Raw genomic sequence first — 49,556 nt, forward strand, 5'->3', positions numbered from 1 at the left:
TGCATTTGTATTCGGGGTTATTGAACGATCGCTCATTCCTTTTGGATTGCACCACATTTTCTATTCGCCGTTCTGGTTCGAGTTCGGTCAATATGTGAACAAAGCCGGGGAACTTGTCCGAGGGGATCAAAAGATCTTCTTCGCCCAACTATCTGATGGCGTGAAGTTAACAGCAGGTACATTCATGGTCGGGAAATTTCCGTTCATGATGTTCGGATTACCGGCAGCAGCGTTAGCGATGTACCATGAAGCAAGACCTGAGCATAAGAAATTGGTAGCCGGGATGATGGGCTCCGCAGCACTGACGTCCTTCCTGACAGGAATTACGGAACCGTTAGAGTTCTCCTTCTTATTCGTTGCACCCCTTCTTTTCGCGGTACATGCATTATTCGCGGGATTGTCATTCATGACGATGCAATTGTTGAATGTGAAAATAGGGATGACCTTCTCGGGCGGCGTCATCGACTTCTTGCTGTTTGGTGTGCTGCCGAATCGTACGCGCTGGTGGTTAGTTATCGTGGTTGGTCTTATACTTGCGGTCATTTACTATTTTGGCTTCCGGTTTGCTATTCGTGCCTTTAATCTAAGGACTCCGGGTAGAGAAGAAGTTACCCGAGAAAGAGGAACGGTTAGTGCGAAGGATGCGGATGAACTGCCCCGCAATATTCTGACAGCACTCGGCGGTCAAGAGAACATCACGTCGCTAGATGCATGTATTACGCGGCTGCGCGTGACTGTGAAAAGCTCAGCAGATGTAAATAAAAGTAAGTTGAAGGATCTAGGGGCTTCTGGCGTATTAGAGGTCGGTAATAATATTCAAGCGATTTTCGGTCCGAAATCGGACATCCTGAAGACAAAAATTAGTGAGATCATTACACGAGACAGTATGGAGCTGGAAGCTTCGAAGGATGCTGTGAAGGATACAGAGAAACTTAGTGATAAATGATAATACGTACCAATCAATTGAATAATAACAAAAACGACCTTTCCTAGATTCATCTAGAGAAGGTCGTTCTATTTATCGTGATGCTTGTCCTAAGAGCTAAGCTTACGCTTTGTTCGAAGAACCGAATTCACGCATTTTACCGATAACTGTAGCTTTGATTGCGTCACGTCCAGGAACCAAGAATTTACGTGGATCGAATGCTTCGCTATCTGCTGCAAGGACTTCACGAACTTTTTTCGTGAACTCGATTTGGTTCTCTGTGTTCACGTTGATTTTTGCAGTACCCAAGGAGATAGATTTCTTGATTTGATCTGTGGGGATACCTGTTCCACCGTGAAGAACCAATGGAAGTTGAGTCGATTTGCAGATCTCTCCCATTTCTTTGAAGCCAAGGTTTGGTTCGCCTTTGTAAGGACCATGAACAGAACCAAGAGCTGGAGCTAGGCAATCAATACCTGTAAGCTTAACAAGCTCAGCGCATTCTGCAGGGTCAGCGTAGATAACACCGTCAGCGACAACATCATCTTCTTGACCGCCAACTGTACCAAGCTCAGCTTCTACAGAAACGCCTTTGCTGTGTGCATATTCAACAACTTTTTTCGTTGTTTCAACGTTCTCAGCAAATGGGTGGTGGGAAGCATCGATCATAACAGATGTGAAGCCAGCATCGATCGCAGCTTTACATTTGTCGAAGCTGGAACCATGGTCCAAGTGAGTCGCAACAGGAACTGTGATTTTCATTTCTTCGATTAATGCCGCAACCATAGCAGTTACAACTTTGAATCCGCCCATATGACGAGCTGCGCCTTCAGATACACCAAGGATTACTGGAGATTTCTCTTCTTCTGCTGCAGCAAGAATCGCTTGCGTCCACTCCAAGTTGTTGATGTTGAATTGACCAACCGCATAGCCTTCTTTAAGCGCTTTGTTGAGCATGTCTTTCATTGATTCTAATGCCATGATAAATCCTCCTAAGTATGGTTTCTATTTACTGTTAAGGGTTCCTTGCCAGATAAGAGCGTGACAAGAAATGCAGCCGTAAGCAATACTCTCCGCTACAGATTAACAGTATATCACTTAAGTTAATATAAATTAACTCACGCATGTTAATTATTATTTTACCATAAATATGTTTTAATTCCTCTGGAAAATGTGTGCGGAACCTATTATTTAATTCAAGAATGCATCAGGATTCATCAATTTTTGCAAAATATTCATTTTTGTACGTATTGGACTGCATCCGACACTCATATTTTACTTGTAACATTTCCCAGATCAGCTCCGTTTAACATAAAAGAAGCATTCACCTGTTAGAGGGAGAGGGAATATTTGGGATGAGTATGAAAAATAGAATTGCGTTGTTTATCGTAACGGTTGTACTAGCCTTTCAGTTTAATGGATCATTGGCCAACGCTGGGGAGGCTTTAATCAAAAAATCAATGGTTGAAGCGTTCGATCAAGCGGTTATCATTCCTTATCACTATCAAGGGAAAGCGTTTATTAACGGAGCAAAAAGAGATGTGTATGGTGACCACCATATCGTAAAACATAACTCCCGCATCATGGTACCGATCCGGTTGATGAGTTATTTGGCTTCGGAGATCGAAGACGACAGGAGCGAGTGGCAAGCCATCTGGCAGGCGCAAAAACCGAAAGAAGTGTTGCTCAAAAATGAAAAGTTACATAAAACAATACAATTTACGGTAAACAATAAAACGATGCTGGTGAATAATAAATCTATCAAGATGGATGTTGCGCCGCAACAGGTGAATGGACAGATTGTATTGCCGCTCCGAAGCGCAGCCGAGGCACTGGGTGCGAATATTGATTGGTTGGATGGACTGATCGTGATCAGTCGGGAACCGATTAATCTGCAGCATCCGCAGACGAAGGCGATCGCAGGGCGTATTCTGAAGGAATTAGAGGACCCTCGCAAGCCGATTTCTTATCCTAATAAGTCGATCGATTTATTGGCTAAACCCGGGAAAAAATTGTATTTCGTCCGCACGGCGTATGGAGAGAGGGAACACACGTATACCTTGTTCGAGCGTATGGAAGGGGAAAGCAAGGAGAAGCAGGTTCAATTGCCAGGCAAGCCGATCTTGTCTTATGCCAAAGTAGTAGGCGACCAGCTTATTTTTATATCGTTAGAGAAAGATCAAGGAACGTTATATGCTTATGACCTGAATAAGAACCGCATCAGCAAGTTAGCCCCCATCGGTTCTTGGGATCCGAGAGAAGGATGGCTCGGTGATGTCCGATACCTGGATCAGGAATGGTATGTCATTCTGCACTATGGGGATTTGACCATGGGCGGCGAGTCGATTTATAAAGTTGAGAATGGCGCATTGCGAGAGTTAGCCAGCGGGAAGAATTTCGTTACATTTGAGAAGTATGGCGAATACTTATACGCTGAGGATTTTCATTTTATGACAGGCAGTACCCGCAATATTGCGAAGATCGACATGAAGACAGGTCAATCCACGGCAATCGGTCAACCTGATTATACGTATGGCGTCTATCGTGAGGTCACGGATCAGGGCACAAGTATGAACTATAGCCAGTCGTCGTTATATGTGATGGATGATTATCTGTATACGATAGGTTACAAGGAGAGCGACCCGAAGGACAAAGGCGGGGTTTATAAAATAAATCTGAAAGACCAAAGTCAGACGAAGCTTACAAGTGCAACGAATCAATTCTGGTTGATCGACGATAAAATCTATTATATCGATGCCGCTTCAGGTACATTCAAGATGCTGGATACCACTAAAGGTGTTGTAAAGACGATCGTAGACCAGAAAGTATTGAATGTGCGCCTGCATCAAGGCAGCTTCTATTATACGGTGAATGGGAAAGCCATAGCATATAACGCGGGTGTGTTATACGAATACCAGATTGCATCCGGGCAGAACAAAAAACGTTCTGAACATGCCGTCAGCGCTTATTATCTTGGAAAGTCTGCGACGTATTACACGCTTGACGGCTACGAACCAGGTTTGTACCGCATCAATCCAGATGGCAGCTCAACGTGCCTTGTCGCAGGGAATATTCGGCAAGTGATCGTGACAGAGGATGGTGTCGCGTGTATGTTGACGTACAAGGAAGGCATTTATAGTGTGAAATAATTATGTATGACAACAAAGCCTCCATGACAGTCAAATGTCAGAGAGGCTTTTTTTGCTGGGTGGACCTATCGATTATTAAGGATCTAGTGATAAATTATGGATATTAAGAAGGGGCTTTTTTGGTATGTTGAGGGTGTAACCTTTGAGGATGTTAACGGCACTATGATATAGAGACAGATGAAAGGAGCGGTGCGCATGCTTGAATACATCGAAGAAGCGAAACGGGGGGAACAACAGGCCTTTGAACAAATCGTCAAGCACTATACTGTGATGGCGAATGCGGTAGCCTATGAGAAGCTTCATGATTTTCAGCTCGCAGAAGACGCGGTGCAGGAGGCATTCACAGAAGCTTACCTACATATCGACAAGCTGAGGACACCAGCAGCATTTCCGGGCTGGTTCAAATCGATCGTGGAACGGCAATGCTATCGGATGCTGCGAAGGAAGAAGCATCTTGTTGTCCCCTATGCAGATGCGGAGCAATCGGCTGTTTCGCCACTTAATGTATCCGAGTTAATGGAGCGAAGAGAACTGCAGCAAATGGTTCATCATTCGATATCGTCATTAACTTCGAATATGCGGATTGCGGTACAATTGTTTTATTTTCAAGGTTATTCGATCCCAGAGATCTCTGCGTTCCTAAACGTATCGGTTCCGGTATTGAAGAAGCGGTTGTTCGATGCTCGGCGCAAGCTGAAGGAAGCACTGCCCGTAGCCGATCTAGTCTCGGTAATCAACCATATGTATGAAGGAGGAGAAGGGATGCTTCACATTGTTAACGGGGATTACGTCGCGGAGAAGCTTCGTCAAGGTGTTGTGAAGGGGGATATCCTCGTCTGGAGAGAAGTGTATCCACACGGTCCTGTGTTCAGGAATCCAGCTGAGTCGGAACATCGTACGTTCCGAGCGACCTACTTGGAACAGACGATCGGGGTACCCCATGCTGAATTTATTCAGAGTAGTGAAGTGCAAGAGAAGACGCTCGCGGAATGCCACAAATATAAGGAAATCGTGTTATGGTTCGAGCATGATTTATTCGACCAGGCGATGCTGGCCTATTTGCTGGATTGGTTCGCAAGACAGTCGATGCCAGAGACAACGTTGAATTTGTTATGCATTGGCAGCTATCCGGGCATTGAGCTCTTCCGGGGGCTAGGACAGTTGTCGACGGAGCAGTTAAGCACGATCTCGGGAACATGGAGAACGATCCGCACGGAGGAGTTAGATCTTGGCAGCGCATTTTGGCAGGCATATACATCACAGGATCCGGAAAAGCTTCAACAATTGTTGAATAACGATACGTCTGCACTTCCGTTCACTCATGATGCGTTCAAGCACCATCTTGCTCAATTTCCTTCGACCTTTAACGGACTGGGGATTGTAGAGCAAACTACACTTACAATGCTTCATGCAGGAATGGGTTCTTCTCATGATCTATTCAAGCATGTGGGCGATCAGCTTCATGTCCTCGGGATGGGAGATTTGCAATATGGGCATATCCTTAGGCGTATGGCGCAAGGTTCGCATCCGCTGATTGAGCTTCATGGTGCCGAAGAAATCCTTGCCAATAACGGTACATACATGTCCCTGCAGAATTGTGAAGTCTTGATGACACCATTCGGTAAGCGCGTCATGGAGGGTCAAGAGGATTGGGTCACATGGAATGGAATCGATGAATGGTATGGCGGCGTGCATGTGCAAGGTCATGATCCAGCATGGCGCTGGAATATCGAGGAACAGAGGATCGTGCGCGAATCCCCTCGATGCGGTGAAGAATAACCATGTCTATGGAATCAATATGAAGTAATAGGGCAGCGAGAATAGGATCGCCCGCATAGAGGGCGGTCTTTTTTGATTTGTTCGAGAATATGCTCGTTCTCTGGATCTTTGTACCTGCCCCAACACATAGATTTTATGCATCTTATGACACAATTCGACAATAATTCTAGTAATCGATTGCTATAATAGTCTAATCGTACATAAATCTATCTACCTATGTGCTAATTCATTGGGGTCAGGAGTGGTGTGAAGTATGAAGAAATGGGCAGGAATGTTGTTGGGTTTATTGCTAGCGGTTACTTTGTCTTTTCCAAGCTCTTCATTTGCGGAAGAAGGAAATAAGTTCACAGATGTTAGTGGTACTTTCTGGGCGCAGGATGAAATCAGCAGTATGGCTCAGCTGGGACTTGTGAAAGGCTATTCTGATAATACCTTTAAGCCTAATAATACTGTGACGCGAGAGGAATTTGCTGCGCTTATTACGCGGGCTTTTTATTTGGATTTGCCTGATGGGAGTACGCCAGGAACTTTTGTTGATGTTACAAAATCGAGATGGTCCTATACAGCGATAGAGGCATCCAAAGATTTCATCACAGGTTATTATCCGCCTTCGGGCAAGGCTTTTTTTGACCCGACAGGAAAAGCGACTCGGGAGGATGTTGCAGTAGCACTTGTGAAGACGTTGGGCTATAAGACAGACGACTTGAAGGATAAAGAAATTTTAAGTCGTTTTTTCGATGAAGATGATATTTCCCCTAACATGCGTACATATGTGGCTCTAGCTGTAGAGAAAAAGTTGATAAATGGATATAACACAGGAACATTTAAACCTGCCCAGGCGGTTACACGGGCAGAGTCTGCAGCGCTATTGTACCGAGTAATTAAGGGTGCAGCAGGAGATAGTCAGCAAACACTTACGTTGAATGTTGAGGTTCCTGAGACGACATCGTCGCCGACATTTTATATCACAGGTGATGTGACCAATGGGGCCGAAGTGCTCATTAATAATCAAAAGGCTGAGGTTGATCAAGGTCAATTTCGTGTTGGGTTCCGATTGAAAGAAGAAGGTAGCTACAAATATACCGTGTCAGCACGACTACCTGGCGGTAAGACACAGTCTGTAACAAAGACAATTAAGTTTGAGAAGGGTGCACCTACTTTAGATGTCAAAGGGGTACCGGAGAAAACGGATAAACAATCCATTACAGTGTCTTGGTCGGTTAAAGATGAGAACGATTCATCTCCAGTCGTCTACTTAAACGATGAGAAGCAATACGGTTCTTCTGCGACGGTTAGTCTTAAGGAGGGCGATAATGAAATTACTGTTGTCGTTCAGAATAGCGCTGGGAAATCAGCTAAAGTCGTCAAACACGTTGTTTTCCAAGGCGATGGTCCGGTTTTGAATGTGTTTGATGTTCCTGCATCATCGGATAAGGAGACATTGAAAATAAGCTGGACCGTACAAGATAAAAACGATAGTTCCCCAAAGGTGTATCTAAATGGAGAACAGCAGTACGGTACGAGTACAACAATTACGCTTAAAGAAGGAACAAATACGTTATTATTTAAAGCTGTGAACAAGATGGGCAAATCAACGGAAGTAACGAAAACGGTCGTATTGACTGGAGGAGCTCCTGTTCTGACTGTAGATCCATTACCAGAGTCAACGAACAATAATTCTATACGCGTAAACTGGAGTGTTAAGGATCAAAATGACAGTTCTCCAAAAGTGTATGTGAATGAAGAACAAGCATATGGCAGCAGTATGACTGTCTCATTAAAGCCAGGACTAAATAAGATAACAGTTAAAGCGGTTAACAAGTTAGGAAAGATTGCAGAAGTTTCGAAGAACGTTACCTTTGCAAGTAATGGTCCGACATTAACTGTTGGTGACATTCCACAGACGACGGGCAAAAAATCATTGCAGATTAGTTGGACGGTGTCGGACACGAATGACAGCTCTCCTAAAGTATATGTTAACGACGAGCAGAGTTATGGTAGGAGTACAACCATATCCTTGACACCGGGAACCAATACAATTAAGATCAGAGCGGTTAACAATCTTGGTAAAACGACGGAAGAGACACGTACAATCGTATTTGAGCCTCAAGGCCCGAATCTAGTCTTAGGATATACACCAGAAACAACTTCTTCAGAGACGATTACGCTCTCTTGGACAGTAAGTGACGACAACGATGACTCTCCTAAGGTGTATGTGAATGATAAAATGGTCTACTATAGCACCAGCATGGACGTAAAACTGACTTCTGGTGTTAATACGTTCAAAATCGTTGCTAGCAACAAGCTTGGAAAAACAACGGAAGTGACATGTACGGTCACGTATACTCCATCTCTACCACAACAATAAACATTTGCAAATGACCGGATCAGTTGATGCTGCTCCGGTCTTCTCATGACAGAGGATCCAAGTAATTCAATCAACAAAAGCGAGGTGAAATCATGAATTCATATACGCTTATCCATAAAGACAGCCTCACGGACAACGAATTGTCCCAAATCCTTCGAGTATGGGAAGCCTCAGTCCGTGCAACGCACCATTTTCTGGCGGAGGAAAGTATCGTATCGCTCATCCCGCTTGTACAGAGCGGCGTACCCCAGGTGGAACATGTTATCTGTATCGAAGACCAGCAGCAGGAGATTCAGGCCTTCATGGGGATTCACGGGGATAAGATCGAGATGTTGTTCGTTGACCCCGAGCTACGAGGGAAGGGCATAGGGAAGAAGCTCATCACATATGCATTGGATGACATGAATGTGAATTACGTAGATGTAAATGAACAGAATCCACAAGCTGTAGGATTCTATGAACACGTCGGATTCGAAGTCTATGAACGTTCGGAGCTCGATGATCAAGGCAATCCATTTCCGATTCTACGAATGAAAAAGGCTCGAACTGCCCATCGTTAGGCGGTTACGAGCCTTTTGGCTGCTTATCGATCTAGCTCCAATGGCAGAAAAGCGTAGTCCCCGTCCCTCAGGATCGCACATTTGCGAACAGGAACAGGAGTCTTGAATAGAGGCCCATCGATAACGGTCGTATGGAACTCTCCACCTTCCCCACAGGGATCAATCCCGCGATCCACAAGCTCTTGTACATAATTGAGCGTTAGAACGCGCCCAAGATCGTCTTCGGTCATGCCGAGTGAACAGTTGACCGTCACAATGATCGTAACGAATCCAAGTCCGATGAACGTCTCGACCGCTTCGCGGTGATCCATTTCCCACAGCGGCATGCCAAGCTTCATGCCTGCATTCTGCGTCACTTTATCATGCCAGCAGCCGTGCTCCGGCATATCCAGATCACCCGTGACTAACGCTTCAGCCCCGTGCCGTTTAGCGGTCGCTAACAGCTCCATATAGTTCGCTTCATAGTCTGCCCAGCTCGAAGCGGCTGTAAATACAGGTAGACCGATCGATTCCGCTTGGGCCTGAATGACTTCAGGCGGCATGCCATGGGACCTCGAGCGCTCTCCTTTTTCCTCTAGCATGACGATGAGCCCCACGGCTTCTCCGACCTGCATGGCCTGATACAACGCTAGGACACTATCCTTCCCTCCACTAAAAGAAGCAATAAACTTGCGCCCGTGCGCACCCGTTTTCCAATCAACGACTTCTGTCATGCATATCGCTCCCCCTCGGTTCTTTCGAACTTCTATTCTATCATTTTACTCGATTTATTTTGAATGCTCACTTGGATATAATGAAGCTATATTGAAGGACCGAAGAAGAAGCACACGAAAACGTCTTAGGAGATGAATCATAATGACCAAATCGATCGTAGAGAAATTGAATTTACATAAATACGAGCAAGTTGCTGTATTGTACAAGCCTGAAGGAAGCGATTATCTGACGGAGTTGAAAGGCTATGATATAACGCTAACCGAAGGTGCTGCGTATGATCTTATTTTTGCCTTTGTGCTGGATATGGAATCGTTACGGTCCTTGATGTATCGGGTTATTGAACACCGGCATCTAAAGCCAGGCGGTTATCTGTTCGCGGCGTATCCGAAGAAAGGCAATAAAGTCTATCCGACCTTCATTCATCGTGATGAGCTGTTAGGCGGGCTCGACAGTGATGAGAATGGCTATGTTGGGACAAGCTCCATTAAATTTGCACGTATGGTGGGCTTGGACGATGTGTTCACGGTTGTCGGGTTCAAAGAGGACGCGAAGGGCAAGAGCAAGGCAGATCAGCCGTCTACGAAATCCAGCCAGCGGGTAGATGATTATATTGCCTTGATTCCAGAGATCGAAAAGGATTTGGCGGATATGCCGGAGCTGCTTGCCATCTATCAAGCTCTGACGCCAGGGTACCGTAAAGACTGGGCACGTTATGTATACAGCGCAAAGCAGGAGGAGACCAAGGCAGCTCGGCGCGAGGAGATGAAGATGATTCTTCAGGCAGGTTACAAAAGCCGGGAGTTATATCGAAAAGATCAATCCAATTAAATGAATGGAGGGCATCCATCTAAGGGTGCCCTTTCTCGTCGCTAGATCGAGAACCAATACACGTATTGCTTATGTACTAACGTAAACCCTGCCTTCAAGGCGGTTCGCCATGAACCGGTATTCGATTCCATGCAGTTCCAATGGGCAATCAAACCCTTTCGTATACATGCATCTGCAAAACGTACCGTCAGTTGATGAGCAAGTCCTTGTCGTTGATGTGTCGCTAACGTCTCAATATCAATGGGGAGCATCTTATTATAATAAGCCGTACCTAGGGCGACTGCGACAATTTCGTCCCCGTGTAGTGCGGCATAAGCTAGCCCTTTGCTTAGAAAAGCTTCATTAGAACCCCAAGCCCCTAAGATCCGCTTACTTATCATAATGCTGTTCATGATCTGCCCGGCATTCATCCGTTCCAAAAATGCTCCGTCAATGTTGTGAATCGTATACAGTCCATAGTTATTCGTTCGTTCCTCTGCAGCTACAGTAGATTTTTGGTAGGTGTGCTCGTATTCACGATCCACTTTCACATGTGAGAATAACGCAAGAATGGCTCTTTCGGCTTCAGGATCGGCAATAGAAAATTCAAAATAATGGTCTCCGCGTTCTCTCAATTGAGCGAATAATTCGTTATCAAGGAAACTTTTGAACTGTGCATAAGTCTGCTGCTGCTCAGGTTTTCCTAAAATACAGAACCCGCCTACGGATGAGGAGTACACCAATGCAAGTGTAGGTTGTTCAAGATCATCAACCCATACGTCACCCTTGCATTCTCCGGCTACAATACCTGAGAAGCTAGGATTCGCATTACTTCCAATAGCTCCTAATTGATCTATTTCCAGTCTGTCGACTCTGATCATCCCAGCCACAACTCCTTCCATTAGGTGTTATGAAGTCATTATAAGACATGATGAAGCCGCTTGACAGCAGTAAGCGCATTTCAGGCGGCTTCGACAAGGAACAGCTGGATTGAAAGGTTAGAAGACTATGCTGAACTTACGAACTTATGAAGCTTACGGGTCTTGCGAATTTTGCGGAGCTTGCGAATTCCACGGAACTTATGAACTTTATGGATTTTATGAACCTTACGAACCTTGGAGACTTTCGGGGCTTTAGACATACTTAGTTTTCTGCAGGCGTGGCTTGCAATTCGTAACATTTCCTGTTGATTGTGTTCGGATTGATCCTGAACGAATAGTTCATTCATAGCGATAAAAGCTTCCTTTAGAACGGGTAAGCCATGTTGATAAGTCGGGGAATGGTGGTCTTCATAGTAGAGCTCAGCTCTTCGTGTGCAAGCGTGTCTCAGTTTTCTGGATGCATTGCGGTAAACCGAGTGCTTGCTTTTCTGCCAAGACTTTATGATACGCAACGCGTTTTTATATAAGATGATACTATCCCAAGGTGCACAAATGGACAATATGCTTAATTCGGGATCCTCAAATCCATGGGACTCATAAACGAGCTTCAGGTTCTCCTCTGGCCAATCGAAATTGCGGTAGGATTGAGGATGCTGCTGATGATATCCGATCATTTCCTGGATACTGACGAATTTATAGCCCGTGCGATGGAGCCGATAGCCGAGCTCCCAATCCTCGAGCCCATATTTTTGGAATTTATCGTTGAATCCGCCTACTTGCAAGAAGACCTTTTTGGGTAGGGACATATTACGGGTTACGGATAGGAGCCAGGGGGATACGTCCGTTGAGCAGTATTGAGCTTTGCCGACATCATCGATATCCCAAGGCATAATGATACTATCGAGTGGAATGGTCTGGTTCCGAACATGGTCCTGCGTGACTAAATCAATGGTATCAGGTGTGTTGAAGTAATGTTCGCTCCATAAGCCGCTAGGTCTTAGAATATGGGCCGCTGTGACCTTCTCCTGCTCAGAAAAGTCAGCATGTATTTGCGTGTAGATATTTCTCCACATGTTAGGTATACCGGAAGCAATGAGTGGTTTCTCTTCATGATACTTTGCATGAACGCTAATGAAATCCGGGGTAACCAAAAAATCGGGATCACAGAAAATGATGTAATCCTCTTTGGCGGCTGCGACACCAACATTCCGTGCCATGGATCTACCTGACGTGTGGCTCAGCGAGGTGAAGAGAAGTCGATACGGCGCTTGAGCTTGATACTGATGAAGCCGTTCCAATGTGTTGTCGACCGAACCATCGTTGACAACGATCACTTCGAATTGGTCCAGCGGATAAGTCTGTTTCTCAAAAGCAGTCAAGGTCAGCATTAACTGATATGACCTATTATACGTAGGAATGATTACGCTAAATCTCATAGGGACAGATCTCCTCCGTCTATTCGTGGATTTATTCATTGTATACGTGAGTGATCTGCCCTGCGATGGACAAATAACCATTCCTGCAATAAAAAGGGATTCGCCTATTGCTCTAGTATGATGATTAGGAGAAAGTGTCATTGAACAAAAAAGCAAAGAGGCAAGGATGGATTCCTGCCTCTTGTTATGCTGCAAATATAAGTTAGAATACGCGCCTTGCGGTAACGAACCGTTTCTTCCATTGCCCTTCAAAAGCTTCCATATGGACACCTTGTTCCTTCGAATACGTATGAAGAATTTGATTGTTCCCGGCATAGATGGCAACATGTCCAATGTCCAGCTTACGTGCCGTGAAGAACAGTAGGTCGCCTACGCGCAGATCATCGATCTTAACTTCCTTGCCGACCTTCGCTTGTTCATAGGACACGCGGGGGAGGTCGATCGATAACGTATCTCCGAATACACGCTTCACGAACGAGGAGCAGTCGAACGTCTTTGTCTGGTCGGGCGAAGCCCCGAACACGTATGGTGCACCTAGATATTTCATGCCGGTTGCGATCAGCTCGCTGCCTTGCTTCTGGATTAAGGCAGGGCTGGTGTAATCCGTATATTGGGGCTTGGCCGATATGTACCCGTTCCCGTTGTTCTTCGTCTGGACTTCAAGCCAGAGGGCATCCACCTCACGAGTGACATGGACCTTCTCACCGGCGGGCAGTAATCCTAAGGCGTTGGAATCATTCTGTGAATTCGGTGACGTTCGCAGATTGACGCCTTGCAGAATTGAGGTCTCATATTCGACGGCGGATGTGATCCAGATGGACTTGGTGCTTGGATCCCACTTAACGGTGCTTCCGAGCGCCTCACTGATAAAGCGTAACGGTACCAAGGTATACCCGTTCGTAATTTGACCAGGGACGGATATATGAAGGGTCTGTCCATTCAGTTTGGCCGTCTGATCTCCTATTCGGTAAGTAAGCGTTGTGTTCCCTTTCGTTGCCGTAACCGTCTTGCTGGCGTTATCCCAAGAAAGCTTGGCACCTTGAACTTCGAATAGTCCGCGCATTGGTACGAGAGCCGATCCGTTTACGACGTCTGGGGGTGTCTCTGGTTGAAGCTGGCGACCATCCATATAGATCGATACGGCCTTAGTTGTCACTTGTTCTTGCGGAGCTGCTGCTGCATGCGTTGGGGCTGAATAGAGAAGCGAAGAGGCTAGCAGTAAGAGGAGTGTATAGTTGTTCTTCTTCATTTGTCATCACCTTGTTGATAGATTTGTACTCTATCATTGGACGACAATTAGCCGAATTGGTTATGTGGTAAATGTTGTAATACGCTGCTTACACCGTACACGCATCCCCTAGATCGCCAGCTTTCGCGGCCTCTTTCTCCATAAATGCCATATGTTGAAATCCCCACCCGCACATATCCGCGAGCACGGAGCTTAACGTCTTCCCATGATCGGACAAGTAATATTCCACCTTGGGTGGGATTTCTTGATACACCTGGCGCACGATGAGTCCGTCACGTTCCATCTCACGTAGCTGATTGGTCAGCATGCCTTGCGTGATGTTCGGGAGCAGGCGTCTTAATTCCCCGAATCGTTTGGTGCCCTCATGCAGCAGAATAAACAGGATGAGCGGCTTCCATTTTCCTCCGATCACTTGTAGTGTCGCCATAATTCCTTGTGTCGTGCGCGGGTCTCGTAATTCCTCTTTCATGCTCCAAGTCCTCCCTATCCGTTCGAATCATTTCTTTAGCGTTACTATATCAGAGTATCTGGATTCACGACAGTACGATGATTTAGCGTACATAGTATGATTTTCCGTACTATCGGGTTGAACATCAAGCAGCGTCTAGAGTACGTTCAACAGGACTTAGTATGGAAAAAGAGCGTACTTAACAAAAGCAAATTTCTACTCAATAATGGGGGTGTAATCGTGATTTGAAAAACAACGTGAAAGGTTGATAAGCAATGAAAACGATGGTTATTATAGCACATCCCCATTTAAATACATCCCGTGCCAATCTGGCTTTTAAGCATGAATTGGAGCAACATGCAGACATTGATGTCCGTGATCTTTATCAGGAGTACTCCAATTGGGAGATCGATGTGGAGCGAGAACAGCGGCTGCTCCTGCAATATGACCGAATTGTATTTCAGTTTCCATTCTATTGGTACAGCTGTCCGCCTCTTCTGAAAAAATGGTTCGACGACGTACTGACATTTGGTTGGGCTTTTGGTCCAGGGGGAGAACATCTGAAAGGCAAGGAGTTCATGGTGGCTACGACGGCAGGAGGGACGGAGAGCGCGTATCGTTCAGGAGGCGAGAACTGGTTCACGATTAGCGAACTATTACGACCAATCCAGCGCACACTGACGAAGTGTAACGGCACATTCCTGCCTGCGTTTGTCACCTATAATGCAAATGCAGGCACGGATGCCTATATCGCACAAGAAGCGAGAAAATATGTGGAGCATATCCAAGCGGGGATGCTTGCGCTCGTCCATTAAGTGCTTATTTACTTGTGGGCAAGAATGTTGATGAGCTTGCCGAAGGGATCGCGAACGTAGAAGCGGCGTACGCCCCAAGGCTCATCTGCGGGACCATATTCAATTAGAAATCCGGATTCCTTCATGCGCGCATACGCTTCATCGACATCATCCACTTCGATCGATAGATCTGGTGTAGGTGTATTGGATCCGCCTTCGGAGGCGAAGCTGATCTGAATCCCCATCTCTTCTTGTGAACCATAGGTTGCAATCCAACCGTGATCCATGAGCAATTCAAGCCCAAGTATATCGTGGTAGAAGGATTTGGCGAGCGCAATGTCTGGCGTGGCAATATTCGTAACAATTCGGCTGACCTTCATAGGAATCTCCTCCAGTGAATCGTAATTTTCCATAGTATACCAGAAGATAGTATCCATACGCAGCGTTCTAGTGTTGCGAAATCCTGGCCGGATATAGAATAATAGATCACATATATCAATGCGTAGGGAAATGGAGACTGGAGACATGATTCGCAAGTTATCGCAGGATGAGCTGGATACGCTATTGCACACTTTTGAGAGGGAACAGCATTTTCTCTATTATTCTTATCTAACGAATCGCAGACAGCACACCGTTCATTATGGGCAGTTCACAGATGGAGGCGAGCTGCTTGGCGTTTTGGCATACTTTACGGGATTATCGTTCAACGCCTTTTCCGTATACCCTGTGCAGGAGTCCTTTCGAATTCAATCGATGTTGCCCTTCATGCAGCAGGAGCTTCAACTGCCGGAGGATGCCGTCGGCAACTTTATCCTCACGGAAGAGGAGATGGGGCTGCTCGCTCCTCAGCTCACATTCGTTAGGCCTCCGAAGCCGCTCCTGCTTATGAAGCATACCGATAGAGAAGCGAAGCCGTCGGAGGATCAACAGGTCATGCGTCTTGGAGCAGGCGATTATGAGCGGATCGAGTCGAGGTTGGCTGCGCTGAATACGATGGCTTTCTCCCGCGAAGAGTTGAAGTACCCATTCTTTGGCGTGATGGATGAGCAGGAACTGGTTGCTGTGGGCGGGTATCATGTCTACACCGAGGATTATGTCGAGCTCGGGAACATCGGAACAGATGCCTCGAGGCGAAGACAGGGGCTGGGTAGACGGATTTGTACCGAGCTGACAAGGCAGGGAAGAGCCATCACGCCGCATGTGTATTTGAATGTGCTGGAAGACAATACAGCCGCTGTTCAACTCTACCGCTCGCTTGGTTATGAAGTGATCTGTAAGCAGTACATTGCTGAATTTGCTATTTGATGCAGGTGAAATAGCTAGAGCCAATCATGATGATCGGCTCTAGTTGTGTTGCTACGTTTATTGACAAATCAATTGACTTACGTGGACACGGGACTTTCGGCTAGTCTAACGATCGTATTGAGAGCTTCTTCCCAGTTCCGATCAGAATGCTCATACATCGTAGGAGTTGCGAAGTTGCAGTGCTCTAATTGCAGGATCGTCAGATGATCTCGGTTGGTTAATGTGAATGTAATCACGGAATAGTTCTCCGGGCTATCCGCCATCCCGGAAAAACCACTCCAGTAGTCATAGGAGAACACGGTTGGCGCCTCTAATTGCAGAACATGCCCCTTATCTTCATGCGCTTCGCCTTTCCACATAAATTGGAAGGAAATCGGATCGCCTATGTTCCAAGTTGTCTTCATGGTTACACCAAGCCATTGCTCGATATGTACTGGGTTGGTTAGAACATCCCATACCGTATGGGTTGTTGCATGGATTTCTCTTTGTTTCTGAATCGATAACGCGCTGCTCATGATCGGGCACCTCTCATTATTTATGGAGTTAGATTTCCTTATTATGGGATCGTATCACACGTATAATCACGTGTATCGTAGAAACGCGACAAATATAGAGCTAATTTACATAAAAAAACACCCCTAGACCGTCTAAGGGGTGCGCTGCATATGGCTGTGATCTTATTTCTGCAATCCGTAAATGTTGTAAAGACGACCCTCCACGGCTTACGGGCTGCGGGGCGGTCGTCTTTTTGTATGGTAAAGAGACGATAAAGTGATTGTAGAATCATCAGTGGAATAATATACTAATTGTGGAATTTGGCGTTCATGTAATTAATCTTATGATGAGGTGATCTCCGTCTTGCGAAAAACAAAGACGTTTCTTGTGTTCTTATGTGCCATTTTGATTGTTCTTTATACGGTGATTCAATACGGATTTTTTGATGCCAGGCTTGCTGGATTGGTACAGTTTAAGCTTCAGAGTCCAGATTTTCATGTTACACCTTGGGTCTATTTTTTGTATGCTCACATTGTGACGGGGGCTCTTGCGCTGCTCATCGGCCCATTCCAAATCTTTCGCAAGCAGCGGCATGCGAAGTCTCGCGATTGGCACCGCCGTCTCGGGATGGTCTACGTCATTTCGATTTTTATTAGCGGTATCGTCAATATTTATTTGTCCTTGTATGCCACCGCGGGCTGGATTGCGCAGACCGGATTCATCGCTTTAGATCTTGCGTGGATGTTCACGACCTATATGGCCGTAGCCAAGATTATGCGGCAAGACGTTCCCGCACATCGGAACTGGATGCTCCGCAGCTATGCCTTGACGTTCGCTGCGGTTACGTTGCGCTTATATCTAGGACCCCTGAGTCTCGCCTTTGGGGATTTTGAGCTCGCCTATAGATTTACGGCTTGGCTGTGCTGGGTACCGAACTTAGTCATTATTGAGATGGTGATTCGATCTCGCTCGGTTAAGGGATCAACAGGATTCGTCCGCTGATCTTCCGTTGTTCGAAGGCTTCATGGGTTCTGGCAGCATCGGCGAGGGGATAAGTACGATCGATTTTGACAGATAGTCGGCCCGCCTGAACCCATTGGACGAAATGCTCTGCATAGGTCTGCCATGAATCTCTGAAGTATAAGAGGGAGAAGCGATTAATGTAGAGCGAGCCCTTCTCCTGCAGGGTCATGAGATCGAAGGGCGGAACGAATCCGCTAGCTTGCCCGAAAAGCTCCAAATATCCGCGCGGGGCAAGGCTGTCGAGGCTTCCTTCGAACGTATCTTTGCCTACGCCGTCATAGACGACATTGACGCCTCGGCCATTAGTGATGCGCCGTGCTTCCTTTGCAAAATCCGCCTGCGTGGAAATGATGATCTCGTCTGCCCCTGCCTCTCTGGCGGCGTTCGCTTTCTCTTCGGTCGACACCACAGCAATGACATGACCTCCGCGGATTTTAGCCATCTGCACGAGGAAGAGTCCTACGCCGCCTGCGGCAGCATGCACAAGGCACCAATCGCCTGGCTTAATTGGATATGCCTCATGCGTCAGGGCATAAGCCATGAAGCCTTGCACCAGCCCGGCTGCCGCTTGCTCAAGTGTTAGCTCCTCCGGGACAGGAATAAGGTAATTGGCGGGTGCTACGACATGTGTCGCGTATGTTCCGCCTCCACCCCCGCAGATGACACGATCCCCAATCTTCACATGAGTGTCTCCCGATCCGAGCGCTTCTACAATCCCGACACATTGACTGCCGATGGTCGCAGGGAGTTCGTATTTCAGACCGCCTTCTTTTTTGTAAAAAGCTTGCTGCACGAGGTCGCCCCGCCGATGCTGCATATCGAGGAAATTCACGCTTGCTGCTTGCACGCGGATGAGGGCTTCGCCTGGTGCAGGCGTGGGTAGCGGCAATTCCTCGAATTGCATCACTTCAGGACCACCGTAGGCATGGATACGAATCGCTTGCATGTTCATTGAAATACACTCCTTTGATATAACATTTTGTTTCTTGAATACAAATTATTGTTTCTTGGAAAATATATTATTATGTGTATGCTGTGTTGTCAATATTGTTTCGTAGAAACTTTAAATTGAAGTGCGTTCTTGATATACTGTGCGTAAGTCTATTTTGTTAAGGAGATTATCGTATGACGCAACCATCAGACTCGAATTGGAGCACAATCGAAGCAACCCATAAAGCACAATTAGTTCAGGAATTAATGGAGACGACGGCCAAGCTGCAGGCCAAATTCCAAGCGGAGGATGATGAAGAAAAGCAGTGGCTGGTTGCGAATAGCAGTAACCCGGAGGTGCTAAGCTTCTTGCAGGAGTCGACGGTGATTATGCTGCATGTGATTGATGCCATCGGACGGCTGGAGCCGGTGAATGGCATTACGATCTCCAAGCAGTTCGGCATTCCGAAAGGCAGTGTCTCGAAGATCACACGGCGATTGGTGGAGAAGGAGATCATTCGTACCGAATATCTTCCTGGAAACAAAAAAGAGGTGCTATTCTGCACAACACCACTCGGCAAGGAGATCTTCGATCTGCACCAAGCGTTGCATCGTCAGATCGACCGGGGCGTGCATCGATTCCTCCAGCGGTACAGCGAAGAGGAGCTAAAGTTCATCACGCAATGTCTGCAAGATACGCTCGAAGCCTCGTGGGTCCATGACGATTCGCAAGGGGAATGGTCTCTTCCTGATCCTACATCCGTCCAGCCGCCAGCGCAGCCGATCTTGCAGGATACCGAAGATCGGGATGAAATCATGAAGATGTTGAAACCGCTGAACGGCCCTGAGTTGAAGAAGGCAAAGGCCATTTTGAAGGATGTCTTTTTTACGTCGTTTGATGAATAAAGTAGTAGTCGCACCCGAACAGAGGGAAGAGGAGTGTGCAGCAGCTTGAACAAGACAGACCGATTATTGGCCATCGTATTGGAATTGCAGCGCACTGCGGTGTTACGCGCGGAGGATCTGGCGGCAATTTTCGAGACGAGTGTGCGGACTATTTACCGTGACATTCAAGCGTTATGTGAAGCGGGTGTACCCGTGGTAGGAGAACCAGGGGTGGGGTATTCCTTAATGGAAGGGTACTTCTTACCTCCGGTTAGTTTCACAGCGGAGGAAGCGGTCACTTTGCTGATTGGGACGGATTTCATCGAGCAGCGATTCGATCAGGATTATGGTCAGAAGGCACGCTCTTCACGCGGGAAAATCGAAGCGATTCTGCCGGAGCCCATTCGGGTGGAAGCAGCTCGGGCACGTAAGACGATGCGGCTGCTGACGACGGATGACGAGAGATATCGCGGTCCGGAGAAAGCTTATGTAGAGATGATTCGCCAAGCCATTCTACTCGGCCGCAAAGTGAAATTCGGCTACGCCAAACGATTGCCGGGAGAGGACGGGAATCGTCACAGCGTGCGTGTGGCGGCACCTTATGGACTGGTGTTCACTAGAGGCTCGTGGGTTCTTGTGGCGAGCTGTGAGCTGCGGCAGGATATTCGTCATTTTCGGTTATCGCGAATGAACGAACTGACGGTGATGAATGAACCCTTCCAACTCCCTTCGGATTTTAACCTACAGGATTATGCACCTCCAGATGACCGTAATATCGTCGTGCGAGTTCAGGTGCATGCGGCGATCGCGGATAAAGTGAAGGAGTCCCCGAACTATTACAGCGAAGCCATCGAGGAGCAGGAAGATGGGGATCTGCATATGACCTTCCGTGTCCGCCAGCCTGAGGAGATGCTCCAATGGGTGCTTGGGTGGGGCGCGGGCGTCGTTGTGCTTGAGCCGGAATCACTCTGTACACGGGTTCGTGAAGAAATTCATCACATGCTCGAACACTACTGACATAATGGTGTCAGTAGTGCTGTGATATTGTGGAATCAAATGACAATAAAGGAGCTGTTCGTAAGAATGAATACACGCGAATCTTTACTGAAATTTGAGGAAACGGCAAATCACTATATTCATGCATTAGATCAATTCAGTATGGAGCAATTGACTCGTCAGCCTGGTGAAAGTGAATGGTCACTGGGGCAAATGATGCAGCATCTTATCAACTCGGCAATCTATATGCATTTACGGAATGTAGAGCTGTGCATGACAGCAAATGAGACCGGGGCTGACCTAGCTGCGGAGAAATCCGAAGCTGGCGTAGCGCTATTTGAACAGGGAAGCTTCCCGCCAGTGCGTATCCAAGTCCCACCATCCCCGCAATATACCCCTGTGCAACCGGCTAGCAAGGAGCAGCTCGTGCAAGGGCTGAATACGGTGATCCAGCGGATGCGAGAAGTAGAGCCGACACTCGCTCATGCGTCTCAGTCCAATAAAGTCGCTCATCCGCGATTTGGTGCGATGAACGCGACAGAATGGTATTTGCTCATCGAAATGCACTACCGTCATCATCTGCTGCAGATGGATCGGTTGAAGGAATTTCTATACGCATGAATATAGGGAACGAAGGGATGGGAACGATGGCAGCCGATGCGCTAAGCGAGCCATGCCGATACTGGATTGGTGTCGTATCTGCAACACATGTGAAGCGCGGCGTGGCGGGTGGGTTCGCACAGCTCTGTCACGGTAAGTCAGCGCCTTTGCGAAGAATGCGTCAGAATGACTGGTTGATCTACTATTCTCCACGAACGGAAATGGCCCAAGGGGAGGCGCTCCAAGCATTCACAGCCATTGGGCAGGTTGCAGATGACAGCGTCTACGAATTTCAAATGTCCGAATCCTTTGTGCCATTTCGCCGGAATATTCACTATCGTCCGAGTCGGGAAGTGAAGATCGCCGATTTATTGGACCAGCTTAGCTTCACGCGTGGGAATCGCAATTGGGGATATTCCTTCCGGTTCGGTCACTTCGAGATCGGAAGGGAAGATTTCCTGATCATTGCCAGAGCAATGCTGGAAGATGCGGGTTTGTCTATATGAGGAGTCTATGTTATCATTCAACCCTATAAGGTACCCCTAACAACGAAGAATAGAGGTAATCATTCGATGTCTAATTTGCCCAACTGCCCCAAATGTCAATCTGAGTATACGTACGAAGATGGCAGTCTATTTGTCTGCCCGGAATGTGCACACGAGTGGACGCTAGAAGCGGAAGCTGCGAACAGCGAAGATACGAAAGTCTACAAAGATGCCAATGGGAATATCCTAAGTGACGGTGACACCGTTAGTGTCATCAAGGATTTGAAGGTCAAAGGCAGCTCTTCCGTCATCAAAATCGGTACAAGAGTCAAAAATATCCGTCTCGTCGACGGCGATCATGATATTGATTGCAAAATTGACGGTTTCGGTGCGATGAAATTAAAGTCGGAGTTCGTGAAAAAAATATAATATCTGCACCAAAAGGGCATTCCTCTCGCAGGAGTGCCCTTTGTTGTTCAATTGAAATGCAGCGATAGCGACAGATCAATAAAATATTTTGGTATGAAGCACCTGCATGGCTTGTTGAATATCCTCCCAGTCCCCTTCGGATGCGCCTTTCATGCGCTCTAGAAAACGTCCTCCAATACGCGCGAAAGCGGCATTCATCATCGCCTGTCCTTCCTCGGAGAGGCGAATCATTTGTTTTCGTCGATCATCCGCCGCATCGAACTTCTCGCATAGATTTTTCTCGCATAATTTACGGATTTCACGGCTCGTATTGGGCATGGAGATATGCTTGCAATCGCTGATCTGGCTTAGGGTGACGGGTTGGCTAACGGCTAAGTATTCTAGAATGCCGTACTGAAGCGGTGTGATGTCATCAGGTTTAATATCCTTCGTAAATGTATGGGTTACTTCATGAACGGCCGTCGTGAAGGCCACGATCTGTTGAAAAAATGCTTCTTTATCCACCATAGCTCACCTCTCCTTCCACGATAACAAATTCATTGTCTATAAACAATTATCATTTGACAACTAAATAATGACATGATAGCATCTAGTTATCAAATGATAACCAATGAGGTGGGACCATGAAAGTACTGGTAATCTATACGCATCCGAATCACGAGAGTTTAAGTTATGCGTTTTTGCAGCAAGTGATCCAAGGCAGCAGCGAGAACGCGAATATCGGCGAGGTTCAGACGCTTGATCTATATGAAGAAGGGTTCAATCCTGTCTTAGTCTTCAATAAGGAGAAGCGCAGACGGGATATGCATATCGATCCGAAGTTCGCGAAATATCGAGATCAGATCCAATGGGCTGATAAAATCGTGTTCGTCTATCCCATCTGGTGGGGACGGCCTCCGGCGATGCTCCTCGGCTATATTGACCAAATGTTCTCTTCGAACTTTGCGTATCGCGATACCGGCGGCATGTTGTCCGAAGGGTTGCTGAAAGGGAAGTCGGCGGTGTGTATTTCTGTGATGAAGGGCCCGACGCTTTATCCACTATACTGGCTGAATAACTCGCATAAAATATTAATGCGCAAAGCGCTGCTGCATTATGTCGGGATCAAGCCTGTGAAGTTTTTCGAGTTCGGGAATATGGAGAGCCCGAAGGGGCGGCATGCGGAGAAATTAGACAAGGTTTATCGGTATTTTAAAGCGGTCGCGAGGTAAGCCATTGATCTTCATGGATTCATTCGATAATCTATGATAAGATTTACACTTATATTGAATGAGGAAGTGAACGTAGATGATCAACATTACCATTCCAACACCGGATGTTACAATTTTGAAGCAAGAGAACCCGCAGCTAAGCCATATTTATGGATTCACGGATTTCCATTTGATCTCGAGAGAGGTGGGGGGAATCTTCATGTTCTACAATGCGAAGGATGAATTGTTGTTCGTCGGGAAAGCGCGAAAGCTTAGACCACGGATCAAGAAGCACTTCGAAGACACGGTATCCCCGATCAAAGAACACCGCGAGGAAGTAACGAAGATTGAGGTTTGCGTGGTGGAGGATGCGGTTCATCGTGAAATCTACGAGACATATATTATTAATGCGTTGCAAGCCAAATATAACGTAGACAAAGTTTTCTACAAGTAGAAAAGCTGTCCATTCCAAATCCTCTCTTCGGAATAAGATAGAGTGCATCGATTTCGAAGATGAGGATCGGTAATGGCGATGGCTAACAAGCGATCTGAAGGAAATAAAAGGGACATTCACTGTCATCAATCGATGATGTATGAATGTCCCTTATTTTATTGTGCACAATCGTTATAGATGAATGAGGATCGGTTAGTTGGCCTCCATACGGGCAATTTCCTTGTGTACGATCGGCGCAACCTTGGTGCCGAGGTACTCAATGGTACGCAGCGTTTCTCGGTGCGGCAATGAGCCGACATCGACATGTAGGAAGAATCGATCCAGACCAAGATTCTTGCGTAAAAGGACGATTTTCTCTGCGACATATTCGGGATCGCCGACATAGAGCGCCCCCCGAAGGCTGCGTGCACCATCGAAGGATTCACGCGTATACGGCGGCCACCCGCGTTCACGTCCGATTTTGTTCATGGCCGCATGCGTGGAAGGATAATACATCTCCGCAGCTTGCTCGTTCGTATCACTAATAAAGCCGTGCGAATGCGATGCGATCTGCAGCTTGGATGGATCGTGACCGGCCCGCGCTGCAGCTTCCTTATAGAGCGAGACTAATGGAGCGAACCGCTCCGGCATGCCGCCGATAATCGCGAAGGTAATCGGCAGGCCGAGTGTTCCTGCACGTACCGCGGATTCCGGCGTGCCGCCGCTGGCAATCCATACAGGCAGTGGTTCTTGCACAGCTCTTGGATAGATGCCGAGATTATCGAACGCTGGACGATGACCGCCACGCCATGATACCTTTTCCGAAGCACGAACGGCTAACAGTAACTCGAGATGTTCTTCGAATAACTCATCATAATCCTCCAGACTATAGCCGAAGAGCGGGAACGATTCAATAAATGAGCCACGACCCGCCATAATCTCAGCTCGACCGTTCGAGATTCCGTCTAGTGTAGCGAAGTCTTGATATACGCGAATGGGGTCCGCAGAAGATAATACAGTAACGGCACTTGAGAGCCGGATATGCTTAGTCGTGGAAGCGGCGGCTGCAAGAATCACAGCCGGTGAAGAAGCCGCGTAATTCGCGCGATGATGCTCACCGATGCCATAGACGTCGAGACCGACTTGATCGGCGAGGACGATTTCTTCGACCGCACGGCGCATCCGTTCTGCATGGCTGATTGCTTCGCCGGTCACTGGATCTGGACTTGCATCTAGAAAGGTGCTGATACCAAGTTCCATTCGTTTTGTTGGTTGGGTCATGTTCTCTGCCTCCCTTAATTACGGATATTATACTATAATTTTTATTGTCACTCAAGTAAAGTTAGTTAAAAACAAAAATAAAAGTGGATCCCTCATGGTGTTGTGTGCATGCACGATGGGAGGGAGCGAATTTCCACTATATCAAGCAGGGGACCGTCCTGGGTGGATGGCATTTTTTTTGTGCTCCATGAATGGCAACAGCCCCTTCAACCCTAGAAGGTTGAAGGGGCTGTTCCATATCCATTAACGAGGTCTTTTCGTGAAGATCTGGAACGTGACGCCGAATTTATCCGTTACCACACCATACGCAGGGCTAAAATAAATTTCTTGCAGCGGCATCTCGACTTTGCCGCCTGGCTGCAGCGCATCAAAAATTTGGCGTGCTGTGGATGCGTCGCTGGTTGAGAGGCAGATACCCACATGATTGCCTGTCACAACCGAATCGCCTGGGATGCTGTCGGAGACGAAGAATACCGTCTCATCGACGTTTAATACCGAATGTGCAATTCGTTCCTTGGCATCTACTGGAAGCGTACCTTCCGGTCCCTCCCCAAAGGTTTGCTGGAAGAGCACTTTTGCTCCTAACGCTTGCTCATAGAATTGAATCGCTTCCTTGGCAGTTCCGTCCAGTAGTATAAATGGGTTGACTTGTGTAGACATGTTCAACAACTCCTTCAATATTGGTAATCGATTGGATCCAGCTCTGCTGCCTTGCTGCTGGACTTTGATCTTATTGTAGATCATAATGGTGACAACTATTGTCATGGTTATTCCAACACAATAAAATTTTCTAATAAAATGGGGGCAGATCATGCCAAAATCCAAACGACTGATGGAAATGATGATGGTCGTCAATCAGAAGCGGAAATTTACGGTGAAGGAACTTGCCCAGGAATTCGGCATATCGCAGCGGACGGTTCTTCGGGATTTGCAGGAATTAAGCGAACTGGGTGTACCCTTGTACTCGGAGGTGGGGCCGCATGGCGGATATCGCGTGTTGAAGGAGAGAATCTTGCCGCCGATTGCTTTTACGGAGGAAGAGGCGATTGCCATCTTTTTCGCGACGCATGCTTTGCGCCACTATACCTCGCTGCCCTTCGAGACGGAATCGTCATCGGCCCTGGGCAAGTTCTATTATTATATGCCGGAGGATGTGCGTGCACGGATTGATCAGATGAAGTCTCGGGTTGATTTCGTCACGCCGATGAGGCAGACAGGATCTCCGTATCTGGCTCTACTGCTCGATGCAGCCGTCCAACAGAAGGTGCTCAGTATCGATTATGAGTCTCGTGGCGGCAGGTCGGAACGCGAGGTTCAACCAATTGGCATTTATACCAAAAACGGCTTCTGGTATTGCTCAGCTTACACGTTCTCGTATCAATCGATACGTGTCTATCGTTGTGATCGGATTCATACGGTGCTTCCTTCGTCAACTGAACCGCTGCCATCCATCCGCTCACTCAATCTAGATACGATGGATTTGAATCATTCACCGGGTCTAGAAGAACCGAAGATAGAACTGGTTGTGGAACTCAGTAAAGAAGGCGTGGAGCTATGTGAGGCCGAAATCTGGTCAGCGCCTTATGTTCGTAAGCGTGAGGATGGGTCGGGTTCGATGGAAGGCGAGGTACCGCGCAGTGAGATTCCATACTTAGCGAAGTTCTTCATTGGGCTTGGCCCAGATGCCAGAGTGCAGCGTCCGCAGGAACTCGTAGATCGTATTCGGCAGATGCTTAGCGCACTGGTGGATCAGTATGGCGGGTGATGAAAATATATTTTAGTGATAAAGGAGAAATGGATTGAATGAAACAAGAGGCCCCATCCCTTGAGGGTGTTCAACAAGTTGTATCGGAATGTCTTCGTACCTCCCATTTCACGGTTGAAAGAGTACTCAGTGGCGTATCTACCTATGTTTATCGTGTTCATTCGTCTGGTAAAGTGCTATATCTTCGCGTTCTACCGGAGAGAGAGTTGAGCTTTGGCGTAGAAGTGCATTTGCACCAGTTGCTGAGACGAAGAGACGTGCAAGTACCTGAAGTGATCCACTTTGAGCATCACAATGAAATACTGGGCATGTCCATCATGTTGGTCACAGAGATTCCGGGTATAGACGCAAGTAGTTGCGCATCCTTCGATAGGTATAAGAAACTCCTTAAGGAGGCAGGGCATCAGATCGCTCGAATTCATCAAGTAGACGTCGACGGATTTGGTTGGATCGTGAGAGGCGATGCGTCTCTTGAAATGGCTTTACGGGCTGAGAAAAGTAACCTTTATGATGTCATTCATGCATTTTTGGACGATGATTTATCAATATTAGCAGGTCATGTAATTAGTCTGGAGGAAGCTTCTCGGATCAGGAGGATATTGGGTGATGGTACCGATCTTATGACGCGGCATTCTTCGAAATTAATCCATGGGGATTTTGATGACTCCCATATTTTTCAGCAGGATGGCCGGTTTACAGGCATTATTGATTTTGGAGAAATACAAGGGGGCAGCCCATTGTATGATCTGGGACATTTCAAGTTACATGATGGCCAACGTTATCAAGGATTTGATGCTTTGGCGGCGGGGTATCACGAAGTGCGGACGCTTACGAACGATGATCATTCGGAAATTGACCTCTGGGCTTTATGGATTGGGATTCGAAGGCTTGGCATGATGTATAAAAGGCCTTGGGGCGGCTATCACGAGCACTTAAGCCGTATAGTGAAGCAACTACTAGCGCAAATGTAACCTATGAAATAATTTATTTTTTGACGTATAATTTCCATTTATTTCATGGTAAGTTAGAGATGACCTCATAGATTTACATCACACATTTTGATGTCTATAGGAGGCAGCGAACCATGGAAAAATTGATCTTGAGCTTAACGTATTTCTCAGCATTGGGTGCTGGGCTGATGGCAGGTTTGTTTTTTGCATTCTCGACCTTTGTGATGACGGCGCTAGAACGGATACCGAAGTCACACGGCATTAGCGCGATGCAATCCATCAACCTGACCATTCTGAATCCCTTGTTCGGGCTTGTATTTGGCGGTACGGCCTTGGCGTGTATTTTCCTCGCGATTACATCCTTCTTTCGACTAGGTACCGTCAGTGCCAATCTAATTCTGGCAGCTAGTCTACTCTATTTGATTGGTGTCATATTGATAACGATGGTATTTAATGTACCGCTCAATGATGCACTCGCTGCTGTGGATCCGAATAGTGCCGCTGGCGCTGATGTATGGCGTACCTACTTAGACCGCTGGGTGCCATGGAATCATGTGCGTACGATCGCATCGCTTGGATCCCTTATTTTGTTTATCATCGCGCTTCGTTGGAAGTCCTAATTATTTTTTTTGAAAATTTATCGCGAACCTGTCGATTCCGGAAGTTTCCGTTCGTCGTCCTAGTAAATGCAACGTTAATCCCTATCGAAAAGGAGACATTTCCATGTTAACAGCAACTTCAAAGGACGGAACTAAAATCGCGTATGACAAAGCAGGTCGCGGGCCATCACTCATCCTGGTAGCGGGAGCGTTTAGCTATCGTAAATTTCCTGGACAGGTACAGCTGGCGAAGCTGTTATCTGAGCAATTCACGGTATATAACTATGATCGTCGCGGACGTGGCGATAGCGGTGATTCATCCGCATACGATATCGCACGCGAGATTGAAGATCTCCATGCCATGATCGATGAAGCTGGCGGCTCGGCTTATGTGTGGGGATTGTCATCCGGAGCGGTCCTTGCGCTGCAGGCGGCAGCGAGCGGGGCGAAGATTACGAAGCTGGCTCTGCATGAACCGCCATTCGTCGTGGATGCGGCAGGCCACAAGCCGCCGAGTGATTTCGCCAAACACGTGACGGAGCTTATTGCTGCGGGTCGCCGGGCGGATGCGATCAAATATTTTATGACGCAGGGCATGGGTGCGCCTTCGTTTGTGGTCGGTATGATGCGGCTAATGCCAGGGGTATGGTCGAAGCTGATGGCCGTGGCGCACACACTCCCTTATGACGCGGCTCTACTTAACGGATATATGGACGGCAAGCCGCTGCCCGCTGACCTGTGGACCGCCGCTGCGATGCCAACCGTCATCCTCGAGGGCACAGAGAGTCCGATTCAGCTGCGACACGGTGCACAGGCGCTGGCGGGTGTGCTGCCTAATGCACAGCTGCGGAGCAAAAAAGGGCTCGGACATACCAAGAAGCTTAATGCGCCAATGATTGCCTCCGAGCTGACAGCATTCTTTTGAAAAAATAATATTGGATGTCGATTGGGTCCAATCGCATTCGTCGTATAGATAGAAGCGGCTTTCGTAAGAAACGGAGCTTCAACACATTAGAGGAGGAAGATCGCTATGAGATTTATGATGATTGTCAAAGCAACAACCGATTCGGAAGCAGGGGTAATGCCTAGTCAGGAGCTTATTGATGCGATGCAAAAATACAACGAGGAATTGGTGAAGGCCGGTGTACTGCTCGCTGCGGATGGGCTCATGCCAAGCTCAAGCGGTATTCGCATTTCCTACCCAGAGCCTGGAGGCAAGCCAAAAGTGGTGGACGGTCCGTTCACCGAGGCGAAGGAAATGATCGCGGGATATACGCTGATCGAAGTGAAATCCCGAGAAGAAGCGATTGAATGGGCGATGCGTATGCCGGACCCTCATGGCTTTGGGCAGGGTGAGGTTGAGCTTAGACAAGTATTTGAAGTCGAAGACTTAATGAGCGATCCTGACACGTTGGCCAAGGAAGCGCTGCTTCGCAAACAGCTTGAGGAGCAGAAGCAAGCGTGACGGTAGCGAATACACAGCGAACCATTGATGCCATATGGCGTATCGAATCTGCCAAGCTGATTGCGGGATTAACGCGAATGGTAAGGGACGTGGGTCTCGCAGAGGATTTAGCCCAGGATGCGCTGGTGATTGCCATGGAACGGTGGCCGGAGATCGGTATCCCAGACAATCCGGGTGCCTGGCTAATGACGACGGCCAAGCGGCGTGCGATTGATCTGCTCCGCCGGAACAAGGTGCGTGACCAGAAATATGTAGAGATGGCTCACAGCATGGATTTATATACCGAAGAAGACATAGATGCTGCACTAGACGGGGAGATCCATGATGATCTCCTCCGTCTGATCTTCATGACCTGCCATCCCGTGTTATCACAGGACGCAAGAGTTGCCTTGACGCTGCGTTTACTGTGCGGGCTGACAACGGACGAAATCGCACGCTCGTTCCTTGCGGCTGAATCCACGATTGCTCAACGTATTGTACGTGCGAAAAGAACGCTGAATGCAGAGAAGGTTCCTTTTGAGGTGCCTGTGGGGGACGAGCTTAAGGAACGCTTGGCCGCTGTACTTGAAGTTATTTATCTGATGTTCAACGAAGGGTATTCAGCAACTTCCGGGGATCATTGGATCAGGCCGCTGCTCTGCCAGGAGGCGCTTCGATTGGGGCGCGTTCTTGCCGAGATTGCACCGCAGGAATCAGAGGTTCACGGGCTGGTTGCCTTAATGGAGATTCAATCCTCCCGATTCAGAACTCGGGTGAATGCGGCAGGAGAACCTGTGCTTCTCATGGATCAGAACCGAGCGCAATGGGATCGTCTATTGATTCGCCGTGGGTTGGCGGCACTCGAGCGCAGTCAGAAGGCAGGACGTCTACTCGGACCTTACGCGCTGCAGGCTGCGATTTCGGCTTGCCATGCTGAGGCGCCTACCGCAGCAGAGACGAATTGGATTCGGATTGCAGCCTTATACGAAGCGCTGTCACGGGTATCACCGTCGCCGATTGTTGAACTAAACCGGGCAGTTGCTATTTCCATGGCGTTCGGCCCGGACTTCGGCCTGCAGATTGTGGATGGGCTAAGCGCTGAACCTTCCTTGAAGGGCTACCATCTGCTGCCGAGTGTGCGCGGCGATCTACTGGTGAAGCTGGGGCGGCTCGATGAAGCTCGTGTGGAATTTGAACGAGCAGCGTCCATGACTCGGAATGCAAGGGAGCAGGAATTGCTGCGAGGTCGGGCTGCCGAATGCGCGTCTGACACATCGAAATAATTTTTTTTTAGCTACCATGTCGATTACCTCGTTTCCCGTTCGTCGACTTCATAGAGGATGAGATTCGGCAGCTTGCCGCCGACCTAGATCATCTCCCGAATAGGAGGGAAACGATAATGCGATTTATATTGATAATCAAGACGACAGTATACTCAGAAGCGGGTGTGAAGCACAGTCAGGCATATGATGAGGCGAGGATAGCTTATATGAAATCGTTGGCTAGAGCCGGTGTGCTCCTCGCGGACGAAGAACTTCAGCCGAGTGCCACCGGGCTTCGAATCGGGTATCCGGTACATGGCGGAGAGCCTGAAGTAACGGTTGGACCTTTTCCGGTAAATCAAGGGCTCATTGCGGGGTATACGCTAATTGATGTGTGTTCTGTAGAGGAAGCGATCGATTGGGCGCGCCGGATGCCGGTCCCTTATGGGCCTGTGGCATTTGAAATCGAGGTGCGCAAGCTCGAAGAGAATCGGCACACGCCAAGGAACCCCCGGATTCTGGCAATGGAAGATGATTTAGAAGACCAACGGAGCATGTTGAAAAAAATATAATTAAAGGGGCATATACAAGATGAATCAGGAAATCACCGACTTTATCGAAGCATTAAAAGAACCATGGCAGGGAGAACTGTCCACGAATTTGCGTCAGATTGTGCATCAGGCGATACCGGAAGTGCAGGAGCGCATGCAGTATAAGAAGCCCCATTTTCTGAAAAACGGCAAATATGCCGCTGTGATCTCGACCGCCAAGGATGCGGTTAGCTTTACGATTTTTCATGCTACGGACCTGGTGCTTCCAGAGGGAATGTTCGATGGCCCGCCAGAAAGAAAGACCTTGAAGCTGCGCAAAGGGGATACGGTGGATTCCGGACAGCTCGTGTCATGGGTCAGCCAAGCATCGAGCGTACTTTGATTGCGAATATCAGGTTTAAGTTGTCAGGTAGGAGAAGGACTGTTCTTTGCAGCACACATGTGCTTGGGGCGGTTCTTTTTTGCGTCAAAGAGGCGAAGACGAACGAATTCATGAGATAGAGAAGGCATAAGCATAAGAGTGAAAGCAATACAGTTTGTAGAAAAAGTTGGTGGAACATGCCGATCCGTCGCACGAACCGGACACCCCTCGTCTTTGTCCCAGGGATGTTCGGATCAATGAGCAGTACCATTATTCCAGGGACAGGGCATTGGAGCTTCGGCGTGGCGGGCGTATTCTACGAACCGTTCATTCAATTGCTGGAGCAGATGGGCTATCAATTACACGTTGATTTGTTCATCGCCTACTACGATTGGCGGCAGCGTATTCCCGATATCGTGGATACGTATCTTATGCCTGTCTTGAACAAAGCCAGACGTGTAACGGGGGCAGCTCGTGTCCATCTCATCTGCCACAGCATGGGGGGATTGATCGCGAGAGGCTATGTTCAGAGCAGGCATTATCAGAACGATGTAGACCAGCTCATCCTGTTATGTACGCCCAATGCAGGATCGCCGTCCAATTATCGCTACTGGACCGGGGGGACACTAGAGCCCGATTGGGAGGCATCTGAGAATATTGTTACCATGGCTATGAACAGTTACTTGGATAATTTGAAGCATGACAACCCGGAGAATCCGCTCGAAGCCGTACATACGGTGTTTCCGAGCTTGCATGAATTCGTACCTGCCAAGGACTATGGCGATTACCTTGTCATTGGCTGTGACAATGCGATGCGGTTCGTTCCTTATCGCACGATGCAGATACAGAATGCTTTCCTCGATCGATTGAATGCAGGTCGTTCAATTATTTACCATCGCGGAATCCGGGTGACATTAATCGCAGGGATTGGGACTCGTACCGTGCAATTTCTTTGCATGGTGCAAGGATCGATGAATAATGGGGAGCTTGATGGCGCCTCCGTCTGGCGTACGGTCAATAGTGATGCGGGTGACGGGAATGTCATGGTGAGCAGCGTATTTGTGCTGGAGGGCGACAAACATCTCGTTGAAGGCAATCATATGCAGGTGTTATTACGCAGTGAGTTTATTCTTCGCTCGAAGTTGATTTGAATAGAGATATGAGCTCAAAGACACTAGAGTGAGTATGAGGCGCTAGTGTCTTTGTTGTGTCTCACGTGTCGACATTCGTTAATAGGAGGTGAGCTGTGCGGACGTGATACGGACGTCTTCAAGCATCTGATATGCTAGGGAATATCAAGCTCCGATCTTATCTTAGCGGTAAGTTTGGCGTTTTTGCGTTAAAATGAAAAGGATAGCAGGTAATGAAGGGAGCGGACGAGCATGAAAGTGTTAGAAGTGGATATTATCGAAGCAGGTTACGAAGTCCACGAGCCGAAAATTCATGGGATTCAGTTCGAAGTGAAACCCGGTGAATTAGTAGGATTGATCGGGCCGAACGGCGCGGGCAAGAGTACGACGATGAAGAGCTTAATGGGCTTACTGAAGCATTGTAAAGGCGAGATCCGATTCATAGGACCGCAGCAGTCTTACAGTTATATTCCGGAGAAACCGATTATGTATGATGCGATGACGCTGTGGGAGCATTTAGAGCTGGCTGCTGCGGCCTATGATCTCCCAGTGGACATATTCGAACGGCGAGCGAATGAGCTGCTGCGGCAATTCCGGCTTCAAGATGTTAAGCATCAACTCCCAGCCAGCTTCTCCAAAGGCATGCAGCAGAAAATGATGCTCGTCATCGGCTTCTTAACCGAGCCGGATGTCTACATTGTGGACGAGCCCTTCGTTGGGCTGGATCCGAGAGCGACGAAGGATTTCCTCCGCATGCTGGATTTGGAGCGGGAACGCGGTGCGGGCGTGTTGATGTCCACCCATGTGCTCGATACGGCCGAGCGGATCTGCAGCTCCTTCATCATGGTCGACCAGGGGAGAGTGGTTGCGAGCGGCACGCTTGCCGAGGTTCAGCTGCAGAGCGGATTGCCTGATGGCACGCTGCTCGATTGTTTCGATGCTTTAACTTGAGTGAGAGAGAGTAGGGTGAACAGGCATGCGCATCAATGCGAAGCAACTAGCGACGAGACGGCTAAGAGAAGAAGCGGTCTATCAATATAATGCGCTGCGTAGTGCAGTGGACTGGACCGTTATGCTGTACTTGATTATACCAGGCATTTTTTTCGCGATTATCGGTTATCGTTCATTGTGGACGGATGCATTCCCCGCCTGGATTGAATATATGCCAGCTTCTGTTGTGGCGACGCTCTTATTCCTCTGTGCGAGAAGAGGAAATATCCGCGTGCTGGTGCAAGAAGCGGACGTCTTATTTCTTCGGCAAAAAGAAAACTGGGTACACACGCTAACTCGGGTTGGGTGTCTCTACAGTATGGCGCTGGATGCAATCATTAGTGTCTTGGCCTACGTGACGGTACTGCCGATCGGGATCCGTTCCTTCGGATGGACGTGGACGGCGTGGACAGGACTCCTCCTGTTCCATCTATGCTATTCAATTCTATGGTCCTTCTTAAATAATCGCATCCAAATATCGTTCTCAGGCTGGCGTCGGTGGCTGATTAAATGGGGCGTGACCGCGGCTGGCGGCGCAGCGTATGTGCTGCTTGCTCTTCGATGTAATCAGCTAACATGGCTGCTGTTAGGGTGTGCAGTGCTGGTGGCGGCAATCATCGTGATGTTCATGCGGTCACGTATACGGCGCGTGAATGCTTTCGAACAGGACATCATCGTAGAGGGCAAGCAGCGGATGCGGTTGACAGGGTTGCTGCTGAATAATACTTTGGAGAAGTCCCCATGGTTTCGGATGCGCAGACCGATGTTATTCCGCCATTCGAATCATGTGTTCTCTTCCCGTAAGCCGCATATGGTGGTGGCCGAACTCGCGATCAAATCCGTATACCGATCGAATTTGGAATTAAAGATGATGCTCCAGTTTCTAGGTGCAGGTCTTGTTGCCGTGTTACTGACCCCCGCGACGATCAAGATCATTGTGTACGTAGGGTTAACCTTGTTAATCTGGTATTGGATGCAGGGCGTCTGGAATGATTTCGTGAAATCGGCGTATGTCAAAATGTTTCGTTGGCGGGAGGAGGACCTCCAGGCGGCCAAACCGATCGCGGTATACGGCATGATGCTGCCGCTCACCTTGGTACTCGGTCTAGTTACCGGCCTGTTGATCCAAGGGGTGTGGGGCGGGATCTTCGCACTTCCCGTAAGTGCGTTGTTCGGCTGGATCATCGTGCAGACGATTGGTGCGATCGATATTCGCAAATAATATTCAAATATAAGAATTTATAAGTTTCACCGATAAATTGTTCTTATATTTCCGAAGATACGCTTGTCGTCCAATAAGGACGACGAAGTCGTTTCTTCTTGTTTTGTATGAAATTGGGCAGGATAACACCCGTAACCACCTTCAATACGGAAAGAAGTGAGCCATTATGAAAATCGTACTTATTCGTCATGGGCAAAGTGTATGGAATGTAGAGAATCGATTTACAGGTTGGACGGATGTGGATCTATCCGAGAACGGTCTGAACGAGGCACGGCAAGCCGGGCAAATCTTGAAGAAACATGGGTATGTATTCGATGAGGCGTATACGTCCGTGCTTAAGCGGGCGATACGTACCTTATGGATTGTGCTTCATGAGATGGACTTGATGTGGATTCCTGTTCATAAGACATGGATGCTGAACGAACGGCACTATGGCGCGCTGCAAGGGCTGAACAAAGCAGAGACGGCGAAGCAATACGGCGAGGAGCAGGTCATGCAGTGGCGAAGATCTGCGGAACTGCGGCCCCCGGCGTTAGATAAGAATGATGAGCGATATGAAGCTTCGAATCCGAAATATAAGTCCTTGGCGGAGGGTGAATTCCCTCTGACGGAGAACCTGGAAGATACGGAGAGACGGGTGCTAAAATATTGGACGGAAGAGATTGCGCCCGCCATTCGCAAAGGGGAGAAGGTCATTATCTCGGCCCATGGCAACACACTCCGTGCGCTCGTGCAATATCTGGACAATATACCTGCGAATGGGATTGTCGATCTTAATATTCCGACCGGCGTACCACTGGTGTATGAGCTCGATGAAGACCTGAAGCCGATCCGGCACTATTATCTCGATATGGATGGCGAAGTGGAGGAAGACGCAATTCCGAAGCATATATGATGGGATGAAGCCAAATTCGCATCTAGAAAGGGATACGGCTATCAATGAAGAAGCCTCCGTTACGCCCTATGAAAGGGAATTCGGAGGCTTCGCTTATTATTTCTTGAGCAATAAATAGATAAAATACGGTGCACCGATCAAGGCGACCATAATCCCTGCGGGAATACCGTCAGGACCGACGATTTGGCGGCCGATGGTGTCTGCGACTAAGAGCAGCCATCCGCCGATCAGAATGGCGATCGGAATGAACAGTTGATTCCGAGGACCGACCAGCGCTTTGGCGATATGCGGTGCCATCAGTCCGATGAAGGCGATCCCACCTGTAACCGAGACAGCGGAAGCAGATAGAGCAACCGCAACCAACAGCAGAATGAGGCGCTCCTTGTTGATGGAGACACCGACACCGATAGTGACGGGCTCATTCATCGCGAGCAGGTTCAAGCGATTGGCCCGATAGAGCGTGAATGGAATGAGGATGACCAGCCAAGGCAAGATTGCCCAGACGAACGGCCAATCCGTACCCCAGATGTTCCCGGCAAGCCATTTGGCGATAAAATCAACCTTGGTACGTTCAGCCGACGAGATCAGTACAATCATGATGCCGGACAGTGCCATGGAGAACCCAACCCCTGTTAACACGAGCTTAACCGGCTGAAGGCCCGTGTCCTTGTGATACGCGAACACATAGATCAGACCAGCCGTAATCAACGCCCCGATAAAGGCAACGATCGGTATTACATAGATAAAGGAGCCTGCATCAATCGGGAAGAACAAGAAGAAGACTGCAATGGCTACGCCAGCTCCTGAATTGATGCCGATGACACCAGGATCAGCCAGATCATTGCGCGTAATTCCTTGAAGAATCGAACCCGATAGCGCGAGAGCCATCCCGGCTAAGAGCGTAATCACGATCCGCGGCAGTCGAATCGAGAATAGGACGAACTCTTCTTTGAATGTGCCTTGCCCGAACAGCGTAGGGAGAAGTCGATCATACGACAATTTCGAATACCCCAGTCCCATACTAATCGTAACTGTAAGTATAATAAGTACGAGTAAAATAAGTAGAATAAGCCGTTGCTTGCGAATAAGTGCAGGTTGAATCATGAGAAGGACTTCCCTCCTTTACGTACGATAAACAGGAAGAAAGGTAAGCCAAGCATCGCCACAATGGCTGCAACAGGCGTCTCATAAGGCGCATTGATCGTACGTCCGAGTGTATCAGCGAACAACATGAATACGGCTCCTGTAATCGCGGACATCGGAATCGTGTAGCGATAATCATTGCCGACAACCGCACGCACGATATGTGGAATCATTAATCCGATAAACGTCATATTGCCGACCAGTGCAACGGATGCGCCTGCGAGCAGAATAGTCGCGAAGATCAACAGTGCTTTTAGCTTCTGAACCTTCTGGCCGAGTCCAACGGCAACCTCTTCGCTGAGGCTTAGGATCGTCAACTGCTTGGAGAGCGCCATGGCAATCAGAAGCCCGACGATAATGAAGGGCACAATGACTTGAAGCTGTTCCCATGAGGTGCCGATCATTCCGCCCGCGGTCCACATAGACACGTCTTTGGAAATTTTGAAATAGATGCCGATGCCTTCCGCAATCGCATACAAGAACGCCGATATAGCGGTACCGGCGAGCACGATTCGAAGCGGAGACAAGCCGCCTTTCTTAATCGTACCGATCCCGAACACGAGGACGGACCCCAGCGCGGCTCCGATAAAGCAAGCAATCATAATATGGAAATAATTCGCGCTCGGAATGAAGGCCATGGTCACGGCGAGCGCTGCATTAGCGCCAGCGGTTAACCCAAGCAGGCCTGGATCGGCCAACGGGTTACGCGTCATGCCTTGCATCATCGCGCCGGATACGGCAAGCGCCGCTCCGACGAAGATAGCTGCAATTTCACGAGGTAAGCGAATTTCACGAATCAACGATATTTTGTCTCCCGTAGCGTCTGCCGAGGTTAGCGCGAGCCACACATCCTTAATTGATGTATCGGCTGCCCCGAACACCATCGCGACTGTGAACATTGCCACGAACAGGAGAATTCCTGCGATCAGTTTGTAGACAAATGGGAAGGAACGTCGATTCGTCATCGGCTTAGTTCCCTAGAAATTTCTCGATGAAGAATTCAAGTTGGAAATCAAGCGTTAACGGGTCATTGAAGTAGAATGATTTGGCATCCGCTTCATAGACACGATTGTTTTTCACCGCAGGAATGTTCTTGTACGTATCGGTATTTTGGAACGAGTTGTCGGTATCTTTGCTTTTGCTGAAAATGATATAGTCGCCAGCGAACTCAGGCAATACCTCGGCGGATAGTGCATAATAGCCGGGCTTCATAGCCAGTTCTTTCACTTTTTCAGGCATTTTCAATTTCATTTCCTGATAGAGGATCTCTGTACCGCGTGCCCAGTGATCGCCGAAGACATAGAGCTGCTTATCGAAGTTCTCGATAACCGATACGGTTGCGTTCTCGCCGATCTTCGCTTTAATGTCAGCGCCTGCCTTGGCTGCGCGTTGTTTGAAATCATCGACCCAAGCTTGTGCTTCCTTCTCCTTGTTCAGGAGCTTGCCGATTTCGATATGCTGCGTTAAGTAGTCTAACTTGCCGTAAGTATAGGTCACGGTCGGCGCGATTTCTTTCAATTTGTCCACATTCTTTGTCGTAGACAAACCGATGATGAGATCCGGATCAAGCTCGATGATCTTCTCTAGGTTCTCATCCGATACTTCTTGGACGTCCTTCAATTGATCTTGGAACCGTGGGTTCATCTTCGACCAAGAATCGACGCCGACAAGCTTAACGCCAAGCGACATCACATTGCCTGCGTACGATGAGAGGACAACAACCCGCTGCGGATTACTGGGCACTTCGACAGGACCCGTCTCGGATTGGTACGTAAATGTTGCGGGCTGCTCTGCCTTCGCGGGTTCTTTCACTGCGGAATCATCCGCTGGCTTAGCTGCTTGGCTGCTGCAAGCGCTCATCAAGATGACGAGTACAGCAAGGACAGGGAGTAATAGTTTTTTCATGTTCTGTTCTTCTCCTTTGAGAAATGTATTGTAATAAGTATCAATGTCTATTATTGATAATGATTATCAGTATCGATGGCCTTTTAATAAAATAGCCGTAAACACGCCTTTTGTCAACAAAAAAATGTCTATATTTTCGCGCATCAATATGGTACGAATAGAAATACTAAATGGATTATGGAAAAGAAAGGAGAAAGTGATTGCGATGGAGTTTGTCATCCCACTATTAGCATTAATCGGTGTCATCGTGGTTGCAACGGTGCTGAATAAGAAGTTCCCGCGCGTACCGCTTGCCTTATTTCAAATTTTACTCGGTGCGATGGTGTCGTGGTTGCCTTTCATCCCTCTCACCCTAGAGTTCGAACCTGAAGTATTCATGGTCTGTCTCATTGCTCCCTTATTATTCAGTGATGCTCGCGTGACGTCGCGCAAAGAATTATGGGTCTATCGCAAGCCGATCTTATTCATGGCCTTGGGTTTGGTATTAATTACGGTCATAGGGCTTGGTTATGCCATACATATGTTAATTCCGTCCATGCCGCTTGCCGCTGCATTCGCGCTTGCAGCTGTGCTGTCGCCGACAGATGCCGTTGCCGTGAAGTCGATTACGCAGGGGCTTCCGCTGCCATCGAGCTTGATGCCTATTCTGGAGGGGGAGTCGCTGCTGAATGATGCGGCGGGCATTGTGAGCTTCAAGGTTGCGCTGGCGGTTGTGTTATCGGGTGTCTTCTCCGTTCAAGCGGCGACGTTCAATTTTCTCATCGTCTCGATCGGGGGTATTCTAGCGGGACTGATCTGCGGGTTCTTATTCGTTAAGTTAAGGCTATCGCTTAGGCAGAATGGGTTCGAAGAGGTGAATTCGCTCGTCGCGATTCAATTTATAACGCCCTTCGTGATCTTCATTATTGCGGAGGAATTAGCGGTCTCCGGCATTCTAGCGGTGGTCGCTGCGGGGATCATCCATGGCATTGAGCGGGACAGGCTCCAACAGACGTCAACGAAGATCCAGATTACCTCGAGTACGACTTGGTCCGTCCTTAGTTATCTATTTAATGGGTTTGTATTCGTGTTGCTGGGTTTTCTTCTTCCGGAGGTCGTGCATGGATTGCTCACGAGTCAAGAAATATCGATCATGGTGGTTCTTGGCTTTACACTCCTCATTAGCGTGGGGCTATTCTTAATTCGGTATATCTGGGTATATGTGCTCCACCGCAATTTCGCTGCAATCGAGGGGCATGAGCCTCATGGAGAAGCCGACAATGTATCCAGAGGTCGGTATGCGTTCTTGACTGCAACCTGCGGGATTCATGGAACGATTACGCTTGCGACGGCGATGTCAATTCCATTTGTGCTGTCGAACGGATCGATGTTCCCTTATCGGAATACCATTCTATTCATTTCCGCGGGCGTCATTCTGCTCAGCTTGCTCTTCGCCACGATCGTGTTGCCCCTTTTGCTGAGGCATACGGCCGAGCAGGAAGATGAAGAGAAGTCCTTCATGTCGATGCAGGAAGCGACGCAATACATTCTGCAGCGGACGATCCAGCTCTTGGATGCCGAGTCAGACAAGGATCATAAGAGGGCGACCTTCAGGGTCATTCGCGAGTTGGAAGAGCAGCGTCGGATGATGGAGGAAGGCAAAGCGTCGAGGCTGTCGAGCAGCGTCTTGCGCAAGCTTCAGGAGCTCGGCCGCGAAGCCGAGATGAAGAAGCTAACGCAGATGATCGAACAGGGAGAAGTGTCTCCGCAACTGATGATGCATTATCCGGTCATCAGCGAGCCTCAAGAGCTCTATACTGTACGATCGAATCTACGTCGCATATGGTTCCGTTATAAGATGTATTGGATGAAGAAGAAATTGAAGAAGCTGAGCGGAGCGCAGCTGCCGCCTAGAATTGCTTTGCGAACGAAGGAGCTCACGGCGTTCGTCGAGGAGATGCATCGCGTGAAAGGGGAGCTGCGGCAGGCGGCGATTCAAGCGATCAAGCAGCATATGACTCCGGATAATCGTTACGAAGCGCTCTTTATGATTCAATATTACGCTAGGCAGCAGCAGTCATCGCTTAGTGAGGAAGAAGAAGCAAGCTTCATGGACATGGTAGGTGAAGTGCGGCTGCGGAGCATTCAATTGAAGCGGGATTTGGTACAGAATCTAGAAGAATCGGAACAAATTACGCCAGCAACGCGGCTGAAGCTGCTGCAGAATATGAACTATGAAGAAATGCTGCTGCTGGATCCGACGTAAGTCAGCAGCAAAAGAGCCATCCAATGACCGGATAATAACCAGTTGGAATGGCTCTTTGTTATGTCCTAAGCATTTATCGATTTAGAAGAACTTCACGAGTTGATCTTTGATCGCCTCATTCGTTCCGCTAACAACGGTCCGAATTTGCGGTTTATTGAACAAGGCTTGGATCTGTGCTGGATATTCCTGACGGATCTCACGCAAGCGAATGGACTCGTCGAACTTCGCTGGATGCGCCGTGGATAGGATGATCGTGACATCGTCCTCAGCAGCTAGATTGTCGGCTGCCGCTGCGCCGCATGCAGTATGCGGGTCCATGAGATAGTTGTATTTCGTATAGTAGTCGCTCAGCGTGTCGAGGCACGCTTCGTTCGATACGCTGTAGGCGGAGAAGTCGGACTGCACGTGGCTCAGCGCATCGGACTCTACGACGATCCGTCCCTCAGCTTTGAACTGTGTCATGAGCGTGGACACCACTTCGCTGTTCCCGTCGTTCAAGTAGTAGAGATATCGCTCGAAATTGCTCGCCACTTGGATATCCATTGATGGGCTGTACGTACCGCGGAATTCTCCAGGCTGGTACAAACCAACATTTACGAAGCGCTCGAGAATGTTGTTCGCATTCGTCGCCAAGATGAGCTTGTGGACCGGCAATCCCATTTGCTGTGCAAGATAGCCGGCGAAAATATCGCCGAAGTTCCCTGTCGGAACGCTAAAGCTGATCTTACGATCGACGCCTTGCTTCGCTAATTGGAAGTAAGCATAGAAGTAGTACACCGTCTGCGCCAGAATCCGGGCAATGTTAATGGAGTTGATCGCACGTAAGTGGTATTCATGTTTGAAGTCGACATCAGCGAACAGCTCCTTGATGATGCGCTGGCAATCATCAAACGTACCTTCGACTGCAAGATTCAATACGTTGGCATCGTCCACTGTCGTCATTTGCAGGGCTTGCACCTCACTGACCTTCTGATGCGGATGCAGGATACAGATACGAATGCCTTCTTTGCCGCGCACGCCTTCGATGGCCGAAGCTCCTGTATCCCCTGAAGTTGCGCCGACGATGTGGATGATCGAATTGGTTTTTTTGGACACATAGGAATAGAGGTTACCCAAGAATTGAAGCGCGACGTCTTTGAACGCAAAGGTCGGGCCATGGAATAGCTCCAGAATATAACGCTTATCGTCTAGCTTGTGGACCGGTGTCACTTCCTCATGACGGAAGGTGCCATAGCTGTCATCAACAAGCTTCTTCAGATCGGCTCTTGGAATTTCATCGTTCACGAACAAGGAGAACACCTCGAGCGCAAGTTCGGGATAGGTGAGCTCTTGCCATTGACGCAGTGTCTCTTCGGATAATTGCGGCAGGTGTTCTGGAACGAGTAATCCTCCGTCATTCGCGAGTCCCATCAGGATGGCGTCGATGAACCCGATCGGGGCGACTTGCCCCCGTGTGCTGATATACTTCATATTTAATCTCCTCGTTAAATAAAATTACATCCATTGTACATGATCTGGGGTTCAAGGTCGATACAGAACTTGAAGTCAGTCAAAACGTTGAAATCTGCAGGCCGAACTGGTTAAATGAGGGATAAGTATCAGAATGGAAATTCAATTGGATAAGGAGAAGTACAGCCATGACGCATAACAAAAGATACAAGCTTACAGAGGTTAGCAGACAATTAGCGAATGTTGCAATGGGGCAAGCCCATGCGGATCTCGTCATTAAGAATGGAACACTCGTAAATGTATTCTCGGGCGAACTCGTCGAACAGATCGATGTTGCCATTGCTGTAGGGAGAATTGCGCTTGTAGGGGACGCAGATCACACCATTGGGGAAGAGACGACCGTTGTTGATGCCGCAGGCAGATACATCGCTCCAGGGTTATTGGATGGACATATGCATGTCGAGAGTACGATGTTGTCCGTGACGGAGTTCGCTAGAGCGGCACTATCGACGGGGACGACAGGTATTTTCATGGACCCGCATGAGATTGCGAATGTATTCGGCAGCGAGGGCGTACGCTTGATGCATGAGGAAGGGCAGCAGCTGCCACTCAAAGTCTTCACGACCTTCCCGTCCTGCGTTCCGGCAACCATGGATTTAGAGGATGCTGGAGCGAGTTTGTCCGTAGATGATATTCGAGCAGGGATGCAGTGGAACAATGTCGTAGGGCTCGGTGAAGTCATGAACTTCCCGGGTGTCGTCTTCGGGGATCCGCAGATGTGCGGTGAGATCGAAGCGACGATTGCAGCCGGCAAGACGGTGACAGGGCATTTTCCGAGTGATGATGATCGGATGCTGCAAGCCTACTTGAATGCTGGAGTGACTTCAGATCATGAGACGGTGACGCGAGAGCAAGGGCTTCAGAAGGTTCGCCTGGGCATGCACTTAATGATCCGGGAAGGTTCCGCATGGCATGATGTGAAAGAGGTTATTAAGATCGTGACTGAGGATAAAGTGAATACGAGCAATATCTCGCTGGTCACGGATGACGTGAATCCGCAGACGCTTGTGGAACTCGGGCATTTGAACCATGTCGTTCGTCGCGCGATTGAAGAGGGAGTAGATCCGGTAACGGCGATTCAGATGGCAACCATTAATGTGGCGCGATATTTCCGCATGGACCAAGACCTTGGCAGCATCGCACCAGGGAAATGTGCGGATATTCTTCTCATTGATGATCTCCGCCGCGTTGTTCCTTCAACAGTGATTACCGATGGGCAAGTGATTTATGATCAGGGCCAATATACCGTGGAGCTCCCGAAATTTGTCTATCCTGAACATATTTTGAATTCGATGAATGTGAAGCGGGCGTTAACGGCGGATGATTTCAAGCTTGCAAGCCAGGGTGCCGCGGATAAGACCGAAGTGAATGTGATTGGCGCGATTGAGAATAGTGCACGGACGGAGAAGAGGAAGGCTGTGCTGCCTGTGGTGGATGGCATCATTCAACCGGACCTGCAGCAGGATGTCATTCGACTTGCATGTATCGAGCGTCACCATGGAACTGGCCAGATCTCGAATGCGTTTACCCATGGCTTCCAGATCCAATCGGGCGCCGTGGCTTCAACTGTCGCTCATGACAGCCACAATCTTATTGTGATGGGCGTGAGTGAGGAAGATATGGCTTTTGCAGCGAATGAGCTGGTTCGCATCGGCGGCGGAACGATTGTCGTTCGAGACGGCAAAGTACTTGCGCAAGTGCCGCTCGCGATCGCAGGGCTCATGTCGGAGAAATCCTTGCAAGAGGTTGTGCAAGAAGTGACTCAGCTCGATGAGGCGTGGAAGGAAATTGGATGTCCGCTCAACGCGCCATTCATGACGTTCTCCCTGATCGCGCTGCCTGTGATTCCAGAGATTCGAATCACGAATCGCGGTCTTGCCGATGTTACCCAGTTCAAGCTGATTGATGTAGAAATCGGATAATATCTGAACGTAGAGGAGTGGGAGCGTATGAAATATCGTCGACTCGGAAAAAGCGGGCTCGAAGTATCCTTATTAGGACTCGGAACCAATGCATTTGGCAAACGCGCGGATGAAGATACTTCTATTCGGATTATTCATCATGCGATCGATCGCGGGATCAACTTCATCGATACAGCCAATATCTACGCTGGCACGGAATCCGAGCGCATTATCGGTGAAGCGCTCGTAGGGAAGCGACAGCACGTTGTGCTGGCGACGAAGGCAGGGCTCCCGACCGGGACGGGTCCGAATTCGCGCGGCTCATCGCGCTATCATCTGCAGCAGGAGCTGGAGCAGAGTCTTCTGCGTCTGAAGACGGATTATATTGACTTATACCAGATCCATACGTTCGACCTGAACACGCCACTTGAGGAGACGCTGCGCACGCTGGACGACTTCGTAAGCTCCGGGAAAGTGCGCTATATTGGCGCTTCGAATTATGCGGCATGGGAATTCATGAAGGCGCTGGGCATTAGCGAGAATAAAGGTTTTACGCGTTATGTTTCTAGTCAGACGAGCTATTCGTTGGCAGACCGTACGCCTGAGCAGGAGCTTATCCCGATGTGTGTGGATCAGGGTGTTGGGATTATTCCCTATTTCCCGCTGGCTGGCGGTATTCTAAGTGGTAAGTACCTTGCAGCCGAGCAAGCGCCGCAAGGGTCTAGAGCAGAGACGGACCCTAACTTCAACCGATTCCTGAATGATCAGACGATTGCGTTAGGACAGCAGGTCAGCAAGCTTGCTGCGGATCGAGGCTATACGCCTAGCGCGCTATCGCTCGCATGGCTGATGGATCAGCCGGTCGTCTCGACGGTCATTGTGGGGGCGACGAAGGTCCAACAGCTTGAGGATAACCTACAAAGTCTAGATGTACAGCTCACGCCTGAGCTTGCGCAATCCCTTCAGGAGATTAGCGAACCTTTCCGCGATGGCAAGCCTTTTGCCTTATATCGCCTCACATAATCAGGTGCGCCTATAGTTGCTCGCCATCCCCATCTTCCAAGAGATGGGGATTTTTTTGTATCCAGGTGTTGACATTTCGTGAATATTGTATATAGTATATATATACACTATTTACTTGATGAACACACATCAATTATCGGAGGTAGATAATGAACATCATCATATCTCACGCATCTGAAGATCCGATTTACATCCAGATTGTGAATCAGATTCGACATAGTATATTGAGCGGCGAGATGAAGGCTGGAGACAGTCTCCCGTCCATTCGCCAGCTAGCCAAGGATTTGCAAGTGAGTGTGATTACGACGAAGCGTGTGTACGAGGAGCTCGAGAAGGAGAAGCTGATCGACTCGGTGGTCGGCAAAGGCTCATTCATCTCGGGCGCCAATATGGAGTTTATCCGGGAACAGCGCATGAAGCTGTTAGAAGAGAAAATGATTGAAGTGATTCGAGAGAGTCGTGATTTGAATATGAGTGAGGAAGACATTATCAACCATCTGAAGTTATTGTTCGAGGAGGAACAGACATCATGAATGCCATAGAAGTACGTAACTTAAGCAAGTCCTATTCCCAATTTTCCGTTGACAATATATCTCTTGATATCAAGAAAGGTTATATCACCGGGCTGATCGGACCGAACGGCGCAGGGAAGAGCACGCTGATCAAGATGATGCTCGGCATCGTCCGTCCGTCGGCGGGAAGTATCCGCATGCTCGGCGCTGAGATGCCAAGCGAGGAGATTGCGATTAAGCAACGCGTAGGGATTGTCTCCGATGATTGTTTCTATTATGAGCATTTATCTTTGAAGGATATGAAGAAAGTGATCGCGCCTTTCTATACGAAATGGAATGAAATGAAATTCAACCGCTATATGGAGCAGTTTGAGTTGTCGCCGACGAAGAAGATCAAAGAGTTATCCAAAGGGATGAAGATCAAGTTCGCCCTAGCGATTGCCTTATCGCATGAGGCTGAGCTGCTCATTATGGATGAGCCTACCTCGGGACTTGATCCCGTATTCCGCAGGGAGCTATTGGATCTGCTCGCTGACATTATGCAGGATGAGCGGAATACGATTCTATTCTCGACGCATATTACGACCGATTTGGATCGGATTGCCGATTACATTGCCTTCGTTAATCGCGGCAAGCTTGTGTTCAACGATGTGAAAGACGATGTATTGGATCGTTATGCGATCGTCAAAGGTGGCCAAGACCTGCTCGACGCAGATATTCGGGCCAAATTCATCGGTCTTCGCGAGACATCGGTGGGGTTCGAAGGACTCGTCGACGATCGCAAGCAAGCGCAGGAGTTGTTCGGCAGCTATGCCGTGCTTGAGACGCCTTCACTAGAAGACATCATGTACTATACCGCTAAGGGAGGTCCTATCTATGCTTAACCTGATTCGTAAAGATTTCATCGTCATGAGGAGCTCGCTTGGACTCATTCCTTTATATTTCGTGATATTCAGCTTGGTCCTCATATCCAATACGATGTCAGCTTACTTCCTGGTCGCTGTCTATACGGCTTTCACTACGTTGATGATGAGCACGGGTGCGGATGTGAAGAACGATAATCATGCGTTTCTCATTACGATGCCAATGAACCGGGCGCAAATGGTTAAGTCGAAGTATGCCACAGCGCTTCTGTATACGGGAGTTGCAGCGATTGCTTGCTATATTTTCTACACCATTGTTCGTTACGTGAAACCAAGTCTGGGCATGCCCGCTTATTCGATGGGACAATTCCTGGCTTCGATCGGGATATCTTTGGTACTCGTATCCATCTACTTGCCGCTGTTCTACTGGCTTAGCAAAAAAGGCATGGCGATCATCAACATGGTCTTCATGATTATACTCATTGGGTTAACGCCGTTCATGAATATCGGGACGTACCTGATGCGTAAACAGAATGTCGGTTCAATCGACAATACGAGCGTTGCGCTTATCGGATTAGGCGTCGTGCTTCTATTCATTGCTTCTTACTTCTTAGCCAAATACTTGTTCAACAGAAAGGATTTATAATCACAATGAAAACATCATTTGCAAACATCATGAAATTTACGGCGATCTGCGCCATGGTTACATCGATTGGCCTTACTTCCGTGCTCGGTTCGGCATCTGCAGCTCCAGCTGCGAAGCCGTTGCCTGTGAAGGTGAATACCATTCAGACGATTGAATTTCAGACGAATGACAAATTCGAAGACTTGAAATTCCTTAAGAAAGCGATCGGCGATAAACGAATCGTCATGCTTGGTGAGAGCTCGCACGGTGCGGCGGAGTTCAATAAGTCGAAAGCGAGAATCGTGCAATTTTTACATAAAGAAATGGGATTTAACGTCCTTGCCTTCGAATCAGGACTTGGGGACGCGAGCGGTACATATGCTGGGATCTCGAAACTAACAGCCGAAGAAACGCTGCGCAAATCGATCTATCCGGTATGGCATGCGAAGGAATTGGTTCCGATGTACGATTATATCAAGCAGCAATCGACGACGAAGCAGCCTCTTATCCTGACTGGATTCGATATGCAGCCGAATGGCGCCTTCGGCCGGTTTATGGAAACATGGTTCGCGCCAATCGACAAAGCATTTGCGGAAGAAGCGAATACGCTTGAGAACAAGCTAACCGATATCTATTTCAACATGGATTGGGATCAAAAGGATTGGGATAAAGACTACGCGTATGTGCTGGATGGCTATACGAAAATCCAGAAGTTTATAGCGGCGCACGAAGCTGAACTGCAGAAAGATTTCCCGAATGACAAGACTATTCTGCCGATTATGAAACGTGTCATCTCCGATCGAATCTATATGATTCAGAATGTACTTAAGGCTCAAGTGGCTTTTAACAATCTAACGATGGAGAATTATGTGGTCTCGACGAGCCTGCGCGAGAATGTCGCTTACCTGCGTGATGAGATGATGGCGAACACGTTAACATGGCTGGTGGACCATGTCTACAAGGATCAGAAAGTCATCGTATGGGGCCATAACTATCATCTTCGGAAGAACAATTCCGTGATGGCTTCGCCGGTTCAGCTTCATTTGTACGAAGGCGGTTCGGTGCCGAACATGGGAGAACTGATGCCGTCGCGCTTGAAACAGCAATCGTACACGATCGGTCTATTCATGTACGGAGGGGCAACAGGAGCGAATGATGGGTCTACTATGCCAGTGAACGCGAAGATGGGTCCGAACAGCTTGGAGACGATCTTGAAAGGCGCAGGGAAACCGTACGCATTCTTCGATCTAACCTCGGCAGACAACAAGGAATGGAAGAATAGTATGCATACCGGCCTGTATTGGGGTATGATCGAAGAGCCGTTCGTGCCAAGCGAGCAGTATGATGGGATTTTATTTATCGAGAAGACGACACCATCTGTCTATTTACCGAAGAAATAATACAAAGAGCCCCGCTTCGTCATGGTCAAGACCCCATTTTATAGACACTGAATAAAGCCCTAGGCTGTAAGCTGCTTCCGGTACTCTACCGGAGGCAGC

General features: G+C 48.3%; 51 protein-coding genes (1 of these 51 running past the window's edge). 35 read left to right on the plus strand and 16 right to left on the minus strand.

Annotated features, from left to right (window positions below):
- Positions 1-946, plus strand: the 3' portion of a protein-coding gene (ptsG, locus tag AC3WU2_RS17200; RefSeq protein ID WP_492456244.1) for a glucose-specific PTS transporter subunit IIBC. Its footprint begins 632 nt before the window's first position; only the last 946 of its 1,578 coding nucleotides appear in the window; its start codon lies beyond the left edge, outside the window; its stop codon occupies positions 944-946.
- A gap of 102 nt (positions 947-1,048) precedes the next feature.
- Here the strand turns inward: ptsG and AC3WU2_RS17205 are convergent, their stop codons facing one another.
- On the minus strand, positions 1,049-1,906 hold the full coding sequence (locus AC3WU2_RS17205) for a class II fructose-bisphosphate aldolase (protein ID WP_018754357.1): 858 nt from the start codon (positions 1,904-1,906) through the stop codon (positions 1,049-1,051).
- Positions 1,907-2,280: 374 nt separating this feature from the next.
- Here AC3WU2_RS17205 and AC3WU2_RS17210 point away from each other — a divergent pair, with 374 nt between their 5' ends.
- From AC3WU2_RS17210 to AC3WU2_RS17225, 4 genes are all read left to right on the plus strand, one after another.
- Complete coding sequence (locus AC3WU2_RS17210; protein ID WP_492456246.1) at positions 2,281-4,074, plus strand: stalk domain-containing protein; 1,794 nt, start codon at positions 2,281-2,283, stop codon at positions 4,072-4,074.
- A gap of 195 nt (positions 4,075-4,269) precedes the next feature.
- The gene (locus tag AC3WU2_RS17215) at positions 4,270-5,853 is read left to right on the plus strand and encodes a sigma-70 family RNA polymerase sigma factor (protein ID WP_492456248.1); all 1,584 of its coding nucleotides are present in this window, start codon (positions 4,270-4,272) and stop codon (positions 5,851-5,853) included.
- A gap of 253 nt (positions 5,854-6,106) precedes the next feature.
- Entirely contained in the window at positions 6,107-8,221 is a 2,115-nt protein-coding gene (locus AC3WU2_RS17220) for an S-layer homology domain-containing protein (protein ID WP_492456250.1), read from the plus strand.
- A 92-nt stretch (positions 8,222-8,313) separates the two neighbouring features.
- Positions 8,314-8,781, plus strand: a complete 468-nt coding sequence (locus tag AC3WU2_RS17225; RefSeq protein ID WP_492456252.1) for an acetyltransferase — start codon at positions 8,314-8,316, stop codon at positions 8,779-8,781.
- Between the two features lie 23 nt (positions 8,782-8,804).
- Here AC3WU2_RS17225 and AC3WU2_RS17230 read toward each other — a convergent pair whose 3' ends face one another.
- Entirely contained in the window at positions 8,805-9,494 is a 690-nt protein-coding gene (locus AC3WU2_RS17230) for a Dph6-related ATP pyrophosphatase (RefSeq protein WP_492456254.1), read from the minus strand.
- Positions 9,495-9,636: 142 nt separating this feature from the next.
- On the opposite strand from AC3WU2_RS17230, the gene AC3WU2_RS17235 reads away from it, so the two are divergent.
- Positions 9,637-10,323 (plus strand): YdeI/OmpD-associated family protein, encoded by a 687-nt coding sequence (locus tag AC3WU2_RS17235; protein ID WP_492456256.1) that lies wholly within the window; start codon positions 9,637-9,639, stop codon positions 10,321-10,323.
- Positions 10,324-10,364: 41 nt separating this feature from the next.
- On the opposite strand, the gene AC3WU2_RS17240 is transcribed toward AC3WU2_RS17235, so the two are convergent.
- From AC3WU2_RS17240 to AC3WU2_RS17255, 4 genes are all read right to left on the minus strand, one after another.
- Positions 10,365-11,183, minus strand: coding sequence for a GNAT family N-acetyltransferase (locus tag AC3WU2_RS17240; protein ID WP_492456258.1), 819 nt, complete (start codon positions 11,181-11,183; stop codon positions 10,365-10,367).
- Between the two features lie 125 nt (positions 11,184-11,308).
- The gene (locus tag AC3WU2_RS17245) at positions 11,309-12,619 is read right to left on the minus strand and encodes a glycosyltransferase family 2 protein (RefSeq protein WP_492456260.1); all 1,311 of its coding nucleotides are present in this window, start codon (positions 12,617-12,619) and stop codon (positions 11,309-11,311) included.
- A 202-nt stretch (positions 12,620-12,821) separates the two neighbouring features.
- Positions 12,822-13,868 carry a stalk domain-containing protein gene (locus AC3WU2_RS17250; RefSeq protein ID WP_492456262.1) on the minus strand — a complete coding sequence of 349 codons (1,047 nt, stop codon included), beginning with the start codon at positions 13,866-13,868 and terminating at the stop codon, positions 12,822-12,824.
- 88 nt (positions 13,869-13,956) lie between these two features.
- The gene (locus AC3WU2_RS17255) at positions 13,957-14,337 is read right to left on the minus strand and encodes a winged helix-turn-helix transcriptional regulator (RefSeq protein WP_492456264.1); all 381 of its coding nucleotides are present in this window, start codon (positions 14,335-14,337) and stop codon (positions 13,957-13,959) included.
- A 254-nt stretch (positions 14,338-14,591) separates the two neighbouring features.
- Here AC3WU2_RS17255 and AC3WU2_RS17260 point away from each other — a divergent pair, with 254 nt between their 5' ends.
- Positions 14,592-15,131, plus strand: coding sequence for an NAD(P)H-dependent oxidoreductase (locus AC3WU2_RS17260; RefSeq protein ID WP_492456266.1), 540 nt, complete (start codon positions 14,592-14,594; stop codon positions 15,129-15,131).
- An 8-nt stretch (positions 15,132-15,139) separates the two neighbouring features.
- Here the strand turns inward: AC3WU2_RS17260 and AC3WU2_RS17265 are convergent, their stop codons facing one another.
- On the minus strand, positions 15,140-15,490 hold the full coding sequence (locus AC3WU2_RS17265) for a VOC family protein (RefSeq protein ID WP_492456268.1): 351 nt from the start codon (positions 15,488-15,490) through the stop codon (positions 15,140-15,142).
- A 145-nt stretch (positions 15,491-15,635) separates the two neighbouring features.
- On the opposite strand from AC3WU2_RS17265, the gene AC3WU2_RS17270 reads away from it, so the two are divergent.
- Complete coding sequence (locus AC3WU2_RS17270) at positions 15,636-16,415, plus strand: GNAT family N-acetyltransferase (RefSeq protein WP_492456270.1); 780 nt, start codon at positions 15,636-15,638, stop codon at positions 16,413-16,415.
- A gap of 77 nt (positions 16,416-16,492) precedes the next feature.
- Here AC3WU2_RS17270 and AC3WU2_RS17275 read toward each other — a convergent pair whose 3' ends face one another.
- On the minus strand, positions 16,493-16,930 hold the full coding sequence (locus AC3WU2_RS17275; protein WP_492456272.1) for an SRPBCC family protein: 438 nt from the start codon (positions 16,928-16,930) through the stop codon (positions 16,493-16,495).
- Between the two features lie 343 nt (positions 16,931-17,273).
- On the opposite strand from AC3WU2_RS17275, the gene AC3WU2_RS17280 reads away from it, so the two are divergent.
- Positions 17,274-17,912, plus strand: a complete 639-nt coding sequence (locus AC3WU2_RS17280; protein ID WP_492456274.1) for a DUF2306 domain-containing protein — start codon at positions 17,274-17,276, stop codon at positions 17,910-17,912.
- On the opposite strand, the gene AC3WU2_RS17285 is transcribed toward AC3WU2_RS17280, so the two are convergent.
- On the minus strand, positions 17,884-18,885 hold the full coding sequence (locus AC3WU2_RS17285; RefSeq protein ID WP_492456276.1) for a quinone oxidoreductase family protein: 1,002 nt from the start codon (positions 18,883-18,885) through the stop codon (positions 17,884-17,886). The genes AC3WU2_RS17280 and AC3WU2_RS17285 overlap by 29 nt on opposite strands.
- 173 nt (positions 18,886-19,058) lie before the next feature.
- On the opposite strand from AC3WU2_RS17285, the gene AC3WU2_RS17290 reads away from it, so the two are divergent.
- The 5 genes from AC3WU2_RS17290 (at position 19,059) to AC3WU2_RS17310 (ending at position 22,258) form a co-directional block, all read left to right on the plus strand.
- Positions 19,059-19,769, plus strand: coding sequence for a MarR family transcriptional regulator (locus tag AC3WU2_RS17290; protein ID WP_492456278.1), 711 nt, complete (start codon positions 19,059-19,061; stop codon positions 19,767-19,769).
- A gap of 45 nt (positions 19,770-19,814) precedes the next feature.
- On the plus strand, positions 19,815-20,765 hold the full coding sequence (locus AC3WU2_RS17295; RefSeq protein ID WP_492456280.1) for a helix-turn-helix transcriptional regulator: 951 nt from the start codon (positions 19,815-19,817) through the stop codon (positions 20,763-20,765).
- A 66-nt stretch (positions 20,766-20,831) separates the two neighbouring features.
- Complete coding sequence (locus AC3WU2_RS17300; RefSeq protein WP_492456282.1) at positions 20,832-21,365, plus strand: DinB family protein; 534 nt, start codon at positions 20,832-20,834, stop codon at positions 21,363-21,365.
- A complete protein-coding gene (locus tag AC3WU2_RS17305; protein ID WP_492456284.1) occupies positions 21,362-21,850 on the plus strand; it encodes an EVE domain-containing protein in 489 nt (162 codons plus the stop codon). The genes AC3WU2_RS17300 and AC3WU2_RS17305 overlap by 4 nt, the downstream gene beginning before the upstream one ends.
- A 66-nt stretch (positions 21,851-21,916) precedes the next feature.
- Positions 21,917-22,258 (plus strand): zinc ribbon domain-containing protein YjdM, encoded by a 342-nt coding sequence (locus AC3WU2_RS17310; RefSeq protein WP_018754382.1) that lies wholly within the window; start codon positions 21,917-21,919, stop codon positions 22,256-22,258.
- Positions 22,259-22,333: 75 nt separating this feature from the next.
- Here AC3WU2_RS17310 and AC3WU2_RS17315 read toward each other — a convergent pair whose 3' ends face one another.
- Positions 22,334-22,765: a MarR family winged helix-turn-helix transcriptional regulator gene (locus tag AC3WU2_RS17315; RefSeq protein WP_492456287.1), complete on the minus strand. Its 432-nt coding sequence runs from the start codon at positions 22,763-22,765 to the stop codon at positions 22,334-22,336.
- Between the two features lie 116 nt (positions 22,766-22,881).
- Here AC3WU2_RS17315 and AC3WU2_RS17320 point away from each other — a divergent pair, with 116 nt between their 5' ends.
- Positions 22,882-23,469 (plus strand): NAD(P)H-dependent oxidoreductase, encoded by a 588-nt coding sequence (locus AC3WU2_RS17320; RefSeq protein WP_492456289.1) that lies wholly within the window; start codon positions 22,882-22,884, stop codon positions 23,467-23,469.
- A 76-nt stretch (positions 23,470-23,545) separates the two neighbouring features.
- On the plus strand, positions 23,546-23,902 hold the full coding sequence (locus tag AC3WU2_RS17325; RefSeq protein ID WP_379343936.1) for a nucleotide excision repair endonuclease: 357 nt from the start codon (positions 23,546-23,548) through the stop codon (positions 23,900-23,902).
- A gap of 192 nt (positions 23,903-24,094) precedes the next feature.
- Here the strand turns inward: AC3WU2_RS17325 and AC3WU2_RS17330 are convergent, their stop codons facing one another.
- Together AC3WU2_RS17330 and AC3WU2_RS17335 are read right to left on the minus strand one after the other, a co-directional pair.
- Positions 24,095-25,162: an LLM class flavin-dependent oxidoreductase gene (locus AC3WU2_RS17330; protein WP_492456292.1), complete on the minus strand. Its 1,068-nt coding sequence runs from the start codon at positions 25,160-25,162 to the stop codon at positions 24,095-24,097.
- Between the two features lie 243 nt (positions 25,163-25,405).
- Positions 25,406-25,822 (minus strand): VOC family protein, encoded by a 417-nt coding sequence (locus AC3WU2_RS17335; RefSeq protein WP_492456294.1) that lies wholly within the window; start codon positions 25,820-25,822, stop codon positions 25,406-25,408.
- A gap of 151 nt (positions 25,823-25,973) precedes the next feature.
- Between AC3WU2_RS17335 and AC3WU2_RS17340 the strand changes: the two genes are divergently transcribed.
- The 12 genes from AC3WU2_RS17340 (at position 25,974) to gpmA (ending at position 36,331) form a co-directional block, all read left to right on the plus strand.
- A complete protein-coding gene (locus AC3WU2_RS17340) occupies positions 25,974-26,927 on the plus strand; it encodes a helix-turn-helix transcriptional regulator (RefSeq protein WP_492456296.1) in 954 nt (317 codons plus the stop codon).
- A 38-nt stretch (positions 26,928-26,965) separates the two neighbouring features.
- Positions 26,966-27,898 carry a phosphotransferase family protein gene (locus AC3WU2_RS17345; protein ID WP_492456298.1) on the plus strand — a complete coding sequence of 311 codons (933 nt, stop codon included), beginning with the start codon at positions 26,966-26,968 and terminating at the stop codon, positions 27,896-27,898.
- Between the two features lie 113 nt (positions 27,899-28,011).
- The gene (locus AC3WU2_RS17350) at positions 28,012-28,497 is read left to right on the plus strand and encodes an anthrone oxygenase family protein (RefSeq protein ID WP_018754390.1); all 486 of its coding nucleotides are present in this window, start codon (positions 28,012-28,014) and stop codon (positions 28,495-28,497) included.
- A 103-nt stretch (positions 28,498-28,600) separates the two neighbouring features.
- Positions 28,601-29,401, plus strand: coding sequence for an alpha/beta fold hydrolase (locus AC3WU2_RS17355; RefSeq protein ID WP_492456301.1), 801 nt, complete (start codon positions 28,601-28,603; stop codon positions 29,399-29,401).
- Positions 29,402-29,506: 105 nt separating this feature from the next.
- Positions 29,507-29,941, plus strand: a complete 435-nt coding sequence (locus AC3WU2_RS17360) for a YciI family protein (RefSeq protein ID WP_018754392.1) — start codon at positions 29,507-29,509, stop codon at positions 29,939-29,941.
- Positions 29,938-31,203 carry an RNA polymerase sigma factor gene (locus tag AC3WU2_RS17365; protein ID WP_492456303.1) on the plus strand — a complete coding sequence of 422 codons (1,266 nt, stop codon included), beginning with the start codon at positions 29,938-29,940 and terminating at the stop codon, positions 31,201-31,203. The genes AC3WU2_RS17360 and AC3WU2_RS17365 overlap by 4 nt, the downstream gene beginning before the upstream one ends.
- A gap of 116 nt (positions 31,204-31,319) precedes the next feature.
- Positions 31,320-31,754 carry a YciI family protein gene (locus AC3WU2_RS17370; protein WP_492456306.1) on the plus strand — a complete coding sequence of 145 codons (435 nt, stop codon included), beginning with the start codon at positions 31,320-31,322 and terminating at the stop codon, positions 31,752-31,754.
- A gap of 19 nt (positions 31,755-31,773) precedes the next feature.
- Entirely contained in the window at positions 31,774-32,115 is a 342-nt protein-coding gene (locus tag AC3WU2_RS17375; protein WP_492456308.1) for a DUF1801 domain-containing protein, read from the plus strand.
- A 236-nt stretch (positions 32,116-32,351) separates the two neighbouring features.
- Positions 32,352-33,245: an esterase/lipase family protein gene (locus tag AC3WU2_RS17380; protein ID WP_492456310.1), complete on the plus strand. Its 894-nt coding sequence runs from the start codon at positions 32,352-32,354 to the stop codon at positions 33,243-33,245.
- Between the two features lie 231 nt (positions 33,246-33,476).
- Positions 33,477-34,175 (plus strand): ABC transporter ATP-binding protein, encoded by a 699-nt coding sequence (locus AC3WU2_RS17385; protein WP_492456312.1) that lies wholly within the window; start codon positions 33,477-33,479, stop codon positions 34,173-34,175.
- Between the two features lie 25 nt (positions 34,176-34,200).
- Complete coding sequence (locus tag AC3WU2_RS17390) at positions 34,201-35,436, plus strand: ABC transporter permease (RefSeq protein ID WP_492456314.1); 1,236 nt, start codon at positions 34,201-34,203, stop codon at positions 35,434-35,436.
- 163 nt (positions 35,437-35,599) lie between these two features.
- Complete coding sequence (gene gpmA, locus AC3WU2_RS17395) at positions 35,600-36,331, plus strand: 2,3-diphosphoglycerate-dependent phosphoglycerate mutase (RefSeq protein ID WP_492456351.1); 732 nt, start codon at positions 35,600-35,602, stop codon at positions 36,329-36,331.
- A 96-nt stretch (positions 36,332-36,427) separates the two neighbouring features.
- Here gpmA and AC3WU2_RS17400 read toward each other — a convergent pair whose 3' ends face one another.
- Genes AC3WU2_RS17400 through AC3WU2_RS17410 form a run of 3 tightly spaced genes read right to left on the minus strand, consistent with a single transcriptional unit; the run spans position 36,428 to position 39,379 of the window.
- Positions 36,428-37,435: a FecCD family ABC transporter permease gene (locus AC3WU2_RS17400; protein WP_492456316.1), complete on the minus strand. Its 1,008-nt coding sequence runs from the start codon at positions 37,433-37,435 to the stop codon at positions 36,428-36,430.
- Positions 37,432-38,439: a FecCD family ABC transporter permease gene (locus AC3WU2_RS17405; protein WP_492456318.1), complete on the minus strand. Its 1,008-nt coding sequence runs from the start codon at positions 38,437-38,439 to the stop codon at positions 37,432-37,434. Before AC3WU2_RS17405 ends, AC3WU2_RS17400 begins: the two co-directional genes overlap by 4 nt.
- 4 nt (positions 38,440-38,443) lie before the next feature.
- Positions 38,444-39,379: an iron-hydroxamate ABC transporter substrate-binding protein gene (locus AC3WU2_RS17410; RefSeq protein ID WP_492456320.1), complete on the minus strand. Its 936-nt coding sequence runs from the start codon at positions 39,377-39,379 to the stop codon at positions 38,444-38,446.
- Positions 39,380-39,584: 205 nt separating this feature from the next.
- Between AC3WU2_RS17410 and AC3WU2_RS17415 the strand changes: the two genes are divergently transcribed.
- Positions 39,585-41,624 carry a Na+/H+ antiporter gene (locus AC3WU2_RS17415; RefSeq protein ID WP_492456322.1) on the plus strand — a complete coding sequence of 680 codons (2,040 nt, stop codon included), beginning with the start codon at positions 39,585-39,587 and terminating at the stop codon, positions 41,622-41,624.
- An 81-nt stretch (positions 41,625-41,705) separates the two neighbouring features.
- On the opposite strand, the gene thrC is transcribed toward AC3WU2_RS17415, so the two are convergent.
- Entirely contained in the window at positions 41,706-43,094 is a 1,389-nt protein-coding gene (gene thrC / locus AC3WU2_RS17420) for a threonine synthase (RefSeq protein WP_492456324.1), read from the minus strand.
- A gap of 167 nt (positions 43,095-43,261) precedes the next feature.
- Here thrC and ade point away from each other — a divergent pair, with 167 nt between their 5' ends.
- The 6 genes from ade (at position 43,262) to AC3WU2_RS17450 (ending at position 49,457) form a co-directional block, all read left to right on the plus strand.
- Positions 43,262-45,055: an adenine deaminase gene (ade, locus tag AC3WU2_RS17425; protein ID WP_492456326.1), complete on the plus strand. Its 1,794-nt coding sequence runs from the start codon at positions 43,262-43,264 to the stop codon at positions 45,053-45,055.
- A 27-nt stretch (positions 45,056-45,082) separates the two neighbouring features.
- Positions 45,083-46,057, plus strand: coding sequence for an aldo/keto reductase (locus AC3WU2_RS17430; RefSeq protein WP_492456328.1), 975 nt, complete (start codon positions 45,083-45,085; stop codon positions 46,055-46,057).
- Between the two features lie 149 nt (positions 46,058-46,206).
- Positions 46,207-46,590: a GntR family transcriptional regulator gene (locus AC3WU2_RS17435; protein WP_492456330.1), complete on the plus strand. Its 384-nt coding sequence runs from the start codon at positions 46,207-46,209 to the stop codon at positions 46,588-46,590.
- Positions 46,587-47,453 (plus strand): ABC transporter ATP-binding protein, encoded by an 867-nt coding sequence (locus tag AC3WU2_RS17440; protein WP_492456333.1) that lies wholly within the window; start codon positions 46,587-46,589, stop codon positions 47,451-47,453. Before AC3WU2_RS17435 ends, AC3WU2_RS17440 begins: the two co-directional genes overlap by 4 nt.
- Positions 47,446-48,078 carry an ABC-2 transporter permease gene (locus tag AC3WU2_RS17445; protein WP_492456335.1) on the plus strand — a complete coding sequence of 211 codons (633 nt, stop codon included), beginning with the start codon at positions 47,446-47,448 and terminating at the stop codon, positions 48,076-48,078. Before AC3WU2_RS17440 ends, AC3WU2_RS17445 begins: the two co-directional genes overlap by 8 nt.
- Positions 48,079-48,083: 5 nt before the next feature.
- The gene (locus tag AC3WU2_RS17450; RefSeq protein WP_492456337.1) at positions 48,084-49,457 is read left to right on the plus strand and encodes an erythromycin esterase family protein; all 1,374 of its coding nucleotides are present in this window, start codon (positions 48,084-48,086) and stop codon (positions 49,455-49,457) included.
- The last annotated feature ends 99 nt before the right edge of the window (positions 49,458-49,556 follow it).

It is taken from the genome of Paenibacillus sp. EB106-05-06-XG162 (assembly GCF_058791655.1).

Bases quoted from the DNA above. Each gene is read 5' to 3' on its own strand.
- AC3WU2_RS17210 (WP_492456246.1), top strand. From the start codon at position 2,281: ATGAGTATGAAAAATAGAATTGCGTTGTTTATCGTAACGGTTGTACTA.
- AC3WU2_RS17410 (WP_492456320.1), bottom strand. From the start codon at position 39,379: ATGAAAAAACTATTACTCCCTGTCCTTGCTGTACTCGTCATCTTGATG.
- AC3WU2_RS17355 (WP_492456301.1), top strand. From the start codon at position 28,601: ATGTTAACAGCAACTTCAAAGGACGGAACTAAAATCGCGTATGACAAA.
- AC3WU2_RS17310 (WP_018754382.1), top strand. From the start codon at position 21,917: ATGTCTAATTTGCCCAACTGCCCCAAATGTCAATCTGAGTATACGTAC.
- AC3WU2_RS17315 (WP_492456287.1), bottom strand. From the start codon at position 22,765: ATGGTGGATAAAGAAGCATTTTTTCAACAGATCGTGGCCTTCACGACG.
- AC3WU2_RS17250 (WP_492456262.1), bottom strand. From the start codon at position 13,868: ATGAAGAAGAACAACTATACACTCCTCTTACTGCTAGCCTCTTCGCTT.
- AC3WU2_RS17320 (WP_492456289.1), top strand. From the start codon at position 22,882: ATGAAAGTACTGGTAATCTATACGCATCCGAATCACGAGAGTTTAAGT.
- AC3WU2_RS17205 (WP_018754357.1), bottom strand. From the start codon at position 1,906: ATGGCATTAGAATCAATGAAAGACATGCTCAACAAAGCGCTTAAAGAA.
- AC3WU2_RS17400 (WP_492456316.1), bottom strand. From the start codon at position 37,435: ATGATTCAACCTGCACTTATTCGCAAGCAACGGCTTATTCTACTTATT.
- AC3WU2_RS17380 (WP_492456310.1), top strand. From the start codon at position 32,352: ATGAGCAGTACCATTATTCCAGGGACAGGGCATTGGAGCTTCGGCGTG.
- AC3WU2_RS17390 (WP_492456314.1), top strand. From the start codon at position 34,201: ATGCGCATCAATGCGAAGCAACTAGCGACGAGACGGCTAAGAGAAGAA.
- AC3WU2_RS17330 (WP_492456292.1), bottom strand. From the start codon at position 25,162: ATGACCCAACCAACAAAACGAATGGAACTTGGTATCAGCACCTTTCTA.
- AC3WU2_RS17405 (WP_492456318.1), bottom strand. From the start codon at position 38,439: ATGACGAATCGACGTTCCTTCCCATTTGTCTACAAACTGATCGCAGGA.
- AC3WU2_RS17260 (WP_492456266.1), top strand. From the start codon at position 14,592: ATGAAAACGATGGTTATTATAGCACATCCCCATTTAAATACATCCCGT.
- AC3WU2_RS17370 (WP_492456306.1), top strand. From the start codon at position 31,320: ATGCGATTTATATTGATAATCAAGACGACAGTATACTCAGAAGCGGGT.
- AC3WU2_RS17290 (WP_492456278.1), top strand. From the start codon at position 19,059: ATGACGCAACCATCAGACTCGAATTGGAGCACAATCGAAGCAACCCAT.
- AC3WU2_RS17265 (WP_492456268.1), bottom strand. From the start codon at position 15,490: ATGAAGGTCAGCCGAATTGTTACGAATATTGCCACGCCAGACATTGCG.
- AC3WU2_RS17285 (WP_492456276.1), bottom strand. From the start codon at position 18,885: ATGAACATGCAAGCGATTCGTATCCATGCCTACGGTGGTCCTGAAGTG.
- AC3WU2_RS17360 (WP_018754392.1), top strand. From the start codon at position 29,507: ATGAGATTTATGATGATTGTCAAAGCAACAACCGATTCGGAAGCAGGG.
- AC3WU2_RS17275 (WP_492456272.1), bottom strand. From the start codon at position 16,930: ATGAGCAGCGCGTTATCGATTCAGAAACAAAGAGAAATCCATGCAACA.
- AC3WU2_RS17240 (WP_492456258.1), bottom strand. From the start codon at position 11,183: ATGATCAGAGTCGACAGACTGGAAATAGATCAATTAGGAGCTATTGGA.
- AC3WU2_RS17325 (WP_379343936.1), top strand. From the start codon at position 23,546: ATGATCAACATTACCATTCCAACACCGGATGTTACAATTTTGAAGCAA.
- AC3WU2_RS17245 (WP_492456260.1), bottom strand. From the start codon at position 12,619: ATGAGATTTAGCGTAATCATTCCTACGTATAATAGGTCATATCAGTTA.
- AC3WU2_RS17350 (WP_018754390.1), top strand. From the start codon at position 28,012: ATGGAAAAATTGATCTTGAGCTTAACGTATTTCTCAGCATTGGGTGCT.
- thrC (WP_492456324.1), bottom strand. From the start codon at position 43,094: ATGAAGTATATCAGCACACGGGGGCAAGTCGCCCCGATCGGGTTCATC.
- AC3WU2_RS17340 (WP_492456296.1), top strand. From the start codon at position 25,974: ATGCCAAAATCCAAACGACTGATGGAAATGATGATGGTCGTCAATCAG.
- AC3WU2_RS17305 (WP_492456284.1), top strand. From the start codon at position 21,362: ATGAATATAGGGAACGAAGGGATGGGAACGATGGCAGCCGATGCGCTA.
- AC3WU2_RS17345 (WP_492456298.1), top strand. From the start codon at position 26,966: ATGAAACAAGAGGCCCCATCCCTTGAGGGTGTTCAACAAGTTGTATCG.
- AC3WU2_RS17230 (WP_492456254.1), bottom strand. From the start codon at position 9,494: ATGACAGAAGTCGTTGATTGGAAAACGGGTGCGCACGGGCGCAAGTTT.
- AC3WU2_RS17235 (WP_492456256.1), top strand. From the start codon at position 9,637: ATGACCAAATCGATCGTAGAGAAATTGAATTTACATAAATACGAGCAA.
- AC3WU2_RS17215 (WP_492456248.1), top strand. From the start codon at position 4,270: ATGCTTGAATACATCGAAGAAGCGAAACGGGGGGAACAACAGGCCTTT.
- AC3WU2_RS17225 (WP_492456252.1), top strand. From the start codon at position 8,314: ATGAATTCATATACGCTTATCCATAAAGACAGCCTCACGGACAACGAA.
- AC3WU2_RS17300 (WP_492456282.1), top strand. From the start codon at position 20,832: ATGAATACACGCGAATCTTTACTGAAATTTGAGGAAACGGCAAATCAC.
- AC3WU2_RS17415 (WP_492456322.1), top strand. From the start codon at position 39,585: ATGGAGTTTGTCATCCCACTATTAGCATTAATCGGTGTCATCGTGGTT.
- AC3WU2_RS17440 (WP_492456333.1), top strand. From the start codon at position 46,587: ATGAATGCCATAGAAGTACGTAACTTAAGCAAGTCCTATTCCCAATTT.
- AC3WU2_RS17375 (WP_492456308.1), top strand. From the start codon at position 31,774: ATGAATCAGGAAATCACCGACTTTATCGAAGCATTAAAAGAACCATGG.
- AC3WU2_RS17255 (WP_492456264.1), bottom strand. From the start codon at position 14,337: ATGAAAGAGGAATTACGAGACCCGCGCACGACACAAGGAATTATGGCG.
- AC3WU2_RS17435 (WP_492456330.1), top strand. From the start codon at position 46,207: ATGAACATCATCATATCTCACGCATCTGAAGATCCGATTTACATCCAG.
- AC3WU2_RS17445 (WP_492456335.1), top strand. From the start codon at position 47,446: ATGCTTAACCTGATTCGTAAAGATTTCATCGTCATGAGGAGCTCGCTT.
- AC3WU2_RS17385 (WP_492456312.1), top strand. From the start codon at position 33,477: ATGAAAGTGTTAGAAGTGGATATTATCGAAGCAGGTTACGAAGTCCAC.
- AC3WU2_RS17335 (WP_492456294.1), bottom strand. From the start codon at position 25,822: ATGTCTACACAAGTCAACCCATTTATACTACTGGACGGAACTGCCAAG.
- AC3WU2_RS17450 (WP_492456337.1), top strand. From the start codon at position 48,084: ATGAAAACATCATTTGCAAACATCATGAAATTTACGGCGATCTGCGCC.
- AC3WU2_RS17270 (WP_492456270.1), top strand. From the start codon at position 15,636: ATGATTCGCAAGTTATCGCAGGATGAGCTGGATACGCTATTGCACACT.
- AC3WU2_RS17220 (WP_492456250.1), top strand. From the start codon at position 6,107: ATGAAGAAATGGGCAGGAATGTTGTTGGGTTTATTGCTAGCGGTTACT.
- ade (WP_492456326.1), top strand. From the start codon at position 43,262: ATGACGCATAACAAAAGATACAAGCTTACAGAGGTTAGCAGACAATTA.
- AC3WU2_RS17430 (WP_492456328.1), top strand. From the start codon at position 45,083: ATGAAATATCGTCGACTCGGAAAAAGCGGGCTCGAAGTATCCTTATTA.